The following is a 46745-nucleotide window of genomic DNA, read 5'->3' as shown; positions in this document are numbered from 1 at the left end:
CCAAGTGGCCCTCGAAGTCGTCGACATCTGGCTCTCGAAGTCAGTGACGTAGCCAGCGCCCGGCGCGCCGAACGCCAGGGCGGGCGTGACGTGCGAGGTGCCTTTCGCTGGCCGATGACGACGGGGTCATCGCGTCCTGGCCGAAACTGCGGCGGCTGTCTTGTGCCAGGGGATCGTCTTCAGCGCCAGTGCCGTGACCTGGGATGAGGAATTTCACGTGGCGAAGCGCGCCCGTGAGGGGCAGGCATGTGCCCGTCGGGCAGGGCAGGCTCCGCCATTGGATCTTGCTCAGTCGCGAGTTTGGCGATTCGGGCGGTCATCGCGTGCGGTCAGTCGAAGAGCGCCCCGAGTAGCGCACCTTGGCCGGACTGGAGGACATGAGCGGCTTCCAGCGGGATCCAGAAGCACTCGAAGTTGGTGGGGTCCTGTTCGCCATCGTGGAGTTCCTGGCTGGCCCATCGCTCTGGGGTGGGCTCGGTGAGCTCCAGGTGGAAGACGTGGCGGCGTTGGATCTCGAAGCGGTAGGGGCTGATGTCGTAGGTGACCTCACCGAGCTTCCGGAGGATTCTGAATCGGGTGAAACCCGTCTCCTCCCGTGCCTCGCGAAGGGCGGCGTCCTCCGGTGTCTCCTCCGTCCGGATGCTTCCGGCGGGGACTTGAATTCCGACCTCTTCGTAGCTGAAGTCGGTGTGCCGGAAGACCAGCAGTCGTCCGTCACGAACGATGTAGCACAACACTTTGTCCTTAACGATCTTTTCCGTCATGGGTTCCCTCTCGTGCGGGAGTGAGCATCGCCGCGGCGAGCGCGATGGCGTCGGGGTATTTCGCCGCGTCGATGTAGGCGTCGTGGTCGGTGGCGATGCCGCGTCGGTGGTTCGCGGTCTGCAGTTGGAGTCCTTCGCAGACCCCGGCGGGCGCTCAGGCCCCGCTGCGTCCGGCGGGGGCGTCATAGACCAGGGTGTACCGCCAGAACAGGCGGCGCCGGATCCGGGCGCCGGGTAGCTCCCTTGCGGCCGCGGCCCGGATGTCGGTCAGGGTCTCCTGCGGATCGGCGGTGGGTGCCCTCATGTGCAAGGGCGGCGCATCGGCGCGGGCCGGGTGCTTGATCAGCCCCATGATCGGGTTGGCGACCATGGCCGGTAGGGCGGCGATCAGGTCGGCGGGCCCGGCCTCCCGGTAGCAGCCGACGACCACGAGGCGCCCGCCGGGGGTTAGACAGCCGCGCAGCTCCCGCAGGGTGGGCGCCAGCGGGAGGTGGTGCAGGACGGCGACGAGGGTGACGGCGTCCCAGCGCCGCTGCGGGTCGCGGCCGGCGAAGTCGGTGTGGACGATGGTGACTGCGGGGTCGTGGGCGAAGTGCTCCGCCGCGATGCGGGCGGTCGCGGGGTCGGGTTCGAGCCCGGTCACGGTGGCGGCGCGGCGGCGGAGCAGGGCGGCGAGGTTGCCTGTGCCGCACCCGAGGTCGAGGACGTGGCGGGCTCCGCAGGAGGCCACCTGGCCGCTCACCTTCAGGTCTGGCACACGGTGCCGACGCGTCACCGCCGCGACGATCACCTGCATGTCGTCCTTACAGGAGCGGCGGATCACCGTAGCCATCGGAGGTTGAGGCTGTCACGCGGAGCGGGCATCCTCACGCCACTCGGGGGCCAGGATGGAGTGCACGATCGAGTCCCGCCACCGGCCGCCGACCTTCAGGTGTCCGCGGATGCGGCCCTCCTCCACCATTCCGGCCCGGCCCATCACCCGGGCCGACGCCTCGTTGGCAGTAGCAGCCGTACGACATCACCGCCGAGGCCCTGGCCCCACTGGTCGGCCCGCAGCGCGAACCCGATCTGGCCGCTGCTCTGCCCCGGGTGCTGGGCGCCGGTGCCCAGGCGGGCGATCAAGGGGCGACGGAGGGGAGCGGCAGTCCCAGCAGGGCAGCCACCCGACGGGCGGTGCCGGGCCCGTCCGCCAGGACGGTCTCGATGCCCAGCGTCCGGGCCGGGAGGAGGTTGGCCGGGTGGTCGTCGACGAACACGCACTCGTCGGCCGCCAGGCCCATGCGCTCCAGGGTCAGCCGGTAGATCCTCGGGTCCGGCTTGGCGACGCCTTCGGCTTCGCTGATCACGTGGTGGTCGAACAGGTCCCACACGCCGGTGGCGGTGTAGGGGTCGTACGGGTCACGGCCGTAGGAGTTCGACAGCAGCGCAACCGCGAGGCCGGCCCGGCGCGCCTGGCGGGCGAGCTCGACCATCGACGGTTCAGCGCACACCGCGGCGTGGGCGCGCCCCATGAGGTTGTCCGCCGCCACCCCCAGAAGCTCCGCGGTGGCGGTGTTCCACGCCGCCTGGGTCATCCGCCCCAGCTCCAGCTCCACATACAGGGCCCGGCCCGCGGGGTGGTCGGCCAGTGCGTTCGCCCAAGCGTTGACGGGCAGGCCCTCGCTGCGACACCAGGTGTGGATGGACTCCCGCAGGGGAACCGTCATCACGCCGGCGAAGTCCAGGATCAGGCCCCGGTACGGCAACGCGCCCCCCTCTCCACGGTCTGGCTTTTAACAGTCGGCAGGGGAAGTCGTCAAGGAGTAGGGGTCCGGTGGCTGGGAGGCCCCACTAGCCTTTCCCCTGCTCGGTCACCTGCCCGGTGACAGCGGTACGGTGGCGTAGGTCTCCCACTCGTACATGCGCCGGTCCCGGCCCAGCACGATCAACTCCGCACTGCGGATCTGAGCCAGCGCCGGAGCAGCACCGACTGCGTCCAGGGCAGCTGCGACCGGTGCGGTGGGCCCGACTGCGTTGCTGTAGGCGATCGTCACGTGCGGGGCGAAACCGTCAGCCGGTTCGGGGACCTGCTCCCATACCTCGCCGATCGCCTCGCGGACCGCGGATCGCACGGCGGCGGCCGGCGCAGTCGGAGTTCCTTCCCAGCGGATCGCCTCAGGAGTGATCTGCGGCCGGTCGAGCTTCAGCTCGAACGCGGGGATGGCGGCCAGGCGGATTGTGGCCGCGGCGACGATCGCTCGCACGTCGTCCTCGGATACCTCATCGACGAACCCGAGACCTTGCATGGTCAAGTGCAACCACCGGTCCGGCACCAGGTCCAGTCCCGCCACATCCTTCAGACCCTGGCGGTACTGCTCGGCGATCCGGTGTACGTCCGGCGCGTCGTCGAAGGTCATGTGCCAGGTATAGAAGCGGCGCCCCTGCTTCCAGCCAGGCCGCCACCACCAGTGATCCGCCATCCGCTGTTCATCGCTCATATGGTCCTCCCATCAGATCGCTTCTTCTGCCCGCGAGAGGGCAATCACTCGCGGAGCCGACTGCAGGCACCACTCCTGAATCGCCGTCTGCAAGCCGGCCGCCGGCGTGCTGTCGGCCACGGCGGAGCGCGCCAGAGCGGCACCTAGCTCTTGCACTCGGCGAGTCACCGGCTCCAGCCGCTGCTGCGGAGGGAGCGCGAAGACCGGACGTAGCGCCTCAGCGGCTCCGTCCGGCTGCCGCAGTGTCAGGTGCGCGGCCGCCTGAATGATGCGGACCTGCGCAGCCGTGCCATAGGCATGCGGTTCCCGCCGCGCGAAGGCCGCTTCTGCTTGGCGCAGTGCCTTGTCCGGGGAACCGATGCGCAGCAGCACCGCTGAGGCGTAGTTCGCCCGGCGAAACTCCGAGCAGGTGAAGAGCCCGCCGATCTCGTCGGCGCCAGCCATCTGGTTATGGGCATCGGCGGCACGCAGGACCGCCGCATGGGCCTCCTCGGCCGCGCCCAGCAGGGACCAGGCGTCGGCCTCCTGGGAGGCGAGCATCGCCTCGACGCTGCCCTGGCAGGTGTAGGTAGCACCGCGGCGGGCGTAGTTGATGGCCTCATGCAGCCGCCCGTCCCACATGGCGACCTTGCTGCGAGTGGACAGCACCCACGCCCGCAGCTCGTTGCTCCCGGCGAGCTCCGCGCAGAGCCAGGCCGTCCGGCCTTGAGTGTCAGCGCCCCGCACCTGACCCAGGTCAGAGCTGATCCATGCCAGCAACGCGCACAGGTATCCGGCCACGGCGTACAGCTCGATGGACTGCCGCGGGGACTGGTGGCCCTCCAGCAGAGCGAACACCTGGTCACGTAGTCGACGAGCCTGGCCGAACACTATCAGCGGATCCTCGCTGAGGTAGGCGGTGGCCAGCATGCGGGTATCGGCGAGCAGTTGCTCCAGCGCGAAATCTCCGACGTTCGTGGTTTCGGCCCAGGCTGCCCACGCGGCGGACTCCGCCGCCGCGGCACGCACCAGCTCAGGCCCGGCCTGCGGTGTGCTCTTCGGTTCGATCTCGGCTGGGACGGACGGAGATTCGGCGGGCGGTTCAGGCCGCTGCAGAAGGAGGAGTTCCTCAGGCGGGAACTCCAGCCGGTCCTCCAGATCCAGGAGGTCCTCCACTGCGCACCCGTAGATGTCGGCCAGCAGGGTGAGCACCCGTAGCGTGGGCCGACGCCCGGCCCGGTCCGGCCAACGCTCCCATTTGCCGACCAGAGAGGCGTCACAGGCCAGCGCGCTACTAGGACGGGCAGCGGCGGCCGCATCCACCCGGTCGGCGACCTGCTGGAGGGTCCACCCGTGGGCGTGGCGCCACGCTTCGCGGGGCCGCATTCGCCAGCGGGCCCGCATCTCGACGACGATTTCAGCCCGGCTGCATCCGGCGCGCTGCATCCGTTCGCGCAGAGCCTCACGTTCGGCTTTGGCGCCGGGCTTGGCACGTGGTGGCATCGGCCGCTCCCTGTGGCGGTGGCATCTGGCATCACGGTAACCGGCTGCGACCCGCTGTCACCGGCCCCATCGGGGACAGGCTGTCCAAACCGCGCCCGGTAGGACGCCGTTTCCGCAGGTAGTTGGGCTGCGTGGCGTCCAAAAGATATGGACACCATCGCCCGTGACCTTGAGTAGTTGAGCTGGAACTGTAGGGATATCCCGCTCACGCACTTCCGATCCTCTACGCACGGACGCTCAGGAGGTGATCATGATCCACGAGACGACTCCGGCCAGCACAACCGCTGAGAGCCTGACACTCCTACGCAACGCTCTGGCGAAGAGAGGTATCCACACGGAGGACGCCGACGTCATGGTGACAGCCGACGGCCGCCCCACGCTGAGTCTCGCGCCGGGCCTGCTCGTCTGGAGCGTCCCGATGCTGTTCCTCTGGTTCACCGCCGGTGGCATGGTCTTGCACTCTTCGGCCGACCCGACCGGTGCCGCTGATCTCCTGGCGGCGCTGTTCGACCAGGACCCGCGGCTGCGGCAGCAGCGGGAGTACCTGCAGATGCTCCTGGAGCCCTCCGGAGGTTTACCTATCTGACCTTCAGCTCTGGCGGGCTCCGTGTCGGCCGTGGCTCACGCCCCGTATGCCCGACCGCCGGGCGGCCGCCAGAGGCGCGGCCCCGGGATGATCACCGGCATCCGTCGCCGGAAGACCCCCGGGGCCGCCCGTCTCCTTCACCCGCTCTCACCGCACGAGAGGACCAACCGGCATGTTCTTCCCGCCACCGGGAACCGCTGCGAACGAACAACTCCAGAAGCTCAGCGGATGGGGCAAGTCCACCCTCGCCCTCGACCAGCTCCAGGAACTGCTCACCGACCACAAGATCCCCGCGGAATCCCTCCGACAGGACGGCCAGCCCTACCTACTGGTCAGCGGGAAGGTACTTGTGTGGACGGGCTACACCGCCGAGGTCTTCTATTGGGGCACCGAACCGGGGCGCTCCGCCGAGAGCGCCCCGAGCCCCAACATGCTCGACATCGCGCGCCGGATCGCCGCCCAGGTCTCACCTGCCTCCCGGCCGATCAAAGGTGAGGGCAGAGATGTCGTCACCACCGCCTGAGCAACCGCCCGGCGACTATCGAGCTGGTGAGGTGGCCGGCCGGTGGTGGTGGTTCCCCGCCTGGTTCGTCCTACGGCTATGGCCGGTTCCCGGCCGCAGTGGTGCCCTCGCCGCTGAACAGGTACCCCTTCATGCTGGCCCGCCCTGGAAGAGCAGGTTGTCCCCATGCGCTCACCGTTTGGCCCGTATGCCGGGCCGTTGAAGGAGTTGTCGCTGGCCGCGCGTCCTGAGGCGGTCCCGCGGGCGCGGGAGCTGGTGCGCGGAGCCCTGGACGGATGGCAGCTGCCTCAGCTGGCCGACAACGCGGCGCTGGTGATCTCTGAGCTGGTCACCAACGCGGTCAAGGCGATCAGCGGCCCGGCTGGCGAAAATGCTTGCGGCCTCGCCGAGCTCGTGCCCGTGGTGTGGATGCGCGTTCGCCGCACCCGCACGCGGGTGCGGCTGGAGGTATGGGACGGCGAGGCGGCTTTGCCGACCTCGACCCCGTCGCAGGTGTCGATGCCGCCCGACATCGAGGACATCGCCCAAAGCGGTCGCGGTCTGGCGCTGGTGGACGCCTACAGCACCGAGTGGGGAATCGACGACTGCCCGAATGGGAAGATCGTCTGGGCTGAGCTGGTCGTCCCGGTGCGCGAGCGCCGCGCTCCCGGTGCCCCTGAGCGGCAACGTCGCTCACGTGAGGGCGCGCCCCGGTGCGGCGTCGCGGCGGCGGATCCGCCGATGGCGGATGACGAGCTGGTCGTGGGTCGTGTCCTGGCGGTGCTGCCCGGCTCGGGCAGAGGAGCTCCGGCCGCCTGAGGAGTCCGCCGTCCACGCCCCATCCCTTTTTGCGGGAGATCTCGTGCCCCTCGATGGCGAACAGAGCACCAAGCGGGCGGCTGCCTGCCTGCGAAACCTCATCGAAGCGTTCGACGCGCATGCAAGGTCATCGGCGTCCGTCTCGGCGGCGCCCCGCCCGTCCTCGGTAAGGAGCTGCTCGTGAGAAGCGTCGTAGCCGCGTCCGGTCCCCTCGGCGTGAGGCCCGGCCACCCGCAGGCGCCCACGTGCGAGGTGGCGGTGGTGGAGCTGCAGGGGGAGGGAGCCGACCTGCCGGTCGTTTTCGCCGCGATCATCGACGCGCTCGGCGCCGTCGCCAGTGTGGAGCACGTCAGCGGCGGCGGCGCGCAGCGGCTGCTGCGCCTGGGCGGCGGGGCACGGGCACGGTTGAGTGGCGGGCGGCCGCTGGAGGCCAAGGCCGCCGCACCCGGCGCGCTCACCGTCGCGCTGGTGCTGGAGGAGCACGCTGGGCTGGCCCCAAAGCAGGTGCAGGCGATCTTGCGGGCGGTGCAGCGGGTGCCGTTCACCACCCGCGAGATGCGGGCGCTGCGGGCGCAGATGCCGTTGACGGCCGGGCTGCCGCACTTCGTGCCGCCGGCGTGCCTGGCCGGGGTGGCGCCGGTGCTGACCGTCCACCACATGAGCGACTTTTTGGTGATGGCCGAGGCCGTGCAGGCGATGGGCGTGCCGGCCTCAGCCATCACCGTGCTGGACAAGGGCTACCGCTACCGGCTCACCCATCGGGTGGATGCGCACCTGGCCGCAGAAGGCATCGCGGTGTGGCCGTGGACCCGCTCAGCCGAGGCGCTGGCCGACCATGCCCGGCGCGCCGGCACACTCGGGCGCCGGGGTCTGCTGATCGACGACGGCGGCTACACCCTGCCGGTGCTGCTAGGCCAGCGCCCCGATCTGGTCTCGGCGTTTTGCGGCCTAGTCGAGCAGACGACCTCGGGCATCACCCGGCTGGAGCCGTGGGGCACCGACCTGCCGCTGCCGATCTTCTCGGTGGCCGAGTCCCGGACGAAAGCCACGATCGAGTCCTACGGCATCGCCGATGCCGCCGTCCGCAACGTGCTGGCGCTGCTGCCGCAGGAGAAGTTCGAGGGCCAGGCCGCGCTGGTGATCGGATACGGGCGGATCGGCGAGCAGCTGGCTGAGGTCCTGCGGAGCCGGCGGATGCAGGTGGCCGTCCATGACGAGCAGCTCGTGCGGTTGATCGCTGCGCACGAGCGCGGGTTCGTCACCGGCCGGTGCCTGAGTGCGCTGCTGCGCACCCACCGGCCGCTACTGATCGTCGGCAGCACCGGGCGCACCAGCGTGCGCGGGGAGCACGCTGATGCGCTGGAGCGGGACTGCTATCTGGTCTCGGTCACCAGCCGGGATCGTGAATTCGCTGTTTCTGAACTCGCCGCCGAGGCCCGTGAGGTCGTCGACGCCGGGATCGTCGGCACCCGGCTGCGCCTGGCTTCTGGCGCCAGCGCCGTCCTGGTCGGTGACGGTTTGCCGATCAACTTCCACCACGCCGAGTCCCTGCCCAACAAGTACGCCGATCTGGTGCTGGCCGCGCTGCTGGTCGGCGCGGCCACCCTGGCCGCCCCCGATCCCGGCTTCGCCCCCGGGCACAACGTGGCCGCCACCGACCGGGTCCTGGAATCGTGCGGGCTGCTGGAGCGCTACTACGCCCGCTTCGGCCCGAAAGCGGCCCGGTGAGCGGCGCGGCGATGGAGCGGTGCTTCACCGCCGCTGATGCCGCGCTGCTGGTTCCCGGGGTGGTGGCCAGCGCGGACGGCCGGCGTATCTGGTACGTGCGGCGTGATGCGGTGGCGGCGGTGCGCGCCGCGCTGGCCGTGGCGCGCCGTTCCTGGGTGCAGGCCGTCACCGTGGTGCCCGAGGCGGCCGACGCCGCGCAGATCGGGCTGGCGCTGGTCTTCGCCGAGCACCTGCGCGCCGTACGGCGCCGGCGCGGCGTGCCCGGCGTGTGCGTGACCAGCCCGCTGCCGCCCATCCTGCCGAGCGCGCGGGTGCGGCGGCTGCCGCACCTGGTGGCCACCGTCGGCCCGGAGGGGGTGCAGGACGTGGCCGTGTGGGAGATCATGACCGCGAACCGGCTGGCCGCCTGGTTCGGCCGCCACACCATGGACGTGGGTGTCCTCGAAGCGTGGCTGCCGCGCCTGCTCGCGCTGCGCCGCACCATCCGCGACGGCCATCTGCCCGAGGGCCCGGCCGGGCGGGCGCTGGCCGAGCTGCTGCGCGAGCGCTACCTGTCGACCCGGCTTGTCGTCGAGCACTCGCACCTGTTCGCTGACCTGCTGGATGATCCGTCCACCGTTAAGGAGGCTCCTGCGTCATGAGCGCCAACACCTGGCTGCCCGACGGTGACCTGTCGGCGGCCTATGCCCGCCACGGCGCCACTCTGCGCGGCGCGCTGCGTCACGCGCTGGTCGCCCGCGCCCTGCTGGCCCACCTGCCCGGCCAGGGTCAGCGGGTGCTGGACGTCGGGGGCGGCGACGGCCATCAGGCCGCCCAGCTGGCCCGGGCCGGTCACCGGGTGAGCGTGCTGGATCCGGACGCCGGCATGCTGGAGCGCGCCCGCCAACGCCTGGCCGGTGAGCCCGAGCCGGTCCGGGCCCGCATCACGCTCATCGAGGGCCGCGGTGAGGACGCGGCCGAGCTCGCCGGCGGTGACTTCGACCTCGTGTGCTGCCACGGGGTGCTGATGTACCTGGAGGACCCGGTGCCGCTGCTGACCGCGGTGGTCGCCGCGGCCCGGCCGGGTGGCCTGATCTCGGTGCTGACCAAGAACGCCGACGCGCTGGCCATGCGCCCGGCCCTGGAAGGCCGTTGGGCCGACGCGCTGGAGATGATGCGTGCCCGCACCGAGGTCGGCAACCTGGGGGTGCGCACTCGCGCGCACACCGTCGCCGACCTCCACGAGCTGTTGAGCGATCTCGGCGTCGGCGTGGTCGCCTGGTACGGGGTGCGCGTTTTCACCGACCACCTGGGTGAGATCCCGGTGCCTGAGGGCTTCGACCAGATTCTGCAGGCCGAATGGGAGGCCGGGCGGTGCGATCCCTACCGGGGCGTGGCGCGGATGATCCACCTCATCGCCTCCACCGCCGCCCCCGCCGCGAAAACGATCGAGAAGGATGCGGGCGCGTGAGCCAGGCCGCGTGCGTGCGGGTGCTGAGCATCAGTGGCGCCCTGGCCGCCGCCCGCCGCCAGTGCACCCCGGAGTGCTTCTGCTACCACGCCACCTGGCGGATCTTCCGCCTGGCCGGGCTGAAGGGCAATCCGACCTGGCACACCGGCTTCTACGCCCGCGCCTTGGCCGAGCACCCGGTGCGGCCGCGCGCCCGGGTGCTGGTGTGCGGATCATCCGATGAGACCATGCCGCGCGTGCTGGCCGCACTGCTGGACAACCCGGTGCTGATCGTGGCCGATGCCTGCCGGACCCCGCTGGCGCTGGCCGGAGCCTGGGGCCACCGCACCGGCACCATGATGGTCACCGTGCGGTCGCGGGCCCCGCACCTGGAGGGCATCAGCGAGAGATTCGACGTGATCGTCACCGACGGGCTGCTGTCGCTGCTGCCCAGCGCGGCCGACCGCCAGGCGCTCATCGCCCGGCTGGCCGGCCTGCTGGCTCCCAGCGGGCTGCTGCTGTACACCACCCGCATCGCCGGAACGTCCGGGCGCCTGGAGTACGACCGGATCGGCCGCCTGGTCCAAGCACTGGCCGCGGCCGCCTGGCCCGGACCGGCCGCCCAGTGCTACCGGCTGGCCCGCCACCGGCTGCGTGCCGCCTCCCGGCCGAGTCCGTTCGCCACCCCCGGCCAGGTCGCCGACGCCTTCCGCAGCGGATTCGGCCAGGTGCGGCTGTTCACCTGCGCCGCCCCGGCGAGCACCGCGCTGGGCCTGCATCCGGCCTCCTGGGTCGGGCGCGTCAGCACATGTGCCGCCGTGGCCGCCACCACACCGCTCGGGAGCCGCCCATGACCACGCTGCCGATCACCGTCACCCCCTACACCCCCGGCGCCCCCGGCCTGGACGCCCAACTGGCCTGGGTGGGATACATGGCCATGTTCGGCTGGCCGGACCAGCGGCCGGTGACCGCCCGCCTGGTGCGCTCGCGGCTACGCCCGCAAGGCGGCGGCGCGACCACGACGCTGCTGCTGGCCCGCACCCCCGATGGCGAACTGGCCGCAGCGGCGGCGCTGCGCTACCCGGCCGCCCCCGGCCTGCCCGCCCGGCTGTGGGGCCCGGCGGTGCACCCCTCCATGCAACAACGCGGACTGGGCACCGCGCTGGTGCAGCGTGCGCTCGCCGCGGTCGACGACCCGGCGATGATCGTACGGACCGCGGAGATCCCCGCGGTGCGCCGCCACGCGTGCACCTTCTTCGAGAAGATCGGCTGGGAGGTGCACTCCACCGCCGCCCTGCTGAAAGCCCCCACCGGAGCGGCCTGGCCCGTGCCGGGCGTACGGCCGCTCACCGCGGACCAGGCCCCGGCACTGGCCGAGCTGTACCACGCCGTCTGCCCCGAGCACGGCTGGGGCGTGGCCGCCGACACCTACTCCCGCTGGAGCGCCGACGAGCGCTTCATCGGTGACGGCCTGCTCGTCGCCGAGGACGCCGGACGTCTGCAGGCCGCCGTCCTGGTCTACCCGCTGGCTCACTCCCACCCAGGTGAAGCGCCCGAGGCGCTGCTGGCCGATGTGCTCATCCATCCCGGCGCCGACTTCGCAGCCCTGGCCCGCCGGATGATCACCGCAGGACTGGGCGCCGGAGCCCGCGCCGGAGCCCGGGTGGCCCGCGCCGTCATCCCGGCCGGCTCGCCGCTGCTGGCCGAGCTACGCGCCGCCGGATTCGCCGACCTCGACGAGATCTGTTACTACCAAGCCCCCATCCCGATCCCCCGCTGAGGAGCCCACCTGTGACGTCGTCTTCTCTCCCGCTGGTGCAGCGGAGCCTGGGCCGCTGCGGCATCACCGTGCCCGCGCTGGGCATCGGCTGCTGGGCCATCGGCGGCCCGGCCGACAATCTCGGCCTGCCCATGGGCTGGTCCACCGGCGGCTGCGAAAGCGCGGCCATCGCCGGACTGGAGACCGCGTGGTCCTTGGGCGCGCGATTGTTCGACACCGCCGACGTCTACGGCCTGGGCCGCTCCGAGCGCCTGCTGGGCCGCCTGGCCGCCCAGGTGCCTCGTCGAGACATCGTGCTGGTCTCCAAGGTCGGCTACCTCACCGACGACGCCGCCGAACACGCCTTCGCTCCCGATCACATGCGGCGCCGCCTGGAGCAGACCCTCACCCACCTGGGCACCGACCACCTGGACATCTACTTCCTGCACAACGCCAACTTCGGCCCCGATGATCGGTGGCTGGAGCCCGCGGCCGAGGCCATGCGCGCCTTCCAGCGCGAAGGGCTCATCACGGCGATCGGCATGCGCGGCCCGCACCGCTTCGCCCGCGACCGCATCGACGCTGCGCCCAGCCGTCGCGGCGACAAGATCACCCGGTTCCAGGAGGTGTTCGCCGCCGTTGAGCCGCAGGTGCTGGCCGTACGGGACAACCTGCTGTCGCCGCCCGGTCGCGCGGAGGGCATTTTCGCCTTCGCCGAGCGGCACCGCGTCGGCGTGCTGATCAACAAGCCGCTTGGTCAGGGCCTGCTCACCGGCGCCTACGACGCGGCCGCGCTGCGCGCGTTCGGGCCCGGGGACCACCGCGCCCGCAAGGCGTGGTTCACCGACCCGGGTGCGCTCACGCTCATCGCCGACGGCCTGCAGGAGCTGCACGCCCTGGTCGGCCCGCACCGCCAGGACGTGATCCGCATCGCGCTGTGGGCGTGCCTGGAGCGCTACGCCCACGCCGCCGTGCTGGTCGGCTTCACCACTGCTGAGCAGGTCCGGCAGAACCTGACCGCCCTGGGCGAGCCGCCGCACCCCGATGTGATCGCCCAAGCTCGAGCGATCATGGGCCGGGTACAGGAGAAGCTGGACGCGCGCGGGGAGGTCTTCACCGACGAGAAGACCGGAGCCGCCCGATGAACCCTGCCGGTGAGCAGTCTTCCCTGTTCGCGCCTGCGAGCGGCGAGTACCGGGGCGTGCCGGGACGGCTGCGGGTGCTGACGTGGAACCTCCAGCGCGCCAACGCCGCACGGTCGGTACGCCAGGCCGACTGGATCGCCGCCCAGGACGTCGGCGTCGCGGTGCTGACCGAGGTCGCCCCCGGCGCGACCGCCATCACCCAGGCGCTGAGCGAACGCGGGTTCACGGTGCACGTCCCCGCGGGCGGCGGCGACGATTACCTGACCGTCATCGCCTCGCGCGTCGGCAAGGCCGAACCGGTGACCGACATCGCCCCGGCGCACCTGCCGCACCGGTGCGCCATCGTCCGCCTGCACACCGACGACGGCCCCACCGTCTCGATCGTGGGCCTGTATGTGCCCTCCCGCGGCCCCAAGCAGCGGCGCAACGTCGACAAACGTGCCTTCCAGGACGCGGTGGCGGCGATGCTGCCGTCGCTGGCCGACGACCTGGCGGCCGCCGGGCCGGTGGTGATCGCCGGGGACCTCAACGTCGTCGAGCCCGGCCACCGGCCGCACCACGCGGTGTTCGGCGCCTGGGAGTACGCCTTCTACCGGGCCTTCTCGCTGGCGGGCTACGACGACGCCTTCCGCCGCTGCTGCCCCGAGGACTTCGACTACTCCTGGTACGGCCGCGCCAGCGGCGCCGGCTACCGCTTCGACCACATCTTCTGCTCCCCTCCGGAGGCCGTCACGAGCTGCTGCTACCTGCACGATCCGCGCCTGGCCGGGCTCAGTGACCATGCGGCGATGGCCGCCACCCTCACCCTGGCCGCGCGCTAGCTGCTGAACGCGTCCTTTCTCCCGCTGCGCCGGATGAGGCGCCGCGGGACGGTCCCCTCATGCCTTTTCACCTTCGTCGTCGGAGGTTCGCATGCTTTCGTCCACCCCATCGGCCGTCGATGTCCGTCGCGGCCATGACCGGCTGCTGACCGCCGTCCGCGCCCTGGTCCCGGTCAGCGCGGAGCAGGAATCAGCCCTCCGGGCCATCCCCTACAGCCAGCCCAACCCGCTCGCCCGCGCGGTGGCCGACCTGCTGCCAGGGCGGCGCGTCGTGCTCACCGGCACCCTGGAGCAGCGGCTGCTGGCCATCAGCTCCCCCGGCCCGGGCCCATGGCTGCTGGCCAGCCTGGACCGCCTGCCGCACACCGCCCGCACCTGGCCCGCCTGGGCGCGCGAGCACCTCACCCTGCACACCCCGACGAAGTGGATCAGCGAAGCCGACCTGGATGAGCACGCCGAACACCGGCTGACGCGGCCAACGATCCTGCTGGCGGCGCTGTATCGGCGCGAGCACTTCCCGCTGCCGCGCTTCCCGCTGGCCATCTCCGATCTGGCCCGCGCCGCCCGCGCCACCTTGTGCGGTCATGTCGAGCTGATGGACATGCAGCTCGGCACCGACCTGGAGGACATCATCGCCGCCGTGCGGCTCCAGCGGCCCGACATCGTCGGCATCTCCGCCACCTTCGGCCAGCACGAGCTGATGACCACGCTGCTGGACGCCCTCGCCGGCCAAGCCCCGCCCGCCGGCGGCGGGCCGCTGGTGCTGGCCGGCGGCAGCCTGACCGCCCGCAACGAGGCCCTTCTGCTGGAGCGCTACCCGCACCTGCTGATCGCCCGTGGCGCCGGCGAGGCCACCATTGGCGACGTTATCGCCCACTGGCACGGCGATGTGGAGCGCGAGCAGATCCACGGCATCGGCTACCAGGGCAAAGCCCGCGGGACCGGGACGCTGACCATCGCCCGGCGCCGCACCGCCGTCGTGCCCAACCGGGCGCTGGAGGACTTCTTCCCCGAGCTGGACCTGCTGCAGCCGACGTTCGCCGCGCGCGGGGTGGCACAGCTGGAGATCTCCCGCGGCTGCACCAACCGGTGCTCGTTTTGCCCGCGCGGCCACAAGGGCACCTGGGCGAGCGGCACCCCCGATCGGCTGCCGTGGCTGCTGGCGGCCCTGGATGCCGAGTTCGCCCCTCACCCCGAGATCGCCCGCGTGCTGTACCTGGTCGATGAGGAGTTCATCGGCGGCGAGGACAACGCCGTGCCGCGGGCCCTGGCCGTGGCCGACACCATCCACCGCGCGAACTTCGCCTGGGAGACCTCCTGCCGCGTCGACCAGGTCGCCGACCCCGCTCGCGACCGCACCTGGCACATCGAGCGCGGCCACCTGTGGCGCGCCTTGGTCCAGCTGGGGCTGCGCCGGTGCCTGTTCGGCGTCGAATCCGGCGTCACCTCCGTCTTGACCCGGTTCAACAAGGAGACCACCGGCGATCAGAACGCCACCGCGATCCGCACCCTGTCGGCGCTGGGGGTGCCGACCCGCTTCACCTACATCACCTTCGACCACCTCATGACCCAGGCGGAGCTGACGGCCACGCACGCCTTCCAGGCCCGCACCGACCTGCTGCTGAAGCCGCTGCCGCACCTGAGCGTCGCCGAGATCGTCGACGGCGTGCGCGATGAGGACTTCATCACCGCCCACAGCGCGGGCCGCCCGTTCTACTCCGGTATCTCCTACATGCTGGTCGGCATGGAGTGCCTGATCGGCGCCGCCTACACCAACCAGGTGCGCGCGGCCGGCCTGGCCGGACGCGCCGATCCGTCCATGGGCCGCATCGAGGCCCGCTACGCCGACTGGCGCATCGGCGCCTGTGCCGCGCACGCCCAGCTGTGGATCGACCGCAACTTCGCCCTCGACTACACCCTCAAGTCCCTGGAGAAGATCCTGGGAGGTCAGGCGCGCCAGGAGGTCCGCGCCGCCCGGGTGGTCATCAAGGACGCCGCGTTCACCGTGCTGACCCGCATGCTGACCCTCATCGCGGCTTTTCCCGCCGAGACGGGTGCGGCGCAGCAGGGCCGCTTCGCCGCCGCGCTGCAGGCGCTGCTGGATGAGCAGCTTTCCCGGCTGCGGGAGCGGATGGGCCCGGTCGTCGGCCTCCTCGCCGCCGCGCTGCCGCCGGACGTCGGCTCGTTGCTGGAGGCCGAACACGCCCGGTGGGCGGCCTCACACACCTGGACGCTGATCAACGCCGCCGACCCGTGCGGCACATGAGACCGGCGCGCTCGTACGGCTCAGGTGATGGGCACCCAGTTGAACTCCGGGCAGAACCGGGCGTAGGTGACCAGCTTCCAGGCCGCATAGTCCTCCAGGCGGCCCGCGCGGCGCAGCAGGTATTTGACCCAGGTGTGAGCGATGCGCTCCGGCTCGCTCATGCCGGTGGCGATCTCGTTCAGCATCCGGCAGGCGACGGCGAAGTCTTCTTCGGTCAGCGCCGACAGGTCGATCTCCACCCCGCCCGAGGTGAAGCCGAACACCAGCCGGGAGGTGTCGAAGCGGGTCTTGCGCTCGCCCAGGAACGTCGCGTGCCCGTCCAGGGCCGCCATCAGCCGGTCGCGCTCGGCGACCGGGTAGCCGATCCCCAGGTCCAAATCGCTGGTCTCCAGGTTGGTCTGGATGCCCAGCGACCCGACATCGCGCGGCACCCGCCCGGTCCAGGCGGTGATCTGCTCGGTCACCGCCTGCCGGACCGCCAGCAGCCGGGCGTCCTCGGCGCGCCGCTGCTGCCAGAACCGCTCGGCCCGAGCGAACTCCTCAGCGCTGAAAACGCTCGGATCGGCCCAGCGCGCGTCCAAGATCGCGTCCAGGTCCAGGCTCGTGGGAACGTCCGCCATATCCATCTGATCGGCCACCCGGCCAGGGTAGCCACACCCGCCCCTGGCGTTCCGGCGCTTTCACCGATTCCCTCCCTTCACCGGTGGCGGATCGGGCTGCCGTTGCCGCGGCGCGGCCCGCCGCAGGGGGGCGGCCACCCTTCACCTGCCCCTCCTCTTGCGGAAGACGAGAACGGAACCTCCCCCCGCTCACCGGTCCTGGGGGTGTGCTCGTCGGCGGCGAAGGCCCAGCCCGTGTGGTCGTCCCCGGGCCGGGGGATCCCGTTCGCGCAGTCACTTCCACGGGCGCGCGCACGCCGGCGGCAGATCACCATGGATGAGAGGCGGCCGCCGGAGAGGAGAATTCCGTTGTCTCCTCCGGGGCGGAGCCGATTCGGGGGGCAGACCAAGTAAGCCGGAAAGGGCTAATAGCCGTTCCGGTGGTTGAGAGCTGATCTCAGTACTGGTCTTCCGGTAGCGGGAGCTCGGGGCCTGACCGGTATTCCTGCGAGATTGAACGCTAAGGACTGCTCAGCTTGGCCGTAGCCGGTGCCCGCCTGGTGGCCGTGGTCTACCCGGCCATATCGTTTGTTCTGCCACATGCCGGGCAAGGGTCCGGCCTTGAACCGGGGGCAGATCATCGACGGGACAGGCGGCCCCGGCTCCGCGGGGTGGTGGGAGAAAATCGAGCGGGAACGCGCGGAGGCGTTGGCCGCGCTGGAGCAGGTACGTGCCGAGGCCGCCCAGCGGCTGGAGGCCGCGAGCGCCGAGGCGCAGCGGCGCATCGACGCCGCCGAGCAGGAACTCACCGAGGCGATCGCCACGGTCGAGCGGGTCCGCGACGAGGTGACTGCGCTGCTGGCCCAGGCCCACCGCCAGGCCGCCGAACGCCTGGATGCCGTCCAGGCGCAGCTTCATGATCCCCCTGATCTTTAAGCATCGCTTTCGTGGTCACGATCCGCTGCGTGGACCCGAGTGGGGCCATCCGGGCTGACTCGCTCCCGGTGGGGTGGGCGCGGATCACCGGTTGCCTGCTTCCAGCCCGGCCGGGCGGCGGGCGGCGCGCAGCTCACGCAGGTTGGGGATGTGGTTGTAGAGGGTCCCCGGGCTCACGCCGAGGAGTTTGGCGATCGAGGTCACGGAGTGTTCGGGGTTGGGCAGCATGTCGCGGGCGGCGCGCAGCAGGTCGGGGGTGACCACGCTGGGGCGGCCGCCGACGCGGCCGCGGGCTTTCGCTGCGGCCAGGCCCTCGCGGGTCCCGGCGACGATGAGTTCGCGGATGAACTCGGCCAGGGCGGCGAAGACGTGGAAGACCAGGCGTCCGCCCGGGGTGGTGGTGTCGAGGTTCTCGTGCAGTGAGGTGAAGCCGATCTCGCGGCGGCGCAGTTCGCCGACCATGGCGATCAGGTCGGCCAGGGAGCGGCCGTAGCGGTCCAGCGAGGGCACCACCAGGGTGTCGCCGCCCGTCAGGAAGGCATGGCAGGCCTCCAGCTCGGGCCGCTCGGCGGTTTTGCCGGACTTCTTGTCGGCGAAGATGCGCCGGCATCCGGCGGCGGTCAAGGCGTCGATCTGGCGCTCCAGCTTCTGTCCGCCGGTGGAGACGCGGGCATACCCGATGCGGATCTCGCTGGGACGGGCGGGGAAGGCGGCCAGCAGGTCGGCGGGCGGGCCGACAGGAGTCGTCATGCCCGTCATGCTCTCAACAAACGGTCCTCGGGGGTTGTTGAAGCAGCAAGGTTTTTGAAGGAGTTTCTGAAGGGTTTCCAGGGCCCGCGGACACCCTTCCGGAAGATCGTCAGAAAACGAAGGTTTTTTGAAGGCTTGAGCGTGACGTCAGGCTGCGCGTGATCAAGCTGGGCCGCCCGAGCACCACCGGTCCAGCTCAGGCAGCGAGGTCGAGCACAGTGAAGTCGACCTCTTTCAGCTCAGGGTTGAACGCCTCAGGCTCCACCCCCATCTCGTCGGTGGCATAGGCGCCGAACCGGCTGATGTGGGCGCGCAGGTAGGGCGAGATCGCGCCGAGCTCTTCGGCGGTGATGGGCCAGCCCTCGGCGATGAGGGTGCGCACCACCTCCATCAGGTCCAGGGCGTTGTGGAAGATGACCAGGTTGGCCAGCAGGGTGTTGAGCTTGATCAGCTTTTCCTGCTCGTCGGGGTCGTTGTGGGTGATCACGCCGTTGTTGCCGAACCCGAGCCACTGGGAGAAGGCGTTGTAGGTCTCGACCTTGTTGGTGGCCGCGGTGACGCGGGCGCGTAAGCCCGAATCGGCCAGATACCGCAGCAGCGCCACGGTGCGCACGCTGCGGCCGACCTCGCGAAAGACCTTGTAGATGCGGTTCTTGCGGGAGTTGGAGCGCAGTCGCCGCATCAAGGTGGCCGAGGACAGGTGGCCTTCGCTGATGGAGATGGCCACCTGCATCAGGTCGCGCCAGTGCCGCTCGATCAGCTCCCAGTCGATCACGTTGCGGCCGCGTTCGCCGAACAGCTCGTCGATGTGCGGGTAGATCAGATGCGGGCCGGCGCGGAAGAAGATCAGGTCCTTGAAGTTGCGGATGCGCGGCATCAGGTCGAAGCCGAACAGCGTGGCCAGGGCGAAGACCGGCGTCGACTGGCCCTGGGTGTCGGCGTGCACCGTGGTCGGCTGCACCTCGGAGGTGTTGGCCAGCAGCCCCTCGATCAGGTGCACCGCCTCCCACACCCCGCACGGGATGAACCGGGAGAACAACGCGACGTAGGTGTCGGAGATGTAGTGGTAGGCGATGCCGCCGACCCCGCCGTAGCGGATGGAGGTCTCGGCCAGCAGGTTGTCGATGTAGGTGTCGACCTGGGTGCCGTCGGAGGCCACCGCGCTGCCGTCCCCCCAGGCCCTGACCACATCCAGGTCGGCGAAGGCGTTGACCACGCAGGCGATCGCGGCGTTCAGCTTGGCCAGGTCGATGTGCCGGTTACGGATCATCGACAGCTCGCGGGCCGAGATGCCCGACAGGTGCTTGGCCGCCTCGTACGGGCCGACGTTGATGCCGCCGGTGAACACCGCCAGCGAGTAGCGGCCCAGCGGATCTTTGATCTTCGGGTCCGAGCCGGAGGCCGGGCCGAAGTGGTGGTGCCAGCCCAGCCAGTGCGCGGTGCGCGCCACGATGGACAGCAGCGACCGCTCGGGCATGCGCCGGGCGATCGCCGCGGCCAGGTCCTCGGCGGCCTTCGGCGCCCCAGGGCCGCGGCGCCGTTTGAGCGCGGGCGTCCCGTCCTCGGTGATCGTCAGGTCGGTGTTGTCGGCGTATCCGGCGTCCAGGTGCGCGGCCGCGTCCAGGTGAGTGCCGCGCAGGTGGGCGATGAAGCCGGCCGCGGTGGGCGGCAGGCCGACCTGGGCGCAAAACCCCTCCAGCAGCGGCTCGCACTCATCCCACGCCAGCAGGTTGGCGCTCCAGTCGGCGTACTCGTTCGAGCCGATCACCGCGATGTCGCCGGTGCGCAGTTCCTCGGCCAGGTAGGTGAAGACCATCGCCTCGAAGTGGCGCCGCGCCACCATCCCCGGGTGGCGTCGGTCGGTGATGGCGCGCCGCCAGTTGCCCGAGGCGAACATGATGCCCGACTCGCCGCCGCCGGTGCCGACCGGCGGCGGCAGCGGGATGAAGTCGCGCCGCTTGGCCTCATGGGCGCGGGCGTGCTCCAGCGCCACCAGCACCGAGTCATCGCGGGAGGTGGCCTTCAGCTGAAGTTTGGCGACCAGGTCGAACATCACCGCCCGGTCCCGTTTGAAGAACCGGTGCGCCAAGACCTCGTAGTTGTCGCCGTGGAAGGCCGCCACCTCCTCGATGTCGGCCAGTTGGGCGGCGAACCCGCCGGCCTGGCGCACCGCGTCGACCGCGCGCTCGGCCCCTCGGTCCGCGTTGGTCCCGTCGGGATCGAGGTGCTCCAGCACGGTGCGGTAGGTGCCGATCAGCCGCTCGCTGACCGTGCGCTGGCGCTGCTGGATCTCCTCCAGCTGCGCCTTGGCCTTCTTCAGGTTGGCCGCCACCCGCTTGCACAGCATCTCGGCCAGGTCGTCACGGGCCCGCATCCGCGCGGTGTGCAGCAGGCACGCCAGCAGCGCCAGCTGCTTGACCGGCCCATAGCGCGACAGGGTGTCGGCGTCCTGGGCGTCGGCCTCCCCGGCGAAGTCAGCGATCTTGGTGGGGGCGATGCCCTCCAGCCACGCCTCCGTGTCCCCCAGAGCGTCGATCTCCTCCAGGTAGTCGGCCTGTTTGCGGAATCTCGCCCAGCTCGCCCGCTGCGCCGGTTTCTTCAGCCGGTTGAACAGCGTCTTGCCGTCCGGCCCGGTCGTGGTCAGCAGGGCCTGTATCCGCTGCCGGTCGTCGGCGCCCATCCGCTGGTGGATGCGGGTGAACATCTCGGCGTTGACCCGCGCCCGGATCCGGGTGGCCATCTCATCCAGCGTGGTGAAGCCCGGCAGCTCCAGCGAGGCCTCGACCAGCCGCTCCAGCGCCACGTTGATCAGATCCGGCGGGTTGTTCTTGGCCAGCGCGGCCTTCTCCATAGCCCCGGCGGCGACGGTGCGGGCCCGGGCCTTGTCGTAGGTCACTCCCTGGCGAGCCCGGATCTTCTTACGGTGCCACTTGGCCGTGCTCGTGGCCCCGTGATCGGGCTCGATGCTCTTGGCCAGCCCCAGGCAGCGCCGCACATGGTCGACAACGGCCTCGGGAACCTCCTCCGCAGCAGGAAAGCGCGCCATCTTCTGAAAGCACTTCAACGCCAGCACCAGCGCGAACAGCGTCTCGGGACTCCTGGCCAGCTCTTGTGCCCAGCCGATCTCCTCGGCCGTGGGAGTGAAGAACACATGCAGCACCCGCGCCGAGGTCAGGCGCTTGAACTGCGGGTAGGCGGTCCGCTCGATCGACGTCACCGGCGAGCCCTTTCCGGTTGATCATCTCCAGAACCCGCACACCATAGCGACAGATGATCACAAAGCGCCCCGCGATTCATCAAACCGTAATCGAATCAGCGCAGACCGTCACACCTCGGTCGTTGTCACGCCCTCTGACCAGCCCTATTAGCCCTTTCCGGCTTACTTGGTCTGCCCCCCGATTCGGTAAAGCGGCGCCGACGATTTCAGGGGCAGCGCCGTCCGCGGCGGAGCCCGTACAGCGCCAGCGACAGTCCCATCACCGCCATGGCGGCATCGACCGGCGGCCACACGGCCGGAGTCAGCCACACCAGCACCCCGGCCACGATGCCCGCAATCAGGCAGACCAGGGCGGCCGTTCGGCGACCAGGACGGCCGGCGGTGCCACGTCTTCCTCGATGCATGCGTTGCCGCATCGGCGGGTGGCGGCCGCCCTGTTCTCACTGGGTCCCGGCTGACCGGCCGGGCCGGTCCAATAAGATCATCCGCATCGTCGCCTTACTCCGGGCCGCCGTCGCCCGCTACCGCTTCGGGCGCCTGGCCGCCGTCGCCGTCGCGCTCTACGTGACCGCCGCCGCCCTCGCCGCCGCATACGACGGCGGAAGGTGGTTCGCCGTCGTCGCGACGGCGGCTTTCTGGCCGGGGGACAACGGGGCCCGGCTCCTGCTCGCGGCGGTCGGCGTGCTCAACGCGTGGGCGCTGTGGCAGATCCTGCGCGGCCCGGCCTCGCCGCGCGCCGAGACGCTGCCACGCGAGGTGGTGTGGCTGCGGCGCCTGCTCTACGCGGACGTGGCCGGCGACCTGCTGCTGTGGGAACTCCTCGACGATGCATCCGGTGTCGCGGAGTACGTCGCGCGCTGGGCCGTGTGGGCCGCCACCATGGTGCTGCTGGTGCGGGCCCTGGCCGGGGTCACGGTCTGGTTCCGGATCATCGCCCTCGGGCTCGGCCTGGCCGGGGTCCTGGCCGCGGCGCTGCGGCCGTTCGCCGAAGGCCCGCTGCTGACGGCGTCGTTCCTGCTGGGGATGACGACCCTCGGCTGCAAAGCGATGATCATCGCCGGGCAGGGACGCGACGGGCAGTTCAGCGCCGCCACGGCCGCCATCGGATGGACCGCCCTCCTCGTCTCGCAGGTCTCCTCGCTGCTGCTGGCCGGATGGATGGCGTTCGACGGCCTGTCTCTCGCAGTGCACACACTCGACGGGCTGATCGTCGTGTGGGCGGCGCGCACCGCGCACGAGCTCGCCACGCCCGCACCGGGCGCCGCGACGCCCCGAACCAGCCGGACGCCGCGGCTGCTCGCCGCCGCCGTCGTGCTCGTGCTGCCGATGGCCGTGGTCGGCGCCGAGGCGGACGCCCGGCTCACCTACACGGCCGCGGACGAGGGCTGCCGCGACCGGCTCCGGCCCGCGACCGGCCTCGGGCCCGAGGAGCGGCGGCGGTCGTTCCTCTGCCTGGCCAGGGGCCGGACCTTCGCGGCGGAGGCGATGTTCCCCGAGGACTGGGCCGACCAGCGCGTCCTGGCCTACGGCGCGCGACTGTGCGCGCTGCCCGGCGACCGGGAACGCAGCGCGCTGCACGAGCGGACGGGCGGCACGGCCGACGCCATCGAGCTGGCCGCGGCTCTGGAGTACCTGTGCCCCGGCATCGTCGCCCGGCAGAACGCCGACGCCGAGCGCCGGCAGACCGAACGCGACCGGCAGGAGGCCGCGTGGAAGGCCGAGGCGAACGCCCGGTGCGCCGACCCGTGGCCCAGGGTGCGGGCCAGGCGGCAGGGCACGGCCGCGTACATGCTGTTCGAAGGGGGCGGCTACACCGTCTTCGACGACCGCGACGACAGCGCAGGCGGCGAGGCCGCCGACATCTTCGACGCCATCGAGGACGGGTTCATCGACGCCGCAGGCAGCAGCGCCGCCATCGTGACGGACGAGGAGAACGCGCCGATGTGCTTGACGGTCAAGGCGTTCGCCGGTGCCCCGCCGCTGCGGCTCGCCGGCTGGGACCAGGTGGTCGAGGTGGGCATCGCCAGCCGCAGCGGCCGCCTGGTCGTGCCGGCCTATCCCGAGGGCGGTGACAGCGGGGCGGCCGGGCCGCTGCCCGACCTGGCCGTCGCCGGTCCGGGTCGCTATCGCCTCCGCGTCCACGCTCGCACGCTGCCCTGGGACGAGAACGACCCCGACGCGCCGCTGGAGGAGCACCTGCTCGTCGTCTATCCCGGCCGCTCGACGGACAAGATCGTCTACCGCCCGCCCGGCTGACCTCGCCGAGCACGCCCGTTCAACCCGGTCACCGGCTGGGCAGGGATCGACACCGTCGGCAGGTGACCGGACCCCGGCGTGGGTGGAGCGTGCCGGGACGACAGGCCCGCGTCCCCGGCCTCGGCCGACCGGTAGGTGCCGTCGTCCTCGACGTCGTCTCCCGACAGTGAGACCTGGGCGGGCGGCGCGAACAGCCGGGGCGGGGCGGAAGCCGGTGCACCAGAGCGCGGATGGAGTCCTATCTGACCGATGCCTGGTGTCACTTCTCGGGATCTGGCTCAAAGTCCGTGAAGCAGTCACAGTCGGTGGTCTAAAGCCGCTCATCACCGACACAACCACCAGAGTGGCCCATATCGGCTGATTGTCGGCACGGCCTGCCACCATGGCCCGCATGACGGCAACCGATCTCTTAGCCCCGTTCCAGTGGCTCAACGTGTCCGAGAGTGCGGGCGGCGGCGCACTGGGCGTGATCTTCAGCGTGGCCTTCTTCCGTGGGCTCGATCCGGCGGAGGTGGTGCGCCGCTTCAGCCGCGGCACCGACTCCGGCCAGGAGTCGGACTTCGGCGGACTCAACGACAAGGCCTACGAGTTCGTCAGTAAGACGGACGGCGGGGATGGCGGCGGCTACGTGGGCGTCTTCCAGGCCGGCGAGTGGTGCGTGGCCATCGAGCCCCACGGTTGGATGGGCACGCTCCACAAGGTGGAGACCGAGCTGTCGCGGGGCTGCGAGGTGCTGGCGGTCACCCGGCACGACTACGCCGAGCACAGCTTCGAGTACGTGATCGACGGCACGATCGTCACCGGCTACCGGTTGCTGAACCCGTGCGCGCGTTACGGCTGCGACCCTGACCGGCTCAACGGCTTCATGCTGGAGCTGGGCATGGGTCTGGACAGGCCAGAAGACGAAGCCGCGTGGGACGCCAGCTGGGAGGACAACTACTTCACTGCCGTGCCAAGGGGCTTCGCCCTGGCGGCGAAGGTCACCGGGGTGCCGTTCACGGCGGACATGCTTGAACGCCCGATGCTCGTGGGGTCCATCACGGATAGCTGACCACCCACATCACGCTCCGGCTGAGCTGACCCGGGTACTCCAGGCGGCAGAGGAGTTCGAGCAGGCCTTCGTCTCCGACGCGCTCGACGTGGGGCGCGACCTTCTCCACCGGCACGCCGGTCACGCCGCGTTTCGGCGGCGAGCCGAGGGCCGAGCACCTCGCGGGCGGGGCCAAGGAGCTGTGCCTCGACGGCATCGACTCGGTCAGGTGCGATGTCGACACCCCGGCGACCTACGCGCGGCTGTCCTCCTTGGCGTCGGCGTCCACACGGCCGCCGTCGTCTGTGATCTTGATCTTTCGTACGGCGGGAGCCAGCACGAAGGGCAGGCTGGCCGCCGCGGTGCCGAGGCAGGCGATCCACAGGAGCTGGTGGACGGTGACGGCCTCGCCCAGCAGCCCGCCGACGACACCGCCGAGCGGCAGTGAACCCCACATGAGGAAGCGGAGGCTGGCGTTCATCCTGCCGCGCAGGGCTTCTGGGCAGATCGCCTGGCGGTAGCTGCCCTGGGCGACGTTGTGCATGACCGCGACCAGGAACATGAGCGCCATGCCGATCGGGTACAGGGCGAGCCGCCAGCCGGGTCCTGTGAAGGCGACGAGCACGCTGAGCGGCATGATGAGGACGGCTGTGGCGAACATCGTGGGGCCGTGACCGAAGCGGGCGATCACGCGTGAGGCCAGGAGCGCGCCGAGCAGGCCGCCCGCCCCCGCGCCCGAGATCATCAGGCCGTAGCCCGTCGCGCTCACGCCCAGCTCGTCGACCAGGTACAACGGCTGGACGATGGCCCAGATGCCGTTGATGAACATGTTCATGGCGCCGACGAGGCCGATCAGGCGCAGGATGGGGTGACCGAGCACGTAGCGCAGGCCCTCCATCAGGCTCACGCGCCCCCCGGAGGGGGTCTCCTTGGCCTTGACGGTCGCCAGCAGGGCGGCGGAGATCATGTAGCTGACCGCGTCGGCCACGATGGCGATGGGCGCCGTGAGCGCCTGCACGAGCCAGCCGCCGAGCCCGGGGCCGAAGAGCACGGCGAGGCTGCGCACGGACTCCAGCATCCCCATGCCCTTGGGCAGCTGCTCCTTGGTCACGATGGAGGGCAGGAAGCTCAGGTGGGCGACGTCGAAGAAGGCCGTGCCGATGCTGACGATCACGGCGACCGTGTAGAGCTGCGCCAGCGTGAGCGCGTCGAACAGCGCGGCAACCGGGATGGACGCCAGGGCGAGGGCGCGCAGCACGTCGGCCGTCACCAGGATGGGCTTCCTGCGCAACCGGTCGGCCCACACGCCGGCGGGCAGCCCAAAGAGGAGGAAACCGATCATCTCGGCCGCGCTGAGCAGGCCGAGCTCGAACGGGCCCGCGTCCAGCGCCAGCAGCGCGACCAGCGGGAGGGCCACGCGCGTGACCTGGGTGCCGGACTGGCTGAAGGCGTCGGCGGTGACGTAACGACGGAAAGCGGGGGGCATCTGATCTACCCTAGGGCGCGTCGGCGCTCTGAAATTCGCCCGACGCTGCGGCCAGAGGAGTGTCCGTCTCACTGATCATGGGGCACCTTCCGTTGGAGTCCTTCGCAGACCCCGGCGGGCGCTCAGGCCCCGCTGCGTCCGGCGGGGGCGTCATAGACCAGGGTGTACCGCCAGAACAGGCGACGCCGGATCCGGGCGCCGGGTAGCTCCCCTGCGGCCGCAGCCCGGATGTCGGTCAGGGTCTCCTGCGGATCGGCGGTGGGCGCCGTCATGTGCAAGGGCGGCGCATCGGCGCGGGCCGGGTGCTTGACCAGCCCCATGATCGGGTTGGCGACCATGGCCGGCAGGGCGGCGATCAGGTCGGCGGGCCCGGCCTCCCGGTAGCAGCCGACGACCACCAGGCGCCCACCCGGGGTTAGACAGCCGCGCAGCTCCCGCAGGGTGGGCACCAGCGGGAGGTGGTGCAGGACGGCGACGAGGGTGACGGCGTCCCGGCGCCGCTGCGGGTCGCGCCCGGCGAAGTCGGTGTGGACGATGGTGACCGCGGGATCGTGGGCGAAGCGCTCCGCCGCGATGCGGGCGGTCGCGGGGTCGGGTTCGAGCCCGGTGACGGTAGCGGTACGGCGGCCGCGCGGCCCGTGAAATTGCCCATCGAGACCGCGCGGCGATGAGGAAACGGAACGGATCGAGCGGCACCCTGTGGCAGGCGCCGGGCCGGTTACGGCACTGCGCGATCACGGAGTGCGACATTTAGACTTGGCGCATGTTCAGACATCCCAGGGCTGCACGAGATCCTGCGTTGGATCCAGTAGCAGCCCTCAACAAGAGAACGCATCTGAAGTCCGTCACGCTGGCGAACGGCATTCGCCTGTTCGTCATTCCGGCGAGCCTTAGTGCCCACGTGGGTCCCTGGGACAACCCCCGAGTGCCCGTTCCCCAATTGCCCGTCGTTGACGGGCAACACCGGTTGGGCGAGGTGTTCGCACTCCTCAATCGGCAAGAGCGCAGAAGCGTGCATGCGGTCTTGAGGACGCATGACGACATCGGCAGGTTTGGCCTCGGCCTCAAGTCAGTTCTGAGCCTGCAAGCGGACCTGAGGCTTATCGATGCTCAGGGAGTGCTGGCCAATCTCCGCCCCGACAAAGTCGCCGACCCAGTCGACCGCCTCGCGGGCCAGGGCGTGGTAGCGCCGTACGGGGTTTACACACACGCGGGAGAGTTGCCCATCCGTCTGCCGGGATCGCCGGTATCCCAGCGTCACCGCACTGATAGATCCGCTGAGCTCTTGCTCTGGGCATTCGTGGCATGGGTCTTCAGGCTGTTGCTGACCCTGGCCCGCGCGCGACGCGCCCCGGTGGTTCGCGCGTTCACGTTGTTGACGCAGCGCTCCCGACGTCGTCGCCGCCGACGCCGCTGTTTCGGAGGCGTCGTGCTGTCGAATCCGTCGCCTCCCACGATGTCCGCTCGCCGCCCGAAGGGGGCGGCCGATGGGCGCCTTCCTCGGGTTCCTCGTCGGGACCGTCCTCGTGGGGATGTTCGTCAACGAGCTGGGCGAGCTGTGCCCGTGGGCGTCGCGTAGCCTCGTTCTCCTTGCTTCCCGGGCCGTTCACCGTGACCCTGAACGTGCCCAGCAGTGCGCAGCCCGGCTACATGAGGCTCTGGCCTGCGTACCCGGGAAGGCCACCCTCCTTCCCGCTGCCCTCCTCGTGGTGGGTGTATTTCTCACTGGCGCCGTCTGGCGTAGCCGGGCGAAGGACAGGGTTTTCACCTTCCTCTTCGCCAAAATGCGATGGCTTCGCAATACCCTCTCCCTCCTCAGGGGGGAGGTGGTGCGCTTCAGATACCGGCGGTATTTACGCCGTTGAATGTGGTGGCCTGGCCGGAAGGGAGCGGTGTCGCCCCATCATGGCCAGGCCAGCCTCGGTCGCCAGTTGCCGCTGTCGTAGTCGTCCAGGGCGTCGAGCACCTGCTGATAGCCGGTGCTCTTGGTGGGGATCTGCCAGCGGATCGGTGCGCTTTTCTCGCTGGCCTACTCCGAGGTGTCGCCCATGCGGGGCAGGTCGAACGTCTTGATGACCACGGCCGGGTCGTTCTTCCGGAGCGCGCTGACGCCCGAGTCCACTCGGCCGCCCCACAGTGCGATCACGGCGTTGCCCGAGCTCGTGCCGAACGTCTTGCCGTCGCCCTTGACCTGCCCCAGGCTTCCGGAGATCGGCGGGGCGAGCTGGTCAGCCTTGCACAGCGCGGTGACGAGGAGGGTGACGGCGACGAAGTATCTTTGCTCGGGCTTGGTCGAGGCGTCAGTCGGCAAATTCTGTCGGCAATTTGGCCTCCGAATCGGCCGCCCGGAGAAGCGTTCGGCCCACCTACGTCCGGGTTTCCGGGCGGCTGGAAGCTGGGGCACACCAGAGCCACTGCCGGTGCGAGGACGTAGCGCCGGATGAGGTTCGGCCCCTGCGCCCAGAAACCGTTGTCGAGGCGCCGTTACAAGAAGGCTTCGCTCGGCAAACGCCGAGATCTCCGATGGGTCGATACGCCAGGATGAACGCTGTGATGGTGGACGTGACCTCCTATGAACTCCTTTGGCCCACAACGTTGTTCGTCACCGAGGGGCAGCGGGTCGCCCGCTCCAGCGGGGGAATGTGGAGCGATCGCGTTATCTGGCTGCTGACCGAGGCGCTGTCGGGAACGACGGCGGTGGCCGACTTCGAAGACGCCGCAAGCCTGAGAGGCTTTGGACAGGCAGATCCCTGGGCGTCGGCGGATCCGTGGGCGTCGGCATCACCCCGGGCGGCACATGGTGATCCCCAGCGTGAATGGTTCACCGAGCTGATCAACCGCGCCGGCGAACTGCGGCATGCGATCGCTCCGCGACCGTACTGGCCGCAGCGCCGCGCCGACGGCTCCTCCTTCCCACGCAGCGATTCCAGGGACGTACGCCGGGAGTTCGCCCAGATCATCACCGAGCTCGAGGGCAACGGCTATCTGGTGGAGGCGTTCGGTGAGGAGTGCGTCGACGACCATCGCAACCTGCCCGATCCTGCGGAGGTCATCGATCGTCGTCTTGGCATCGCCGGACTGTGGCCGCTGATGCCCGCCGCGTGGGACGACGACACCTTCTACGGACTCGTGGAGGTCTTCCATGACCTGCTCAGCCGCCCCCGTCAGCGCCGGTTTCACTCATGGAACGACTGCGGTTGGCACTACTCGGAGTTTCACGTCGTCCCCGGGCAGACCCTGTACCGGTGGAAGATCAATCACATGCTGCGCTCGGCTGGCATCGACTACGAACTCGCCGCCGAAGGAGAAGACCGCGGACGCCTGGTGGCGACCACCGATGACGCTCGCAGCCAGCTCGTCCAGCACGTCCTGCACGCCTCACCGCCTGACAGCAAGGACCAGGTCGAGCACGCGATCGCGCTTTTCCGAAGCCGCTCCACCTCACTTGAGAACAAACGCTCGGCGATCGTCGCGCTGGCCGGCGTCCTTGAAGAGCGCCGCCAGCTGATCCGTGAAGACATCGGCAAGCCAGACGAAGGCGCCCTGTTTGAGATCGCCAACCGCTACGCGCTGCGTCACCGCAGAGCCGACCAGCGCGGCGACTACGATGCCGCGTTCTTGGACTGGATCTTCTGGTGGTACCTGGCCACCGTGGAGCTCACCAACCGCTTGATCGCCGCCCGGCGGTGATCGATCCGGGTTTCGTCGCAGAGCCTTCACCGGCGCAGTGGACATCGGAGCGGGTATCACCGGTCGTCGGCGCATTTGGCCTCACCGATCGGAGGCTGGGCATGGCAGGCGGGCCGCACAGGGGGTGAGTGGGCCGCCTGCCGATCGGGCGTTCACCGCAACAGAAGCCGGTCGCCGGTGCCGCGATGAGGGTAGCCGCGGGGGTGGCGGGGCGAGGCCGTGCGCGTCGGGGTCATCGCCTCCAGGTGGGGCCGCCGGGCCGCGTGGCGGTGCAGAGAGGATTCACCAGCCCAGATGGTCGGCCGGTTCGACCTGCAAGGTCGCGTGGGCCACGTTGTGGCGCCTGAGCAGCAGGTCGCGGGCCCGGTTCAGGACGGCGTGACTGTCGGCGCCGTCTGAGGTGACCAGGTGGGCGGTGGCGACGTTCATGCCGGAGGTCAACGTCCACAGGTGCAGGTCGTGGACGTCGCGCACGCCCTCGACGGACTCCAGGTCCCTGGCGACGGCGGAGGCGTCCATCCCGGCCGGTATGTGCTGGCCAAGGACCGCGAACACCTGCCGCCCGAGCGAGATGGCGCGCACCGCGACGAAGACACCGATGGCGAGTGTGATCGGCCTCCGGGGAGGATCGGTACAGATTTTGGCGGTAGCGCTGAGGGCAGAGACGTTTCTCCAGCTCACAGCCATCAGTTCCGGGCTGGTCACACCGGACAGAATGACGATTCTGTCTGGTCATGCTCCCGCGTTTCCGCAGGTGGCGGCCTCTACCGCTAATTTCTGTACTCAGACTTCCCGAAGGCCCATCTGCTGCAGCTTCGCTGAGTCAGGACAACGGCGATCTCCTCAGGGACCGCGCCGATCGGGGCGGGGATCTGCGCGTCGGAGGGGCGGGCGGCGGCTTCGGTGCGGCGCGGCCGTGCCCGCGCCGGGCCGCCGGTCAGACGCTCGGTGCCGCCTGCGGAAGGCGGCCGGTCTTTCGCCGGCGCATCCGGCAGCCGCCGCACAGTCCGTTGCGGCCGCTGCCCGGGACGATGGGACCGTGGCAGTGGGTGCAGGGCGCCTGCTCGGGTTCGGGCCGGGGCGGCGCGACGAAGTCGGGGTCGTCGACGTCGATGAGCAGGGCGCCGACCGCGGCGGCGTAGCTGCGGGCGGTGCCGAGCAGGACGCCGCCACCGGCGCGGATCTTGCGCTCCAGCTCATAGACGCTCTGGACGTTGACGCCCATGGCGTCGGCGACCTGCGCCGGGGTCCGGCCGCAGGTGATGCGGCGCTGCAGCAGGTTGAGCAGCAGCGGGTCGGGGTCGCCGGCGGTGCGCCGGAGGGCATGCTGAGGCACGCGGATGTCCTTTCGAGCGGTTTACAGCAAATCGTCCAGAGGGGAGTCGGCCCAGCGGTCGACCTCCTCGAAGTAGCGCCACAGGGTCTGGGAGCCGTCCACCCAGCCGCCGGTGCGGGCGATGATGAGCGGGTCGGCGCCGGCGGCGCGGGCGGCGGTGGCGAACCCGCGGCGCAGCGAGTGGCCCGACCATTGGCGGCGCAGGCCCTCGGCGTGGCCGGCGCTCAGGCCGGCGCGCCGGGCGGCGCCGGCGATGATGCCGTCGATCGCGCGCACCGACAGCCGGCCGTCGGGGTCGCCGATCGGGCGGCCGCGCCGGGTCATCGCGCCGCCGAGGTTGCCGTGCTGGTCGATGCGGACGAACAACGGGCCGCGGGTGCGGCCGTGTGTGCGTAGCGTGGCCGCCCAGGTGGTCAGGGCACCCACCGGGCACAGCTCGTCGCACGGGCCCGTGCCGTGCTTGCTGTGCTTGACGGCCAGGCGTTGCAGGCGTTTGGTCTTGCCCCGATACAGCCGCACCTCCAGCCCCTTGGGGTGGGGGGTGAGGTGCTCGAGGTTGACCGCGACGAGCTCGGATTCGCGGGCTGCGCCCTTGTAGCCGAGCAGCAGCAGCGCGGCGTCGCGCTGGCCGGCCGCGGTGGTGCGGTCCAAGGTGGCCAGCAGGGCGCGCAGGGCGGCGGTGTCGGCGGCGGCGGCGCGGTGCGGTTCGGCCTTGGCGTCGCCGGTGCGGATGAGGTGGTCGCTGTAGCCGGCCACCACCTTGCGGGCGGCGGTCAGGTCGGGTTTGGCCTGCTCGGCCAGGGCGTGCATGGTGCGGATCGCCGACAGCGCCCGGCGGATGGTGTCCGGTGCGCGGTGGCGGTCGTAGGCCAGGTGGGTGGCGTATTCGGCCATGGTCGCCGGGGTGGCGGGCAGCGCGGTGCGGCCGGCCTCGGCGCACCAGGCGGCAAAGCGCGTCCAGTCGCCGGCGTAGGCGGCGCGGGTGGCGGCCGGGACGCCGCGCTCGATCGCCGCGGCGGCGGCCGGGGACAGCCGGTGGTCGCGCCCGGCCGGCCCGGCGGCCGCGGGGCGGGGGGCCAGGCCGGGCGGCGGCAGCGCGGCCGGGGCGCCCGGCGCGGGGGGCGATGCGGCCGCGGGCGGGGCGGAATCGGGGGTGTTGTCCTGTCTCGTTGAACTTGAGGCATGAGAACTTCCTGACCTGGTGTGCCTCCGATTGGATGAGACACCATCCGTCGAAGCCGTCTCATCGATCATGAGGCAGCTCCTCGTTTCACTCGCGGAGAGCTGTCGATCGGACCTGGTCACGGGCGAACCGTCTCACGTACCTGAGGCATCCGAGGGAATGCCTCATGATCAGTGGGACATGCCTCAGGTCGAATGAGACCGAACAGGTGTCCATGGCGGGGCGGAGCCTCCCGGCGTTCGTGATCTTGTCGCTGCCGATAAGGGGAGATTATCGGAAGCGAAGCCCGTCGTCACGCCCTTTCGATCGTGTTGAGACGGCACGTAATTGATTCCGTGCCAGCACGGCACGCCGCTGCTACGATCATCGACATGACCGCCGACCCGCCCCCCGCACCGCCCGCCCCCGCAGAGCCGGCGCCCGAGCCCGAGACGCCGGCGACGTGCGAGCGCCCCGGCTGCGGCAACCCGCTGCCGCCCCGCCCGCGCCACCCCGACGGGCGGCCCAAGGGCGGCCGACGCCAGCGGTTCTGCTCGGTCAGCTGCCGCAGCGCCGCCCGCCCGGCCCGCCAGGCCGCCCAGCGCACCGCCCTGGAGCAGGCCACCCGGGGCGCCCGCGGCCTGCACGAGCGCCTCGAACCCCTCATCGCCCAGCTGATGCCGCTGCTGAGCGGGATGGCCGACCAGCTGGCCGCCGCGGACCGCGTCCAGGACGAACGCCTGCACGACGCCGAAGACGACGCCGACGCCGCGCTGCAGGCCGCCACCGCGGCCGAGCACCGCGCCGCCGCCGCCGACGACGCCCGCCTTGCGGCGCTGGAGGCCGCCCGCCAGGACCGCCAGGCCCGCCAGGCGGCCGAGCAGCGCGCCGCCGCGGCCGCGGCCACCGAACGCCAGGCCCTGCGCGAGGCGCGCGAGCACGCCGAGGCCCGCGTGATCGCGGAGAAAGACGCCGAACGCGCCGCGGCCGACCGCCAGGACGCGCTCGCCGCGCGCGATGCGCTGCGCGCCGAGGCGGGCCGCCTGGCCGCCGAGGCCACCGCGCAGCGCGACCGCCGCGCCGCGACCGAGCACGAGCTGCGCCGGCACCAGGAGGAGCTGACCCAGGTCCGCGGCCAGACCGCGCTCGCCGAGGAGCGGCTGCGCCACGAGCGCGAACGCCGCGAGATCGCCGAGACGCAGCTGGCCGCGGCCCGGCAGAGCATCGAGGCGCTGCGCGCCGAGACCGCCCAGGTCCGGCGCGACGGCGAGCAGGCGGCCGACGCGCTGCGCGCCGGGCACGCCGAGCAGCTGCGCCTGCTGCGCGCCGAGCTGGACCGGCTGGGCCAGCAGCACACGGCCACCACCGCCGAGGCCGCCCGCACCCAGGCCCGCTACGCGGCCGCCCAGGACCGCATCGCTGACCTGCAGGCCCAGCGCGACGACCTGCAAGCGCAGCGCGACCTGTTGCGCGCCGAGGCGGACGCGCTCCGCGCCCGCCTCGAGACCGGTTTCACCCCGCCCGGCGCAGGATGAGCCGATCCCCGCACCACTCCGCCGGGTGCTTCCTACCATGGTCACCAGCTGACGAAAGGACCCCCGCCATGTCCGCTCCGCCGCTCCCCGGCCCGGCCGACCCCGAAATCGAGCTGGCCGACCTGGCCACCCTGCCCGCGGGCGTGGTGCGCGTCCGCGACGGCGCCGACGGCTGGGGTGTCTCTACCGTCGTGCGCCACGGCGACCCCCGCCGCCACCGCGACCACCCGTGCAAGCGCTGCCCGTTTCGCACCGACGCCGTCGGCACCTTCCCGCCGGAGGTGTTTCGCCACAGCGCCCCCACCACCTACGATCTGGCGGTCACCCTCTTCGGCTGCCACTCCGACGAGGTGGAGGAGGCGCAGATCTGCGCCGGATTCCTGCTGGTGGCCGCCGATGACAACCTCGCCGTCCGGATGAGCGGCGGCGCCTACAGCGACGTGCACAGCACCGTCGAGCTGTTCGGCAGCTACCGCGAGATGGCGATCGCCAACGGCGTCGACCCCGACGACCCGGTGCTCGCCCCCTGCCGCGACGACCGCACCGGCGAGCAATGGGAGCCGATCGAGCCCGACCCCGCCCGCGCCGATCGGCCCGGCGCCGATGACTGAACCACCGCACGGCGGCCCGGCACCCGAGGCGCCCACCGGGCCCGGCCGGTGGGCCGCGGCCGCCGACGCGCAACTGGCCGCGCTGTATGCCCGCATCCCGCAGGTGGCCTGCCAGGGGTTGTGCGGCCCGGTCGACTGCACCGACGACATCGGCATGGGGCCGCGTGAGCGCCAGCGGCTGCGGCAGGCCGGCGTGGTGATGCCGCCCCGCCAGCCCACCACCCCGGCCGCCGCCGCGCCGGGCCCGTGCCCGGCCTTGGAGGAAGGCCGCTGCTCGGCCTATGAAGTCCGCCCGGCCATCTGCCGCATCTACAGCGCCACCGAAGGCCTGGCCTGCCCGCACGGCTGCCCGATCATCGACGGCCGCCCGCTGAGCCGCGCCGAAGCCTTCGCCCTGGTCGACGCCGCCGCGGCCGCCGGCACGAACCGGACCACGCCCAGCGCCGAGGCCTTCCAGCGCCAGCTCGACAGCGACGCCGGCCGGATGATCCTCCACCAGCAGAAACGTGATCAGCGGATCCGCCGGGACCGGTTCCGCCGCCCGCCCACGACCGGCTGACGCCCCTTTTCGGTGGCGCACATCCGCCCCGGCCCCGCCCGGGGGGCGGACAGCCGGTCCTCACCCGTCTTCCTGCGCGCCCGTCGAGGAGCCCGTCCGCCGCAGCGAAGGAGGCGTTCGCGGCCGTGCCCCGGGGGTGGATAGCGGATCGCCCCCACCGGAATACGACGGACCCGGGGCGCGCTCGACGCGTAGGACGGACGCCAGGGGTTGCCAGGGCCGGGTTCCGTGCCATCATGGGGAGGACCGGTGGCCATTGACCCCCTGAACGCCGCCGGGTTCCCGCCCGGATATCCGATTCCCCGACGGGTGAGGCGCTGAGCGCTTTTCTGCGGCCCGGCCGGGCGGGCGCATCCCCTCATCCCGGCGTATCGGTGTTCGTCCGGCAGCGGCCACCTCAGCGCGCCGCCACTTCGGCGAAGATGATCATAAAGGTGGTTTCCGGCCCGTCCGAGGTCGGCGCCACCGGGATCTGCGCCACCGCACTCGGAGCGGCGGCCCGGCGGCGGCCACGGCGGCCGGGCGAGGCGAGCTCCCGAGCCGCGTCCCCGCGACGCGCGGACGACACGATGAAGATCAAAAACAGTGTTGTCACGCCGCACTCTTGCGGACTTTTTGCGGACCTCGCGGCGCTGACCTCGGCATATCCCGGCTAGCGGGAAAACCATAAGTTCACCGGCATCGGCGACGCCTCACAGAAACGCCCCTAAACACGAAGAGAATGGCGCCGGAACCCCTCAAGAATTGCTAAACTCCAGTGAGCTCGATGACCTTCGACTCTCCGTCGTACGCGGCCGCCTTCCATGGAGACGGCCGAGTGGGACCGCGGCCGTCTTCGCGGAAGCAACCGCCTCCAAGGGACCGGTCCCAGAAACGGAGCATCGATGGCTCACGAGCCGAACCGGCCAGACGACCAGGAGAAATGGCTGTTCCTACAGCTGATACTGATCCTGCTGGACTGGTGGCTCGGCGGGGGCGGGCACTGCTAACAGGCCCAACCCCCGCCGGGTGAGGCAGCGGGTCCCCGTTCTTGGTTCCAGCCCGGTTCGGGGCCCGTCTGTCTTCTCTCCTAAGCGTAGTACACGAAGCACGGTTGTAGGTTTCGTTGCGCCAATCCTACCGCGACACGCTTTGGGATTATTCTCCGCGGAAGCGAATCGGCAATATGATCCGCTATCACTAACGGCTTTAACACTAATCTCTTATCACTAGCTTCTCATCTTCCATCTTTGCCATCCCGTCCTGCGATCCGCAAAAGGATAGCTACGCGCCGGCGTTCGCCGAATCTTTCCGCCGACTCCGCCGTGAATCGGAACGCCGTCATCCGCGGAAGGAATGATTGGGAATCGGCAGGGGCACCGCCGAAACAATCTCCACCCCTCTGACCTGCGGCGATACCATTCCCGCCGGGCGGCAGGAGGCGCGGCGATGATCGTCGACGGCTCGGGAACCTCCCTCGTCCGCTGCCTCGGAGGAGGAATCGGTTCGGGGATCGGCATCGCCCGCGGCGAGCGGTGCCCTGCCCGCCGCGGACACGGCGGCGGGCATCGGCGGGGGAGACGGGGGGCATCCGGAGGCGACGGTGCGGGGCGGATCGGCTTCGGCGTGCAGGACATCGGCGGTGTACCGCACGCACGGCCGGATGGCGAACCCCCGGCGGGGCGCGCCGGTGGCCCGCCGCATCCTCGCCAGTGCCGACGTCCCCTTTCCTCCGGGTCGTGTCGTGAGCTGTTCCGGCGGAGCTTCACCGCTGAATGCGGGGCCGGCCGGCTTCCCGCCACGGCGAACCTCGTGCTCGCGCGAAGCCGCACCTCCTCGGCTCCCGGTTCAGGAGCAGATCGTGCAGCCGCGGGGCGGGTCGCGTGGGGTGACCTGCGCATCGGTGATCGGGTCCTGCGCTGCTCGGCTGTACCGTCCGGGGTTCCGGCCCGTGCCGGGGCGTCTATCGTCAGTCGGCGTCGGCCCGGCGGATCTCGATGCGGACGGTGACCGCATCCCGGTGCTCCAGGGCCGACGGCGTCCGGGAGGGGAGCGGCTGCAGGGTGGCGTGAGCGGCGGGCCCGTCGTCGAGGTCCAACAGGGGCGCTATGACGTGGGCGATCTCTCGGGCGACATAGCCGATTTTGGTTCCGGTGGCCCGGTGGATGGCGATGGCCTGGGGGTCGGCGGCGTTGTCGCGTTCGCGGCGCAGCAGCATCTCCTCACCGTCGGCGGCGTCGGCGAGGAGGGGCGCGGTGCGCAGGGCGGCGATGCCGCGGACGGGGGCGATCACGGTGCCGCTCTCGTGGATGGCCAGATCGAGAGCCGCCCGGGGGGTGAGCAGGGCCGCGGCCCGCTGAAGGAACCATTGCGCGGTGCGCGGGCTGACCAGGGGGGCGACCGCATCAGCGGTGAGAGTGGCGGCCCAGGTCACGAACGGCAGGAAGCCGCGGCCCGCATCGGCCGGGTACAGCCGGCCCACCGTGATGGCGTCGCGGCGGTTGCGCAGGCCGATGCTGGCGGCGAAACAGGCCGGCTCGGAGTTGACGCCGTATTTGGCCATGGCGGCACACGCGGTGATCGGGCCGATGAGCTGAAGGCCGGGGCGTTCGTGCTCCCACAGCTGGAGGATGGCCGAGATCACCCAGGCCAGGTCATGGACGATGAGGCGGTCGAGCACCTTGGCGAACCGCATCGGATCGGTGAGGGCCAGGCGGGCGCCGTGCCGGCGGCGGAGGTCGTCGACGCCGAGGCCGTCCATCCAGTCGGCGGCCAGGTCGGCGAGCACGGCCGGGTCGGGAAGCCTCTCCTGGATGGCCGAGCGCTGCAGTTCGGCCACGGTGAGAGCCTGGTGCAGTAGGTGGGCGCGCAGCTCGGGCCAGCGCTCCTCGGTCAGCAGGCCGGGGTCGAGATCCACCAGCGCGGCCAGGTGACGAGCACCGGCCTGGGCGCCGGCGCAGCCGTTCAGGCTCAGACCGGTGCGCAGGTAGGCGGCGCGCAACCCACGGTCGGGAATCTGGGTGGCCAGCGCGCGCATGCGGCGGCCGGCGAACCGGGTCAGCGGAGCCAGGGGATAATCCGCCAGCTGGATGGCGCCCAGGGTGGCGCCGAGCGCGTGATCGACGGCGGCGGTGAGCACCACCTCATCATCGGTGTCGACGACCTCCTCGGCGAGCAGCGCCAGCAGCTGCAGGTCCACGACGGCGGCCCAGTCCGCGGCTCTGGCGCCGTCATCGGGATCGGTCAATTCCAGATCCGCGGGAACGTCACGGCCCTCGGGCAAGGCGCCCAAGCGGGCGCGCACCAGGTCGACATACAGCCAGACCAGCGTCGACCAGACGGCCTCCAGGTCGGGGGAGTCGATATAGCGCCGGCGCAGGGTGCGGGCCTCCTGCTCGGTCTTGGCGACGAGGATGACGTGGCCCTCGGTCTCGCGGAAGGGACGGGCCGCGCGGCCGGCGGTGTTGAGGAAGTCCCGCACCGACAGCCGATCATCGCGGCCGCGGTGGACACCGGCGACGATGACGGTCTTGGCGGGCAGGTTCACCCCCTGGCCCAGGGTGCTGGTGGCGGCCAGGACCCGCAGGGCACCGGCCCGGTAGGCCTTTTCCAGCTCCTGGCGGATCGCCTCGGGAATGTCGGCGTGGTGGTAGCCGATGCCGTGGCCGACCAGGCCGACCAGCTCGTGATCGGCGCCGGCGTACTCGGTGATGACCTCGATGACCCGGTCGCGGTGCGCGCGCATCCCGGCGGGCACCAGGCCGCTGTCATCGGCGCCGAGCACAACGTCGGCGCGATCGGCGGCCACGCGGACGGCGCGCGCCACCGTGGCGGTGGAGGCCTTCCTCGGAGCGGCGACCAGCACCGGGCCCAGCCGCTGGTAGTGCAATGCCAGCTCGGCGGCGATGTCTTTCGTCTCCACGGGAAACAGCTTGGAGCGCAGCCGGCGGCGGGTCAGCACATACGGCAGGAAGAAATCATGGTCGGCATCGCCGGAGCGGTACTCCACGAACCCCTGCTGGCCGACGGCTTCGCGGCCCTTCCAGGTGAAGACGCCGATGTTGAGCTGGGAGGGGCTCCAGCCCACCTCGGCCCGGCGCGGCCGCGCCGGGTCGAGCCAGGCGGCCACGTCGTCGGCGTTGGGCAGCACCGCCGACAGCACCAGCAGCCGGGCACCCGGCGCGATCGTGCGCACCCGGGTCATGACCAGCTCCAGGCGCAGCCCCCGCTCGCCTTCCCCCAGCAGGTGGCCCTCATCGACGACCACGAGCGCGAGCCGCGCGGCCAGATCGGGGTCGTTGCGCAGCAGCAGGTCGAACTTCTCACTGGTGACGACCAGCACGTCGGTGGTGGCCAGCAGATGCAGCTCATAGCCCACATGCTCCGACCCGCCGAACAGGCCCGAGACCCGCAGCGCGAGCGGGGTGAGGCTGGCGGAAAGATGGCGTTCGACCTCGGCGGCCAGCGCGCGGGACGGCACGATGTAGACCGCCAGCTTCGGCGGCGCACCCGGCGCGGCCGCAGCGGCCAGGGCGTGCAGGATCGCCCATTCGGCCAGGTGGGTCTTCCCGGCCGAGGTCGGCATGGTGACGGTCAGATGCGGCTGGTCACGATCCAGCAGGCCCGCCTCCAGCACCTGCCGCTGCGACGGCCACACCTGCACCACCGGCGGCTGGGCCAGGGCCCGGGCCCGCAGGTACCGCTCCCACAACCCGTTCCAGGTCGGCGCCCGGCGCAGCAGCCTCCACGGCGAGGTGGCCACCGCGTCTTCCACGACGTGCGCGAGGTTGTCCAGCAGCACCCAGGTGTCCACGACGTTGGCCTGCAGCACCAGCCGTGCCGCCTGACGCAGATCGGCCAGCGCGGCCGCCCCGGCGGCGCGCTCACCGCGCCGCCAGAACCGGGCCAGCGCGCGGGCGGCTCGTCCCAGCAGCCCGTAGGCGGCCAGCACCGCGGCGTCGCTGCGATCGAGCGGCTCGATACCGGCCGCGGCGAGCAGCCGGGCACCCAGCTGCGGCACGGCTTCTTCGGCCAGCGCGCCCAGCCGGGTGACCTCGCCGAGGTCGCGCCGCAAGATCACACCGACCAGCGCCGCGATCGCCGCCGGGGCGGCCTGCTCCACCACCGGCACCGCCGCGGGCGCGGTGCCCGCGCCCAGGTCGATCTCGGCCAGGTAGTCGCCGGCGAGCTTGGCGGCGTTGGCCTGGTACCCGGCCAGGCTCCAGGTGGAGGCGGCCACGGCCAGCAGTTCGATACGGCGCGCCGTCGCGCCCGGGTGGGCGTCGGCCAGGTCGGTGTAGGCCTGCGCGATCGTCGGCAGCTGCCCGGGGTCACGGCGCCGCTCACGGCCGGTGCGGGTCAGCTCAGCGAGCCGGACCAGGTCCGCGGCACTGGCCAGGTGCACCGGGTCGAAGGTGAAGGCCGGCCGCGGCGTATCCGGGCGGCGCACCCGCTCCAGCAAGGTCGCCGAACGCAGCTGGCGCAGCCAGGTGCGCCGCTCATCAGTGCTGAAGGCATCGGCGGCCAGGCGGGCCAGCCGCCCGTCGTAGTCACGCATCAACCGGCTCCGGCTCCGGCTCCTGCCCGGGCTGGCCAGAGGCGGCGGCGGTCGTGCCGCCGGGGCCGATGCTGCGGCGGGCGGCGATCCGGGCCGGCGCCCCGGCGGCCGAGGCGTACGCTTCCCCGATCAACGCCCGCAACTCGGGAAGACGGATCACGGTCACCTCCGTCTGCTCGGTCAGCTCCGGCTCCAGCCGCTCGACCACCCGCCTGTCCCAGTGCCGCTCGTCGTGGACCAGCACGATGTGGCGCTCCACCCGAAACTCCGACACCAGCAGCTGCCCGATGCGGCTGCCCAGGGCCACTCCCCGCTCCGACAGGTGGGCCGCGACGAACAGGATGCTGGAGGGCAGGTCGTCCATGACGCTCTGCAGGCTCTTGGCCGCCTCCCGGCCCACGTCCAAGCGTTTGTCCAGGCGGGTCTTGACCTCCGGAGAGGCCACCACCGGCGGGACCTGCCGCAGCCGGAACGCCAGGAAGTCGGCGCCCTGCACCGGCTGGTTGGGCCGGTGCTTGAAGCGCAGCTTCAAGATGGGCACGCACCAGCGCCGCACCCGGCGAAACAACGCCCCGCTCAGCGCCTCACCGAAGTCGCCGCTGCGGACCTTGGGATCGGAAGGGAACTTGTACTTGATCAGGCGATCGGCGAGCTCGGGCAGCGCCAGGTCCCGAAACACCGTCTCCAGCATGTCCAGCTCACCGGATGACACGTAGTTGCGCAGCAGCTCATGACCCAGCCAGTCCTGGGCGGCCTGCGGATCGACCTCGGAGGTGGGCGTGAGGTGCCGCACATGCAGGATGTCGGATATCCCGTCCGGATCGTGCTCGGTGAGCCACCTGTCGAGCATGCACCCACCCGTCCAACGCCGTGGAGAAGTATGACCCCCAACGGTAGGGCATGGACCGATCCAGGACACTGCGAACCGATGATGACCTCTACCCGTCGCGGCCGTCGCCCGCGGTGAACCGGCCCGACCCGCGCACCAGCGGCGTGACATCGGGGCAGCAGACGCGGCACCGGCGCCCGCCGCGAATCGCCTCGGCTCGCACAGGCACCGGAGGGGTCGGGTCATAGAACTGCTCGTGAGAGCACGCATCGTCAAGGACGCGGGTCACCTCGTTCACGGTGCGCGTCAGCGCGGAGCAGCCCACCTAGTGGACGACGTTGAAGTCTCGGCTTGACGCACTCTAACCATAGGGTCACAGAGTGTTGCCAATACCTCACAATCCGGGCGGCCCCTGGATAAGATCACGCAGTTGGCAGCTCTCCGGCGGCCAGCCAGGGGTTTGCGCGGAAGCGTGTACCGGTGAGGGAGGCGATCGGCACGGAGCCGACTCGGGAGCAGACTGCGGTGCGGCTGCTGTTCATCTTGGACCGATTGGGCGATGCCTGCGATGAAAGCGGGCCTGTGGCTGCCGTGCGGGTGGTGCGGGCGCAGCGCAAACTGCAGAAGCTGGACTTTTTGATGCGCAATCCTGACTACCTCGCCGATGAGATCATCACCGCTGTCGAGCAGGAGCGGCTACCGCGCGAACAGCTGTTGGCTGCTCGCGAGGTGCTGGAGCAACGAGAGCCCGAGCTGCACACCTATCGCATGCTGCGTGGCCAGCATGGCGCCTATGAACCGCTGCACAACGCCCTGTCGGTCCTGCGTTACCTGGGGCTGATCAAGGTTGAACGGGCAGGCACCACCTCCGACAGCTATGTGAGACGGCGGGACTATTACCTGCTGGAGCCGGGACAGTTGCGGGCGCAGCAGCTGCGCTCACACGTTCCCGCATTGGCCTGGTACGACGAGCAGGCGCTCTACGTTGGACTTGTCGCCCAAGGCCTAATCGGAGCAGAGCTGAAGGCATCCCAGTACCAGCATGAGGAGTACGCGGCCACCCCGTCCGGGCGCGTGATCGCGGGAATCACCGAGCGGGTCCGGCCGCGGCTGGCCGCCGCGCTGGAGCGGGAAGGGCTGCGATGAACCAGGACGAGAGCACCGAAGGACCGGTAGGCGAGTGGCTGGCCGAGGTCGCTAAACGATCAGGTCAGCCGCTCGATGTGGTCCGCGAGATTCTCACCAGCCATGGGGTGCGGGCACGGACGACGCTGCCGCGCCCGCACCGGATCTTGGTGACGGAGGTGTTCTTCGACGGGCTGCGGCCCGTACCTGGGGATGAGACGGCCACCCAACTGAAGGAGTTCTCCTTCTCCTGGGCTCTGGATTCCGGTGTGTGGTGTGTAGCCTCCCTGGGCAAGAACGAGGCTGGCAAGTCCAGCATCCTGGAGATCATCTTGTGGTGCCTGCGTGGCCGCAGCGGCCTACAGGCCGACGTACGGAACTGGCTGCGTCACGTGCGGGTGCGGTTCGCCTTGGATGATGAGCATCTCAGCGTGGAGATGACCGTGGTCAACGGCCTACCCCAGGGCGAGGTCATCGCGCTGGACACTGACACAGTTCTAGCGCAGTTCAACGGTCTGAAGAACTTCGAGCAGGTCATGGACGCGTTCATGCTGGATCGATTGAATCTGGAGCCCCTGCGCACTGCGCAGGACGCCAGGAAAGGCGCCGACATTGCGCCGATCACTGGTGAGTTATCCTGGCCAGCCTACGCCAGCGCCCTGCACATCAACCGGGCCAGCCTGACGGCCGTGCTGGGCGGCGGCAGCGTCGAGCACGGCTTGCCCGTCCGGCTGCTGGAGCTGTTTTTAGGGGCGCCCTGGGCATCGACCAAAGTGGCCGCCCAGGTAGCCCACAAGGTTGTGGCGGCTAATTTGATGGCGGCGCAGGCCCGTGCGGCTAGCGATGCCGCTGCCCGCCAGACGCAACTGGCGGAACTGACCCAGCGCCTCCTCAGCGCTCGTGACCGGCTCCAGGCACTTCCCCAGACCACGCAGGCAGCGGCAACGCTGCAGGAGCTGTATGCCGCGCTCACTACAGCCACCCAGGAGGCGGCCCAAGCGCAGGGGGACTTGGCGCGTGCCCGCGGTGAGCATGATGAACAGGAAAGGCACCGGCAGTCGCTCGTGGTGGCCGTACACGCAGCCGAGGAGGCGGCGTTGGCACGGGCTTTCTTCCATACCCTCACCCCGACCGTCTGTCCCCGATGCGACACTGCGGTGCGCACAGAACAGTGGGAACGGGAGAAGGACGGCACCTGTTCGCTGTGCGCCTCCGACCTGCACCCCAGCCACGAGGCAGCCGCAGCGTCAGCGTCGCACACGGACGGCCACGAAGACGACCCGGATGCCTTGTCCGAAATAGATGATCTTCGCTTGGCGCTCGCCAGCGCGCAGGAGGCTGTCGAGGAGATCGCCGCCCGGCTAGCGCGCGCCCAACGCACCGCAGCGCAAACCGCTGCCCGACGTGAGGACGCCGCAAGCCGGCTGCAGGCCGCGACGGACGCCCCAGCCGCCGCCGTGCGACATGAAGCGGAACTGGATGTGGCCCGGTTGGAAGGTGCGTTGGCCGAGCGTCAAGGACGTTTCGACGACCTGGGCACGCCGGTCGACGTCGCTCCGCTGACCCGGGCCGCCGCAGTGCTGAAGGCGGCTGAGGCCACCGCGCACGAGCGCCGGACCACGGCGCTCAAGCAAATACTGGACGACATCAACCGCGATATCACTGCCATGGGCCGCGACCTGGGGTTGGACATGCTCGAGCGGGCGGAGTTAACCAGCGGGGCGCAGCTAACGGTGTGGAAGGGGGGCGGGCAAAAGCAGAACTACGGTTCGCTGACCGAAGGTGAGCAACTCCGGTTGAAGATCGTGACAACGATCGCGCTGCTGCGGCACGGCTTCCGCAGCGGTGTGGGCCGTCATCCCGGGCTTCTCCTGGTTGACTCTCCCGGTGCTGAAGAAGTCGACAGCGGCGATCTGCGCCACATGCTCGAAGACTTGGTGCGGCTCACGCAGAGCAACCCGGAGCTGCAGGTGATCATCGCGACTGCCCGCGGCGCGGATGCTCAAGAGGTCATCCCCGCCGGTCGGATGCTCTTGGCGGGGCCAGGGCAACGCCTGTGGTGAGGACGAACACGGGCTAGTCAACGGCTCCGCTGTGCGGTTTCCTCCTTAGGGTGGGCACGTCATTGTTGTAGCACCCGTCTTAGGCGGGCAGGAGGTGAGCGAAATGAGCGGCGACCTGCTGGCCCCGCTCGTGACCGCCCTCAACAGTGACGCCCAGCTACCGCGTCTGGCCGACCTGGGTGGCTTGGACCTGCTCGCGGAGCACGCCTCTGAGCTGTTGAACCGCCAGGAACTTCCCGAACTCATCCAGCTGATCCTCGCCGATGACCAGGCCAGTGGCAGCGCAGCGGGGCGGGACTTTCTGCTCGCCGCCGCCGTGGCCCCGCGAAACCCGCTCGTGCTCGAAGCGGTCGTCGAAGTTTTCCTCAGCAGCACCGTCACCGTCGGCGAGCTCGGCGCTGACCTGGTCGACGCTTGGCTGCAGGCCAGCCGGGAACACCTCGACCTCATCGGCGGCATCGCCCTGGAGGCGAGTACCCGCCTGGTCCTTGCCGAAGCTGGCAGCCCATACGCCCTACTTGACCGTATGGCCCGTCTTAAACGCGACCTGCCTCGCCTGAGCGATGACTTCGCCGGCCGCGCCGTCCGGGCCGCCGGCGCCATCGCCGAACACTTTCCCGCTCCTGAGGTGCCGGCTTTGCTGGAGGCCCTCTTGGCCCGCGACGACGTCGCCGACGACGCCGCCTTCGAACTCGGCATGCTCACCCTGCGCCGAGCTTTGGCCAGTAGCAACGCCGCCGAAGCGCGAATGCTGCTGCTGACTGCCCGAGAACGGCTGACCGACGCCCACGCCGAAGAAGAACGCGCCGACGCCGCTGCGTTCGGCGCCGCGGTGGACGCCATCCTCGCCTATGCCGCCGGTGCCCCCGTCACCCAAGACATCTGCACGCGCCTGGCCGAAGCGGTGGTGGAGTTCCGGCTCAACATGCTGGGTATGCCAGCCGGATGGCGTACGCCGCGATTCGACACGATCGCCGCCTGGCAACAGCTCGTCCACACTCTAGAAAAAGCCCAAGCATCAGACGAGCCCCGAGCATGGCTGCACGCCCCAGCATTGATCACCGACCTGGTCGCCGTCTACGGAGCACACCGTTCTCTCACCCTGTTCGCTCCCACCGACGCCCCCTCGCTCTCCGGCCACCACCGCATCGGCGCTGTTCCCACCGCACCTGGCCTGCATGCTGTACTCGCCCCACGTGTCGAGCACGCCTTCCTGGCACGGGAAGGCGGTCTCGCCCTACTCGACGGATGGCTCGAAGAGCTCCAGCACGCAACTGACACCGACGATGACCCCACCGCCGCGCGTGTCCGCGAGCAGGCCGCCGCGCTGCGCCAGGTCCTGAGCACAGGAGGGCCGCCCTCCCCAAAACCTGACGGCCCGGCGTTCACACCGCTCGCCGGGCTCCGAATGGCACCCGAAGACGCCCGGCGGATCGAGACCCTGCTGGCCCAGGAGCCGGAGCTGGCTCAACGGCTGGAAGCCATGATCGACGCCCGGAACGCGCGCGAGATCGTCGATGAGGTCCCCATCGTCGCCGACGTGTACCGATCGGTAAGACGGCAGCTAGATGAGCAATGTCCCGAGGGTTACACCGGCAGGTTCGCCGCCGACGTTGACCTTCTCCTGCTTTACCTGTTGCGCTTTGTCGACCTGCGGCTATCGGAGACGCAGAAGTTCCGCGGAGAGGCCAGCAGATACCTGCGCCAGTTGAAGGTCGGAGAGGCCAAGCCGGAAGAGAAAGAACTCGGCAGGGACCTGCGCGACTTTCTGCGCGGTCAGGGACTGCGGGTGGATCTGGAGGTGGCCAACGTCGGCGCCGGGCGCGTCGATGTGGCCTGGCGTCCTCACAATGAGCTCATCACCATCGAACTCAAACGCGACTGGACCGACGTCTCTTGGGACAAGATCACTGCCAAGTACGTATCCCAAGCCATCTCCTACCAGGTCAGTGGACCGGCGTTGAACTTCTTCATGTTCTTAGACCTCACCGCGAAACCTGACGGCCTCGCCGCCTTGCCCGCCTGTATCGACGTGCGCACCGTGTCGGGCCCTGCAGGAGATCCTCGGCCACGTACCGTCATCATGCTGCGTGTCCAGGGCAACAAGCGCGATCCCAGCTCGCTATGAGGGATCTGGGTGGTATCGGTGAAATTTTCAACGGATATGCAGGTCAAGGCTTCTGTGAGGGCCTTAGTACTCCAGCATCACTTTGTGATCTCTGGTGTGTAGCGTGTCGTCCTTGTGAT

General features: G+C 70.5%; 41 protein-coding genes and 1 pseudogene. 21 read left to right on the top strand and 21 right to left on the bottom strand.

Annotated features, from left to right (window positions below):
• Nucleotides 1-329 precede the first annotated feature (329 nt).
• The 6 genes from AB0D67_RS32685 to AB0D67_RS32660 form a co-directional block, all read right to left on the bottom strand.
• Nucleotides 330-764: an NUDIX domain-containing protein gene (locus AB0D67_RS32685; protein ID WP_362944589.1), complete on the bottom strand. Its 435-nt coding sequence runs from the start codon at nucleotides 762-764 to the stop codon at nucleotides 330-332.
• 154 nt (nucleotides 765-918) lie between these two features.
• Nucleotides 919-1596 carry a class I SAM-dependent methyltransferase gene (locus tag AB0D67_RS32680; protein ID WP_362944587.1) on the bottom strand — a complete coding sequence of 226 codons (678 nt, stop codon included), beginning with the start codon at nucleotides 1594-1596 and terminating at the stop codon, nucleotides 919-921.
• A 143-nt stretch (nucleotides 1597-1739) separates the two neighbouring features.
• On the bottom strand, nucleotides 1740-1886 hold the full coding sequence (locus tag AB0D67_RS32675) for a hypothetical protein (protein ID WP_362944585.1): 147 nt from the start codon (nucleotides 1884-1886) through the stop codon (nucleotides 1740-1742).
• Nucleotides 1883-2509 (bottom strand): HAD family phosphatase, encoded by a 627-nt coding sequence (locus tag AB0D67_RS32670; RefSeq protein ID WP_362944583.1) that lies wholly within the window; start codon nucleotides 2507-2509, stop codon nucleotides 1883-1885. Before AB0D67_RS32670 ends, AB0D67_RS32675 begins: the two co-directional genes overlap by 4 nt.
• 105 nt (nucleotides 2510-2614) lie before the next feature.
• Nucleotides 2615-3241, bottom strand: coding sequence for a 2'-5' RNA ligase family protein (locus tag AB0D67_RS32665; RefSeq protein ID WP_362944581.1), 627 nt, complete (start codon nucleotides 3239-3241; stop codon nucleotides 2615-2617).
• Nucleotides 3242-3253: 12 nt separating this feature from the next.
• A complete protein-coding gene (locus AB0D67_RS32660; protein ID WP_362944579.1) occupies nucleotides 3254-4723 on the bottom strand; it encodes a hypothetical protein in 1470 nt (489 codons plus the stop codon).
• A 352-nt stretch (nucleotides 4724-5075) separates the two neighbouring features.
• On the opposite strand from AB0D67_RS32660, the gene AB0D67_RS32655 reads away from it, so the two are divergent.
• The 11 genes from AB0D67_RS32655 to AB0D67_RS32605 all read left to right on the top strand — a co-directional run bounded on the left by AB0D67_RS32655 (nucleotide 5076) and on the right by AB0D67_RS32605 (nucleotide 15778).
• Nucleotides 5076-5309 (top strand): hypothetical protein, encoded by a 234-nt coding sequence (locus tag AB0D67_RS32655; RefSeq protein ID WP_362944577.1) that lies wholly within the window; start codon nucleotides 5076-5078, stop codon nucleotides 5307-5309.
• Between the two features lie 172 nt (nucleotides 5310-5481).
• Complete coding sequence (locus AB0D67_RS32650; protein ID WP_362944575.1) at nucleotides 5482-5832, top strand: hypothetical protein; 351 nt, start codon at nucleotides 5482-5484, stop codon at nucleotides 5830-5832.
• 198 nt (nucleotides 5833-6030) lie between these two features.
• Nucleotides 6031-6630, top strand: coding sequence for an ATP-binding protein (locus AB0D67_RS32645; protein ID WP_362944573.1), 600 nt, complete (start codon nucleotides 6031-6033; stop codon nucleotides 6628-6630).
• 180 nt (nucleotides 6631-6810) lie between these two features.
• Complete coding sequence (locus tag AB0D67_RS32640) at nucleotides 6811-8358, top strand: hypothetical protein (protein WP_362944571.1); 1548 nt, start codon at nucleotides 6811-6813, stop codon at nucleotides 8356-8358.
• Complete coding sequence (locus AB0D67_RS32635) at nucleotides 8355-8999, top strand: hypothetical protein (protein ID WP_362944569.1); 645 nt, start codon at nucleotides 8355-8357, stop codon at nucleotides 8997-8999. Before AB0D67_RS32640 ends, AB0D67_RS32635 begins: the two co-directional genes overlap by 4 nt.
• Nucleotides 8996-9808, top strand: coding sequence for a methyltransferase domain-containing protein (locus AB0D67_RS32630; RefSeq protein ID WP_362944567.1), 813 nt, complete (start codon nucleotides 8996-8998; stop codon nucleotides 9806-9808). Before AB0D67_RS32635 ends, AB0D67_RS32630 begins: the two co-directional genes overlap by 4 nt.
• Complete coding sequence (locus tag AB0D67_RS32625) at nucleotides 9805-10641, top strand: hypothetical protein (RefSeq protein ID WP_362944565.1); 837 nt, start codon at nucleotides 9805-9807, stop codon at nucleotides 10639-10641. Before AB0D67_RS32630 ends, AB0D67_RS32625 begins: the two co-directional genes overlap by 4 nt.
• On the top strand, nucleotides 10638-11567 hold the full coding sequence (locus AB0D67_RS32620; protein ID WP_362944563.1) for a GNAT family N-acetyltransferase: 930 nt from the start codon (nucleotides 10638-10640) through the stop codon (nucleotides 11565-11567). Before AB0D67_RS32625 ends, AB0D67_RS32620 begins: the two co-directional genes overlap by 4 nt.
• Nucleotides 11568-11578: 11 nt before the next feature.
• Nucleotides 11579-12691 (top strand): aldo/keto reductase, encoded by a 1113-nt coding sequence (locus AB0D67_RS32615; RefSeq protein ID WP_362944561.1) that lies wholly within the window; start codon nucleotides 11579-11581, stop codon nucleotides 12689-12691.
• On the top strand, nucleotides 12688-13512 hold the full coding sequence (locus tag AB0D67_RS32610) for an endonuclease/exonuclease/phosphatase family protein (RefSeq protein WP_362944559.1): 825 nt from the start codon (nucleotides 12688-12690) through the stop codon (nucleotides 13510-13512). The genes AB0D67_RS32615 and AB0D67_RS32610 overlap by 4 nt, the downstream gene beginning before the upstream one ends.
• 91 nt (nucleotides 13513-13603) lie before the next feature.
• Nucleotides 13604-15778 (top strand): hypothetical protein, encoded by a 2175-nt coding sequence (locus tag AB0D67_RS32605; RefSeq protein ID WP_362944557.1) that lies wholly within the window; start codon nucleotides 13604-13606, stop codon nucleotides 15776-15778.
• Between the two features lie 20 nt (nucleotides 15779-15798).
• Here AB0D67_RS32605 and AB0D67_RS32600 read toward each other — a convergent pair whose 3' ends face one another.
• Entirely contained in the window at nucleotides 15799-16416 is a 618-nt protein-coding gene (locus AB0D67_RS32600) for a hypothetical protein (RefSeq protein WP_362944555.1), read from the bottom strand.
• A gap of 582 nt (nucleotides 16417-16998) precedes the next feature.
• Between AB0D67_RS32600 and AB0D67_RS32595 the strand changes: the two genes are divergently transcribed.
• The gene (locus AB0D67_RS32595; RefSeq protein ID WP_346022181.1) at nucleotides 16999-17313 is read left to right on the top strand and encodes a hypothetical protein; all 315 of its coding nucleotides are present in this window, start codon (nucleotides 16999-17001) and stop codon (nucleotides 17311-17313) included.
• Between the two features lie 84 nt (nucleotides 17314-17397).
• Here AB0D67_RS32595 and AB0D67_RS32590 read toward each other — a convergent pair whose 3' ends face one another.
• The 3 genes from AB0D67_RS32590 to AB0D67_RS32580 form a co-directional block, all read right to left on the bottom strand.
• On the bottom strand, nucleotides 17398-18063 hold the full coding sequence (locus AB0D67_RS32590; RefSeq protein ID WP_346022182.1) for a recombinase family protein: 666 nt from the start codon (nucleotides 18061-18063) through the stop codon (nucleotides 17398-17400).
• A gap of 196 nt (nucleotides 18064-18259) precedes the next feature.
• Nucleotides 18260-21280 (bottom strand): Tn3 family transposase, encoded by a 3021-nt coding sequence (locus tag AB0D67_RS32585; protein ID WP_362944552.1) that lies wholly within the window; start codon nucleotides 21278-21280, stop codon nucleotides 18260-18262.
• A gap of 206 nt (nucleotides 21281-21486) precedes the next feature.
• Nucleotides 21487-21684, bottom strand: a complete 198-nt coding sequence (locus tag AB0D67_RS32580; RefSeq protein ID WP_362944550.1) for a hypothetical protein — start codon at nucleotides 21682-21684, stop codon at nucleotides 21487-21489.
• On the opposite strand from AB0D67_RS32580, the gene AB0D67_RS32575 reads away from it, so the two are divergent.
• On the top strand, nucleotides 21683-23536 hold the full coding sequence (locus tag AB0D67_RS32575; RefSeq protein ID WP_362944548.1) for a hypothetical protein: 1854 nt from the start codon (nucleotides 21683-21685) through the stop codon (nucleotides 23534-23536). The genes AB0D67_RS32580 and AB0D67_RS32575 overlap by 2 nt on opposite strands.
• Nucleotides 23537-23969: 433 nt before the next feature.
• Entirely contained in the window at nucleotides 23970-24587 is a 618-nt protein-coding gene (locus AB0D67_RS32570; RefSeq protein WP_362944546.1) for a DUF6461 domain-containing protein, read from the top strand.
• Here the strand turns inward: AB0D67_RS32570 and AB0D67_RS32565 are convergent.
• From AB0D67_RS32565 to AB0D67_RS32545, 5 genes and pseudogenes are all read right to left on the bottom strand, one after another.
• A complete protein-coding gene (locus tag AB0D67_RS32565; protein ID WP_362944544.1) occupies nucleotides 24574-24810 on the bottom strand; it encodes a hypothetical protein in 237 nt (78 codons plus the stop codon). The two genes, AB0D67_RS32570 and AB0D67_RS32565, sit on opposite strands and share 14 nt — an antisense overlap.
• Nucleotides 24811-24819: 9 nt before the next feature.
• Complete coding sequence (locus AB0D67_RS32560; RefSeq protein ID WP_362944542.1) at nucleotides 24820-26052, bottom strand: MFS transporter; 1233 nt, start codon at nucleotides 26050-26052, stop codon at nucleotides 24820-24822.
• 122 nt (nucleotides 26053-26174) lie between these two features.
• Complete coding sequence (locus AB0D67_RS32555; protein WP_362944540.1) at nucleotides 26175-26501, bottom strand: hypothetical protein; 327 nt, start codon at nucleotides 26499-26501, stop codon at nucleotides 26175-26177.
• A 3-nt stretch (nucleotides 26502-26504) separates the two neighbouring features.
• A pseudogene (locus AB0D67_RS32550) lies at nucleotides 26505-26738 on the bottom strand (hypothetical protein); the annotation flags it as partial.
• A 1343-nt stretch (nucleotides 26739-28081) separates the two neighbouring features.
• Nucleotides 28082-28363 (bottom strand): hypothetical protein, encoded by a 282-nt coding sequence (locus AB0D67_RS32545; RefSeq protein ID WP_362944538.1) that lies wholly within the window; start codon nucleotides 28361-28363, stop codon nucleotides 28082-28084.
• 230 nt (nucleotides 28364-28593) lie between these two features.
• Between AB0D67_RS32545 and AB0D67_RS32540 the strand changes: the two genes are divergently transcribed.
• Nucleotides 28594-29742 (top strand): hypothetical protein, encoded by a 1149-nt coding sequence (locus tag AB0D67_RS32540; RefSeq protein WP_362944536.1) that lies wholly within the window; start codon nucleotides 28594-28596, stop codon nucleotides 29740-29742.
• A 282-nt stretch (nucleotides 29743-30024) separates the two neighbouring features.
• Here the strand turns inward: AB0D67_RS32540 and AB0D67_RS32535 are convergent, their stop codons facing one another.
• The 3 genes from AB0D67_RS32535 to AB0D67_RS32525 form a co-directional block, all read right to left on the bottom strand.
• Entirely contained in the window at nucleotides 30025-30324 is a 300-nt protein-coding gene (locus AB0D67_RS32535) for a hypothetical protein (protein ID WP_362944534.1), read from the bottom strand.
• A gap of 355 nt (nucleotides 30325-30679) precedes the next feature.
• The gene (locus AB0D67_RS32530) at nucleotides 30680-31078 is read right to left on the bottom strand and encodes a hypothetical protein (RefSeq protein ID WP_362944532.1); all 399 of its coding nucleotides are present in this window, start codon (nucleotides 31076-31078) and stop codon (nucleotides 30680-30682) included.
• Between the two features lie 21 nt (nucleotides 31079-31099).
• Nucleotides 31100-32332 carry a tyrosine-type recombinase/integrase gene (locus tag AB0D67_RS32525; RefSeq protein WP_362944530.1) on the bottom strand — a complete coding sequence of 411 codons (1233 nt, stop codon included), beginning with the start codon at nucleotides 32330-32332 and terminating at the stop codon, nucleotides 31100-31102.
• Between the two features lie 264 nt (nucleotides 32333-32596).
• Between AB0D67_RS32525 and AB0D67_RS32520 the strand changes: the two genes are divergently transcribed.
• From AB0D67_RS32520 to AB0D67_RS32510, 3 genes are all read left to right on the top strand, one after another.
• Nucleotides 32597-33775, top strand: a complete 1179-nt coding sequence (locus AB0D67_RS32520; RefSeq protein ID WP_362944528.1) for a hypothetical protein — start codon at nucleotides 32597-32599, stop codon at nucleotides 33773-33775.
• A 68-nt stretch (nucleotides 33776-33843) separates the two neighbouring features.
• Nucleotides 33844-34386: a DUF6283 family protein gene (locus AB0D67_RS32515; RefSeq protein WP_362944526.1), complete on the top strand. Its 543-nt coding sequence runs from the start codon at nucleotides 33844-33846 to the stop codon at nucleotides 34384-34386.
• Nucleotides 34379-34945: a YkgJ family cysteine cluster protein gene (locus AB0D67_RS32510; protein ID WP_362944524.1), complete on the top strand. Its 567-nt coding sequence runs from the start codon at nucleotides 34379-34381 to the stop codon at nucleotides 34943-34945. The genes AB0D67_RS32515 and AB0D67_RS32510 overlap by 8 nt, the downstream gene beginning before the upstream one ends.
• A 397-nt stretch (nucleotides 34946-35342) precedes the next feature.
• Here AB0D67_RS32510 and AB0D67_RS32505 read toward each other — a convergent pair whose 3' ends face one another.
• The 3 genes from AB0D67_RS32505 to AB0D67_RS32495 form a co-directional block, all read right to left on the bottom strand.
• On the bottom strand, nucleotides 35343-35540 hold the full coding sequence (locus AB0D67_RS32505) for a hypothetical protein (RefSeq protein ID WP_362944522.1): 198 nt from the start codon (nucleotides 35538-35540) through the stop codon (nucleotides 35343-35345).
• A 1353-nt stretch (nucleotides 35541-36893) separates the two neighbouring features.
• A complete protein-coding gene (locus AB0D67_RS32500; RefSeq protein WP_362944520.1) occupies nucleotides 36894-40481 on the bottom strand; it encodes a DEAD/DEAH box helicase in 3588 nt (1195 codons plus the stop codon).
• Nucleotides 40474-41331 carry a hypothetical protein gene (locus AB0D67_RS32495; protein ID WP_362944518.1) on the bottom strand — a complete coding sequence of 286 codons (858 nt, stop codon included), beginning with the start codon at nucleotides 41329-41331 and terminating at the stop codon, nucleotides 40474-40476. The genes AB0D67_RS32500 and AB0D67_RS32495 overlap by 8 nt, the downstream gene beginning before the upstream one ends.
• 459 nt (nucleotides 41332-41790) lie before the next feature.
• Here AB0D67_RS32495 and AB0D67_RS32490 point away from each other — a divergent pair, with 459 nt between their 5' ends.
• From AB0D67_RS32490 to AB0D67_RS32480, 3 genes are all read left to right on the top strand, one after another.
• Entirely contained in the window at nucleotides 41791-42456 is a 666-nt protein-coding gene (locus AB0D67_RS32490; RefSeq protein ID WP_362944514.1) for a hypothetical protein, read from the top strand.
• Nucleotides 42453-44498: a hypothetical protein gene (locus AB0D67_RS32485; protein ID WP_362944512.1), complete on the top strand. Its 2046-nt coding sequence runs from the start codon at nucleotides 42453-42455 to the stop codon at nucleotides 44496-44498. Before AB0D67_RS32490 ends, AB0D67_RS32485 begins: the two co-directional genes overlap by 4 nt.
• 103 nt (nucleotides 44499-44601) lie before the next feature.
• Nucleotides 44602-46626: a hypothetical protein gene (locus tag AB0D67_RS32480; protein WP_362944511.1), complete on the top strand. Its 2025-nt coding sequence runs from the start codon at nucleotides 44602-44604 to the stop codon at nucleotides 46624-46626.
• The last annotated feature ends 119 nt before the right edge of the window (nucleotides 46627-46745 follow it).

The sequence above is a fragment of the Streptosporangium sp. NPDC048047 genome (genome assembly GCF_040653115.1).
GTDB lineage: Bacteria > Actinomycetota > Actinomycetes > Streptosporangiales > Streptosporangiaceae > Streptosporangium.
The sequence above is the reverse complement of the archived record's forward strand: the minus strand, read 5'-3'. Positions and strand labels throughout refer to the sequence as shown.

Excerpts from the sequence above, each read along its gene's own strand:
- AB0D67_RS32685 (WP_362944589.1), bottom strand. The coding sequence starts at position 764 with ATGACGGAAAAGATCGTTAAGGACAAAGTGTTGTGCTACATCGTTCGT.
- AB0D67_RS32680 (WP_362944587.1), bottom strand. The coding sequence starts at position 1,596 with ATGGCTACGGTGATCCGCCGCTCCTGTAAGGACGACATGCAGGTGATC.
- AB0D67_RS32665 (WP_362944581.1), bottom strand. The coding sequence starts at position 3,241 with ATGAGCGATGAACAGCGGATGGCGGATCACTGGTGGTGGCGGCCTGGC.
- AB0D67_RS32660 (WP_362944579.1), bottom strand. The coding sequence starts at position 4,723 with ATGCCACCACGTGCCAAGCCCGGCGCCAAAGCCGAACGTGAGGCTCTG.
- AB0D67_RS32655 (WP_362944577.1), top strand. The coding sequence starts at position 5,076 with ATGGTGACAGCCGACGGCCGCCCCACGCTGAGTCTCGCGCCGGGCCTG.
- AB0D67_RS32650 (WP_362944575.1), top strand. The coding sequence starts at position 5,482 with ATGTTCTTCCCGCCACCGGGAACCGCTGCGAACGAACAACTCCAGAAG.
- AB0D67_RS32630 (WP_362944567.1), top strand. The coding sequence starts at position 8,996 with ATGAGCGCCAACACCTGGCTGCCCGACGGTGACCTGTCGGCGGCCTAT.
- AB0D67_RS32620 (WP_362944563.1), top strand. The coding sequence starts at position 10,638 with ATGACCACGCTGCCGATCACCGTCACCCCCTACACCCCCGGCGCCCCC.
- AB0D67_RS32610 (WP_362944559.1), top strand. The coding sequence starts at position 12,688 with ATGAACCCTGCCGGTGAGCAGTCTTCCCTGTTCGCGCCTGCGAGCGGC.
- AB0D67_RS32605 (WP_362944557.1), top strand. The coding sequence starts at position 13,604 with ATGCTTTCGTCCACCCCATCGGCCGTCGATGTCCGTCGCGGCCATGAC.
- AB0D67_RS32590 (WP_346022182.1), bottom strand. The coding sequence starts at position 18,063 with ATGACGACTCCTGTCGGCCCGCCCGCCGACCTGCTGGCCGCCTTCCCC.
- AB0D67_RS32575 (WP_362944548.1), top strand. The coding sequence starts at position 21,683 with ATGCGTTGCCGCATCGGCGGGTGGCGGCCGCCCTGTTCTCACTGGGTC.
- AB0D67_RS32580 (WP_362944550.1), bottom strand. The coding sequence starts at position 21,684 with ATGCATCGAGGAAGACGTGGCACCGCCGGCCGTCCTGGTCGCCGAACG.
- AB0D67_RS32560 (WP_362944542.1), bottom strand. The coding sequence starts at position 26,052 with ATGCCCCCCGCTTTCCGTCGTTACGTCACCGCCGACGCCTTCAGCCAG.
- AB0D67_RS32540 (WP_362944536.1), top strand. The coding sequence starts at position 28,594 with ATGAACGCTGTGATGGTGGACGTGACCTCCTATGAACTCCTTTGGCCC.
- AB0D67_RS32525 (WP_362944530.1), bottom strand. The coding sequence starts at position 32,332 with ATGATCGATGAGACGGCTTCGACGGATGGTGTCTCATCCAATCGGAGG.
- AB0D67_RS32515 (WP_362944526.1), top strand. The coding sequence starts at position 33,844 with ATGTCCGCTCCGCCGCTCCCCGGCCCGGCCGACCCCGAAATCGAGCTG.
- AB0D67_RS32510 (WP_362944524.1), top strand. The coding sequence starts at position 34,379 with ATGACTGAACCACCGCACGGCGGCCCGGCACCCGAGGCGCCCACCGGG.
- AB0D67_RS32500 (WP_362944520.1), bottom strand. The coding sequence starts at position 40,481 with ATGCGTGACTACGACGGGCGGCTGGCCCGCCTGGCCGCCGATGCCTTC.
- AB0D67_RS32495 (WP_362944518.1), bottom strand. The coding sequence starts at position 41,331 with ATGCTCGACAGGTGGCTCACCGAGCACGATCCGGACGGGATATCCGAC.
- AB0D67_RS32485 (WP_362944512.1), top strand. The coding sequence starts at position 42,453 with ATGAACCAGGACGAGAGCACCGAAGGACCGGTAGGCGAGTGGCTGGCC.
- AB0D67_RS32480 (WP_362944511.1), top strand. The coding sequence starts at position 44,602 with ATGAGCGGCGACCTGCTGGCCCCGCTCGTGACCGCCCTCAACAGTGAC.